The sequence below is a fragment of the Streptomyces sp. NPDC025784 genome (assembly GCF_055558435.1).
In genome coordinates this window covers 138080-195750 of the sequence record NZ_JBVHMN010000019.1, presented here as the reverse complement: position 1 = coordinate 195750, position 57671 = coordinate 138080, and the positions used below count along the sequence as shown (strand labels likewise).

43 protein-coding genes (1 of these 43 cut by a window edge) are annotated in these 57671 nt (G+C 71.3%); 16 read left to right on the top strand and 27 right to left on the bottom strand.

Annotated features, from left to right (window positions below; all coding sequences use genetic code 11):
* From ACZ4IF_RS34575 to glgX, 4 genes are all read left to right on the top strand, one after another.
* On the top strand, positions 1-2346 hold the 3' portion of the coding sequence (locus tag ACZ4IF_RS34575) for a multifunctional oxoglutarate decarboxylase/oxoglutarate dehydrogenase thiamine pyrophosphate-binding subunit/dihydrolipoyllysine-residue succinyltransferase subunit (protein WP_467570082.1). 1458 nt of this gene lie to the left of the window's left edge; only the last 2346 of its 3804 coding nucleotides appear in the window; its start codon lies beyond the left edge, outside the window; its stop codon occupies positions 2344-2346.
* Between the two features lie 236 nt (positions 2347-2582).
* Positions 2583-3923 carry a sugar phosphate nucleotidyltransferase gene (locus ACZ4IF_RS34570; RefSeq protein ID WP_467570078.1) on the top strand — a complete coding sequence of 447 codons (1341 nt, stop codon included), beginning with the start codon at positions 2583-2585 and terminating at the stop codon, positions 3921-3923.
* Between the two features lie 20 nt (positions 3924-3943).
* The gene (locus tag ACZ4IF_RS34565; RefSeq protein WP_467570075.1) at positions 3944-4168 is read left to right on the top strand and encodes a hypothetical protein; all 225 of its coding nucleotides are present in this window, start codon (positions 3944-3946) and stop codon (positions 4166-4168) included.
* 123 nt (positions 4169-4291) lie between these two features.
* Complete coding sequence (gene glgX, locus ACZ4IF_RS34560; RefSeq protein ID WP_467570072.1) at positions 4292-6397, top strand: glycogen debranching protein GlgX; 2106 nt, start codon at positions 4292-4294, stop codon at positions 6395-6397.
* A gap of 32 nt (positions 6398-6429) precedes the next feature.
* On the opposite strand, the gene ACZ4IF_RS34555 is transcribed toward glgX, so the two are convergent.
* Positions 6430-8136, bottom strand: a complete 1707-nt coding sequence (locus tag ACZ4IF_RS34555) for an ABC transporter family substrate-binding protein (RefSeq protein ID WP_467570069.1) — start codon at positions 8134-8136, stop codon at positions 6430-6432.
* 126 nt (positions 8137-8262) lie between these two features.
* Between ACZ4IF_RS34555 and ACZ4IF_RS34550 the strand changes: the two genes are divergently transcribed.
* Genes ACZ4IF_RS34550 through ACZ4IF_RS34540 form a run of 3 tightly spaced genes read left to right on the top strand, consistent with a single transcriptional unit; the run spans position 8263 to position 12292 of the window.
* Complete coding sequence (locus ACZ4IF_RS34550) at positions 8263-9246, top strand: ABC transporter permease (protein WP_467570067.1); 984 nt, start codon at positions 8263-8265, stop codon at positions 9244-9246.
* Entirely contained in the window at positions 9243-10079 is an 837-nt protein-coding gene (locus tag ACZ4IF_RS34545) for an ABC transporter permease (RefSeq protein WP_467570064.1), read from the top strand. Before ACZ4IF_RS34550 ends, ACZ4IF_RS34545 begins: the two co-directional genes overlap by 4 nt.
* Complete coding sequence (locus ACZ4IF_RS34540; protein ID WP_467570061.1) at positions 10076-12292, top strand: ABC transporter ATP-binding protein; 2217 nt, start codon at positions 10076-10078, stop codon at positions 12290-12292. Before ACZ4IF_RS34545 ends, ACZ4IF_RS34540 begins: the two co-directional genes overlap by 4 nt.
* A 34-nt stretch (positions 12293-12326) precedes the next feature.
* Here ACZ4IF_RS34540 and glgA read toward each other — a convergent pair whose 3' ends face one another.
* Positions 12327-13511: a glycogen synthase gene (gene glgA, locus ACZ4IF_RS34535; RefSeq protein ID WP_467570148.1), complete on the bottom strand. Its 1185-nt coding sequence runs from the start codon at positions 13509-13511 to the stop codon at positions 12327-12329.
* A 456-nt stretch (positions 13512-13967) separates the two neighbouring features.
* On the opposite strand from glgA, the gene ACZ4IF_RS34530 reads away from it, so the two are divergent.
* Positions 13968-15323, top strand: a complete 1356-nt coding sequence (locus tag ACZ4IF_RS34530; protein ID WP_467570058.1) for a helix-turn-helix domain-containing protein — start codon at positions 13968-13970, stop codon at positions 15321-15323.
* A gap of 35 nt (positions 15324-15358) precedes the next feature.
* On the opposite strand, the gene glgB is transcribed toward ACZ4IF_RS34530, so the two are convergent.
* The 6 genes from glgB to ACZ4IF_RS34500 form a co-directional block, all read right to left on the bottom strand.
* The gene (gene glgB, locus ACZ4IF_RS34525; protein ID WP_467570055.1) at positions 15359-17575 is read right to left on the bottom strand and encodes a 1,4-alpha-glucan branching protein GlgB; all 2217 of its coding nucleotides are present in this window, start codon (positions 17573-17575) and stop codon (positions 15359-15361) included.
* Positions 17576-17765: 190 nt separating this feature from the next.
* Positions 17766-19199 (bottom strand): maltokinase N-terminal cap-like domain-containing protein, encoded by a 1434-nt coding sequence (locus ACZ4IF_RS34520; protein WP_467570053.1) that lies wholly within the window; start codon positions 19197-19199, stop codon positions 17766-17768.
* A complete protein-coding gene (locus ACZ4IF_RS34515) occupies positions 19196-21226 on the bottom strand; it encodes an alpha-1,4-glucan--maltose-1-phosphate maltosyltransferase (RefSeq protein WP_467570050.1) in 2031 nt (676 codons plus the stop codon). Before ACZ4IF_RS34515 ends, ACZ4IF_RS34520 begins: the two co-directional genes overlap by 4 nt.
* Positions 21223-21840, bottom strand: a complete 618-nt coding sequence (locus ACZ4IF_RS34510; protein WP_359489737.1) for a DJ-1/PfpI family protein — start codon at positions 21838-21840, stop codon at positions 21223-21225. The genes ACZ4IF_RS34515 and ACZ4IF_RS34510 overlap by 4 nt, the downstream gene beginning before the upstream one ends.
* Before the next feature lie 2 nt (positions 21841-21842).
* Complete coding sequence (locus ACZ4IF_RS34505; protein ID WP_467570048.1) at positions 21843-23519, bottom strand: thiamine pyrophosphate-binding protein; 1677 nt, start codon at positions 23517-23519, stop codon at positions 21843-21845.
* Positions 23520-23587: 68 nt separating this feature from the next.
* A complete protein-coding gene (locus tag ACZ4IF_RS34500) occupies positions 23588-24427 on the bottom strand; it encodes a type 1 glutamine amidotransferase domain-containing protein (protein WP_028802113.1) in 840 nt (279 codons plus the stop codon).
* A 488-nt stretch (positions 24428-24915) separates the two neighbouring features.
* Between ACZ4IF_RS34500 and ACZ4IF_RS34495 the strand changes: the two genes are divergently transcribed.
* On the top strand, positions 24916-25374 hold the full coding sequence (locus tag ACZ4IF_RS34495) for a nuclear transport factor 2 family protein (RefSeq protein WP_095936591.1): 459 nt from the start codon (positions 24916-24918) through the stop codon (positions 25372-25374).
* A gap of 336 nt (positions 25375-25710) precedes the next feature.
* On the opposite strand, the gene ACZ4IF_RS34490 is transcribed toward ACZ4IF_RS34495, so the two are convergent.
* Both ACZ4IF_RS34490 and ACZ4IF_RS34485 read right to left on the bottom strand, forming a co-directional pair.
* Positions 25711-27180 carry an MFS transporter gene (locus ACZ4IF_RS34490; protein ID WP_467570045.1) on the bottom strand — a complete coding sequence of 490 codons (1470 nt, stop codon included), beginning with the start codon at positions 27178-27180 and terminating at the stop codon, positions 25711-25713.
* A 59-nt stretch (positions 27181-27239) separates the two neighbouring features.
* A complete protein-coding gene (locus ACZ4IF_RS34485; RefSeq protein ID WP_467570043.1) occupies positions 27240-27929 on the bottom strand; it encodes an NADPH-dependent F420 reductase in 690 nt (229 codons plus the stop codon).
* Between the two features lie 299 nt (positions 27930-28228).
* On the opposite strand from ACZ4IF_RS34485, the gene ACZ4IF_RS34480 reads away from it, so the two are divergent.
* Complete coding sequence (locus ACZ4IF_RS34480; protein WP_467570041.1) at positions 28229-29254, top strand: aldo/keto reductase; 1026 nt, start codon at positions 28229-28231, stop codon at positions 29252-29254.
* A gap of 116 nt (positions 29255-29370) precedes the next feature.
* Here ACZ4IF_RS34480 and ACZ4IF_RS34475 read toward each other — a convergent pair whose 3' ends face one another.
* The 10 genes from ACZ4IF_RS34475 to ACZ4IF_RS34430 all read right to left on the bottom strand — a co-directional run bounded on the left by ACZ4IF_RS34475 (position 29371) and on the right by ACZ4IF_RS34430 (position 44686).
* A complete protein-coding gene (locus ACZ4IF_RS34475) occupies positions 29371-30003 on the bottom strand; it encodes a nuclear transport factor 2 family protein (protein ID WP_051370789.1) in 633 nt (210 codons plus the stop codon).
* A gap of 42 nt (positions 30004-30045) precedes the next feature.
* Entirely contained in the window at positions 30046-30492 is a 447-nt protein-coding gene (locus ACZ4IF_RS34470; protein ID WP_467570039.1) for a nuclear transport factor 2 family protein, read from the bottom strand.
* Between the two features lie 189 nt (positions 30493-30681).
* Entirely contained in the window at positions 30682-33693 is a 3012-nt protein-coding gene (gene fxsT / locus ACZ4IF_RS34465; protein ID WP_467570037.1) for an FxSxx-COOH system tetratricopeptide repeat protein, read from the bottom strand.
* Positions 33694-33831: 138 nt separating this feature from the next.
* A complete protein-coding gene (locus ACZ4IF_RS34460) occupies positions 33832-35520 on the bottom strand; it encodes an aKG-HExxH-type peptide beta-hydroxylase (protein ID WP_467570035.1) in 1689 nt (562 codons plus the stop codon).
* On the bottom strand, positions 35517-36632 hold the full coding sequence (locus ACZ4IF_RS34455; protein ID WP_467570146.1) for an FxsB family cyclophane-forming radical SAM/SPASM peptide maturase: 1116 nt from the start codon (positions 36630-36632) through the stop codon (positions 35517-35519). Before ACZ4IF_RS34455 ends, ACZ4IF_RS34460 begins: the two co-directional genes overlap by 4 nt.
* A gap of 536 nt (positions 36633-37168) precedes the next feature.
* Positions 37169-37390 carry an FxSxx-COOH cyclophane-containing RiPP peptide gene (gene fxsA, locus ACZ4IF_RS34450; protein ID WP_467570032.1) on the bottom strand — a complete coding sequence of 74 codons (222 nt, stop codon included), beginning with the start codon at positions 37388-37390 and terminating at the stop codon, positions 37169-37171.
* 50 nt (positions 37391-37440) lie between these two features.
* Positions 37441-40884, bottom strand: a complete 3444-nt coding sequence (locus tag ACZ4IF_RS34445) for an SAV_2336 N-terminal domain-related protein (protein ID WP_467570030.1) — start codon at positions 40882-40884, stop codon at positions 37441-37443.
* 7 nt (positions 40885-40891) lie between these two features.
* The gene (locus ACZ4IF_RS34440) at positions 40892-41920 is read right to left on the bottom strand and encodes an AAA family ATPase (protein ID WP_467570028.1); all 1029 of its coding nucleotides are present in this window, start codon (positions 41918-41920) and stop codon (positions 40892-40894) included.
* Between the two features lie 148 nt (positions 41921-42068).
* Positions 42069-44192: a VMAP-C domain-containing protein gene (locus ACZ4IF_RS34435; RefSeq protein WP_467570024.1), complete on the bottom strand. Its 2124-nt coding sequence runs from the start codon at positions 44190-44192 to the stop codon at positions 42069-42071.
* Complete coding sequence (locus ACZ4IF_RS34430) at positions 44189-44686, bottom strand: CU044_2847 family protein (RefSeq protein ID WP_467570021.1); 498 nt, start codon at positions 44684-44686, stop codon at positions 44189-44191. The genes ACZ4IF_RS34435 and ACZ4IF_RS34430 overlap by 4 nt, the downstream gene beginning before the upstream one ends.
* A gap of 151 nt (positions 44687-44837) precedes the next feature.
* Here ACZ4IF_RS34430 and ACZ4IF_RS34425 point away from each other — a divergent pair, with 151 nt between their 5' ends.
* Positions 44838-45020 (top strand): DUF6104 family protein, encoded by a 183-nt coding sequence (locus ACZ4IF_RS34425; RefSeq protein ID WP_005312030.1) that lies wholly within the window; start codon positions 44838-44840, stop codon positions 45018-45020.
* 1115 nt (positions 45021-46135) lie between these two features.
* On the opposite strand, the gene ACZ4IF_RS34420 is transcribed toward ACZ4IF_RS34425, so the two are convergent.
* Positions 46136-46963, bottom strand: coding sequence for a hypothetical protein (locus ACZ4IF_RS34420; RefSeq protein ID WP_467570018.1), 828 nt, complete (start codon positions 46961-46963; stop codon positions 46136-46138).
* Positions 46964-47129: 166 nt separating this feature from the next.
* Here ACZ4IF_RS34420 and ACZ4IF_RS34415 point away from each other — a divergent pair, with 166 nt between their 5' ends.
* Positions 47130-48197, top strand: coding sequence for a DUF4097 family beta strand repeat-containing protein (locus ACZ4IF_RS34415; protein WP_467570015.1), 1068 nt, complete (start codon positions 47130-47132; stop codon positions 48195-48197).
* A 1-nt stretch (position 48198) separates the two neighbouring features.
* Complete coding sequence (locus tag ACZ4IF_RS34410) at positions 48199-49263, top strand: PadR family transcriptional regulator (RefSeq protein ID WP_467570012.1); 1065 nt, start codon at positions 48199-48201, stop codon at positions 49261-49263.
* A 103-nt stretch (positions 49264-49366) separates the two neighbouring features.
* On the opposite strand, the gene ACZ4IF_RS34405 is transcribed toward ACZ4IF_RS34410, so the two are convergent.
* The 4 genes from ACZ4IF_RS34405 to ACZ4IF_RS34390 all read right to left on the bottom strand — a co-directional run bounded on the left by ACZ4IF_RS34405 (position 49367) and on the right by ACZ4IF_RS34390 (position 52979).
* A complete protein-coding gene (locus tag ACZ4IF_RS34405; protein WP_467570009.1) occupies positions 49367-49948 on the bottom strand; it encodes a Clp protease N-terminal domain-containing protein in 582 nt (193 codons plus the stop codon).
* Positions 49948-50157: a helix-turn-helix domain-containing protein gene (locus ACZ4IF_RS34400; protein WP_010984411.1), complete on the bottom strand. Its 210-nt coding sequence runs from the start codon at positions 50155-50157 to the stop codon at positions 49948-49950. The genes ACZ4IF_RS34405 and ACZ4IF_RS34400 overlap by 1 nt, the downstream gene beginning before the upstream one ends.
* Positions 50158-50269: 112 nt before the next feature.
* Positions 50270-51235, bottom strand: coding sequence for a zinc-binding dehydrogenase (locus ACZ4IF_RS34395; RefSeq protein ID WP_467570006.1), 966 nt, complete (start codon positions 51233-51235; stop codon positions 50270-50272).
* A gap of 520 nt (positions 51236-51755) precedes the next feature.
* Positions 51756-52979 carry an NAD(P)-dependent malic enzyme gene (locus ACZ4IF_RS34390; protein ID WP_359489701.1) on the bottom strand — a complete coding sequence of 408 codons (1224 nt, stop codon included), beginning with the start codon at positions 52977-52979 and terminating at the stop codon, positions 51756-51758.
* A 539-nt stretch (positions 52980-53518) separates the two neighbouring features.
* Between ACZ4IF_RS34390 and ACZ4IF_RS34385 the strand changes: the two genes are divergently transcribed.
* From ACZ4IF_RS34385 to ACZ4IF_RS34375, 3 genes are read left to right on the top strand one after another with little or no spacing between them, the layout of a single operon-like run.
* The gene (locus ACZ4IF_RS34385) at positions 53519-54475 is read left to right on the top strand and encodes an ABC transporter substrate-binding protein (protein WP_467570002.1); all 957 of its coding nucleotides are present in this window, start codon (positions 53519-53521) and stop codon (positions 54473-54475) included.
* Between the two features lie 28 nt (positions 54476-54503).
* Entirely contained in the window at positions 54504-55469 is a 966-nt protein-coding gene (locus ACZ4IF_RS34380) for an amino acid ABC transporter permease (protein ID WP_359489698.1), read from the top strand.
* Entirely contained in the window at positions 55469-56230 is a 762-nt protein-coding gene (locus ACZ4IF_RS34375; protein WP_345650536.1) for an amino acid ABC transporter ATP-binding protein, read from the top strand. Before ACZ4IF_RS34380 ends, ACZ4IF_RS34375 begins: the two co-directional genes overlap by 1 nt.
* A 111-nt stretch (positions 56231-56341) precedes the next feature.
* Here the strand turns inward: ACZ4IF_RS34375 and ACZ4IF_RS34370 are convergent, their stop codons facing one another.
* Together ACZ4IF_RS34370 and ACZ4IF_RS34365 are read right to left on the bottom strand one after the other, a co-directional pair.
* Positions 56342-57118 carry a hypothetical protein gene (locus ACZ4IF_RS34370; protein WP_467569999.1) on the bottom strand — a complete coding sequence of 259 codons (777 nt, stop codon included), beginning with the start codon at positions 57116-57118 and terminating at the stop codon, positions 56342-56344.
* Positions 57115-57603, bottom strand: a complete 489-nt coding sequence (locus ACZ4IF_RS34365; RefSeq protein WP_467569997.1) for a SigE family RNA polymerase sigma factor — start codon at positions 57601-57603, stop codon at positions 57115-57117. The genes ACZ4IF_RS34370 and ACZ4IF_RS34365 overlap by 4 nt, the downstream gene beginning before the upstream one ends.
* Positions 57604-57671: the final 68 nt, after the last annotated feature.

Genomic DNA, 57671 nt, shown 5'->3' with positions numbered 1-57671 from the left:
GTGCTGCGCGACTCGTACTGCCGCACCACCGGCATCGAGTTCATGCACATCCAGGACCCGAAGCAGCGCAAGTGGATCCAGGACCGCGTCGAGCGCCCGCACGCCAAGCCCGAGCGCGAGGAGCAGCTGCGCATCCTGCGCCGGCTGAACTCCGCCGAGGCCTTCGAGACGTTCCTGCAGACCAAGTACGTCGGCCAGAAGCGGTTCTCCCTGGAGGGCGGCGAGTCCGTCATCCCGCTGCTCGACGCGGTGATCGACTCCGCGGCCGAGTCGCGCCTGGACGAGGTCGTCATCGGCATGGCCCACCGCGGCCGCCTGAACGTCCTCGCGAACATCGTCGGCAAGTCGTACGCGCAGATCTTCCGGGAGTTCGAGGGCAACCTCGACCCGAAGTCGATGCACGGCTCCGGCGACGTGAAGTACCACCTGGGCGCCCGGGGCACCTTCACCGGCCTGGACGGCGAGCAGATCGCCGTCTCGCTGGCCGCGAACCCGTCCCACCTGGAGACCGTCGACCCGGTCATCGAGGGCATCACCCGCGCCAAGCAGGACATCATCAACAAGGGCGGCACGGACTTCACGGTCCTGCCGGTCGCCCTGCACGGTGACGCGGCCTTCGCCGGCCAGGGTGTGGTCGCCGAGACGCTCAACATGTCGCAGCTGCGCGGCTACCGCACGGGCGGCACGGTCCACATCGTCATCAACAACCAGGTCGGCTTCACCGCCGCCCCGGAGTCGTCGCGCTCCTCCATGTACGCCACCGACGTGGCCCGCATGATCGAGGCGCCGATCTTCCACGTGAACGGCGACGACCCCGAGGCCGTCGTCCGCGTCGCTCGCCTGGCCTTCGAGTTCCGCCAGGCGTTCAACAAGGACGTCGTCATCGACCTGATCTGCTACCGCCGCCGCGGACACAACGAGTCCGACAACCCGGCGTTCACGCAGCCGCTGATGTACGACCTGATCGACAAGAAGCGCTCGGTGCGCAAGCTCTACACCGAGTCCCTGATCGGTCGCGGCGACATCACCCTCGAAGAGGCCGAGCAGGCGCTGCAGGACTTCCAGGGCCAGTTGGAGAAGGTCTTCACCGAGGTCCGCGAGGCGATCTCGGCCCCGGCCGAGGCGCACGTGCCCGACCCGCAGGCCGAGTTCCCGGTGGCCGTGCAGACCGCGGTCTCCCAGGAGATCGTGAAGCGGATCGCCGAGTCCCAGGTCAACATCCCCGACCACGTCACGGTCCACCCGCGTCTGCTGCCGCAGCTCCAGCGCCGGGCCGCGATGATCGAGGACGACACGATCGACTGGGGCATGGGCGAGACCCTCGCCATCGGTTCGCTGCTCCTGGAGGGCACCCCGGTCCGCCTGTCGGGCCAGGACTCCCGCCGCGGCACCTTCGGCCAGCGCCACGCGGTGCTGATCGACCGGGTCACGGGCGAGGACTTCACCCCGCTCCAGTACCTCTCGGACGAGCAGGCCCGCCTGAACGTCTACGACTCGCTGCTCTCCGAGTACGCGGTCATGGGCTTCGAGTACGGCTACTCGCTGGCCCGCCCGGACGCGCTGGTCATGTGGGAGGCGCAGTTCGGCGACTTCGTCAACGGCGCGCAGACCGTCGTCGACGAGTACATCTCGGCCGCCGAGCAGAAGTGGGGCCAGACGTCCGGCGTCACCCTGCTGCTCCCGCACGGCTACGAGGGCCAGGGCCCGGACCACTCCTCGGCCCGCATCGAGCGCTTCCTCCAGCTGTGCGCGCAGAACAACATGACGGTCGCCCAGCCGACCCTGCCGTCGAACTACTTCCACCTCCTGCGGTGGCAGGTGCACAACCCGCACCACAAGCCGCTGGTGGTCTTCACCCCGAAGTCGATGCTGCGCCTCAAGGCCGCCGCGTCGAAGACGGAGGAGTTCACCACGGGCGCCTTCCGTCCCGTCATCGGCGACGACTCGGTCGACGCCGCAGCGGTCCGCAAGGTCGTCTTCTGCGCCGGCAAGCTGTACTACGACCTCGAGGCCGAGCGGAAGAAGCGCGGCGTCACGGACACGGCGATCATCCGCATCGAGCGCCTGTACCCGCTGCCGGGTGCCGAGCTCCAGGCGGAGGTCAACAAGTACCCGAACGCCGAGAAGTACCTGTGGGCCCAGGAGGAGCCGGCGAACCAGGGCGCCTGGCCGTTCATCGCGCTCAACCTGATCGACCACCTCGACCTGGCGGTCGGCGCGGACGTCCCGCACGGCGAGCGCCTGCGCCGGATCTCGCGTCCGCACTCCTCCTCCCCCGCCGTCGGTTCCGCGAAGCGGCACCAGGCGGAGCAGGAGCAGCTGGTCCGTGAGGTGTACGAGGCCTAGTCCTCGGCGCACGACAGCCCGAAGGGCCCGGTGCCCGATCCCCGTCCGCGGGGTTCGGCACCGGGCCCTTCGGGCTTTTCGCTCGCGGCCCGGGCCACCGGCCGCCGGGCGTCCCGGTGAGCCGTCCCGGCACACATGCGGAAGCAGCCCACCCTCTTGACAAGAAACTTGACTGAAGATGACTGCGACTGTTGAAATTGCTGTATCGGGAAGTCGGTCGAGGAGACAGGACAGCGATGGGGGACGACAGCACAGTCGGCATCATCCTGGCCGGCGGCCGGGGGGAGAGGGCGAAGCCCATCACCCTGCAGTCCGCCGACTACATCCGCAGCAAGGCACTCATCCCGTTCGCCGGCAGACCGCTCATCGAGTGGATCGTCGAGTCCTGCCGTGACCAGGGCATCCGCTGCTTCTACGTGGTGGCGCAGGGAGCGGAGAACCGCAGTCAGATCAAGCTCGTCCTGGGCCACGGCGAGCGCTACGGCGTGGAGATCGACTACTCACGGGCCCGCTTCGACCAGTACAACGTGGGCTCCGGAGCGGCCACGCTGCACAATCTGGAGCAGTGGAACCTGACCGGCTCCGCGCTTGTCATGCCGGTTGACTCGCTGTTCGACTACTCGCTCGACGACCTGCGGGCCACCCACGAGGCGACCGACGCGGTGGTCACGGTGGCGGCCGTCCCCCGGACCCCGGAGGAGATCGCGGGGAAGTACGGCGTCATGCGGACCACCCGCGACGGCCTCGTCTCGGGCTTCCTGGAGAAGCCGCGACTGGGGCGTATCCACGAGGAGTTCGCCAGCACCGGGCTTCCGTGGGCGTCGTCCACGCTGCCCACCAACGCCGGGATGTACCTGATCGACTGCGCCCGGCTGCGGCTCGCCGCACGCACCCCCGAGCTGATCCGGCTCGCCCAGCAGCGTCTGGACTGGGGGCACGACCTGCTGCCCTGGCTGGTGGGTCACGATCAGCCGGTGGCCGTGGAACCCATCGCGCGCCTGGGCGACCTGGGCAGCATCGGCGACTACCTCGGCACGCTCGGCGAGGCCCTCAACGGCCTCTACCCGTACATGAACCGCGCGCTCGGCGACCCGCTCAGCGAGAAACCGCGCTACTGGATCCACGAGACGAGCCTGCGCACCAAGGACAGCGTGAGCGGTACGACCCTCGCCCAGAAGATCACCGAGGGCAGCGTCGTCCTCGGCCCCGGGGTGCGCATCGGCCGGCACGCCGAGATCGGCACCGGCGTCCACCTCCAGTACACGGACATCGGCGACGGTGTCGACGTCGCCGAGGGCGTACGGCTGGACCGGACGGTCATCGGGGACGGAGCCGTCATCGGCCCGCACGCGCACATCAGCGACTCGTACGTCGGCCCGATGGTCCAGGTGCAGTCGGACCGCCGTGCTCCGGTCCGGCTGGAACAGCACACCGCGGTCGGGGACGGCGCGCACCTGTGGCCGGGCACCCGGCTCTCCGGAGTCAGTGTCTATCCACGGCTGCGCGTCCCCGCCCTGTCGGGGGTGCCCGCCGGCACCCAGCTCACCAGCTCGGACGACGTGTTGCAGTGGATATGAAGCCTGCTCAGGAGAGTTCCGTGAAGAGTCCCATCGCCGTCATCGGCGGCACCGGCAGCGCGGCCCGGCTCGTCACACGCGAGCTGACGGCGCGAGGTGAGACCATCCGTGCCATCGGCCGCAGCACCCTGCGCGCCCATCGTCATCTGCCGCCCCAGGCCCAGTACTTCCTGGCCGACCTGCGGCGGCCCGGGCAGGACCTCGCGGAGGCCTGCGTCGAAGCCGTGCACCGCCCCACCGTCTGAGGGTTCCGACCGGCCCGGTTCACCCCGGGCGTCACGCGATCAGCGCGACCGACCATCCGCACACCAGCGAGGCAGATGACCAGGGGTGACTCGACATCCCTGTCATGAGACCGGGGAGAGATCATGACCGAGGCGCCGGACATCACAGCAGGACGTCCGCAGCCGCTGGGCAGCACCGTGGACGCGGACGGCGTCAACTTCTCCGTCTTCTCGGAGCACGCGACACGTGTCGACCTGCTGCTCTTCGACCACTGCGACGACCCCGAGCCCTCCCGCACCGTCCAGCTCCACGCGGAGACCCATCGCAGCTTCCACTTCTGGCACTGCCACGTCGGCGGCATCGGCGCGGGGCAGGTCTACGCGTACCGCATGGACGGCCCCCATGACACGAGCAGGTCGGGTGCGCGGTTCGACCACCGCAAGGTGCTGCTGGACCCGTACGCCCGCGCCAACATCAACAGCCGCTGGGACCGCACCGCCGCCATCGGCCTGGACGACAACGTCGCGCACTCCATGCGCAGTCTGGTCGTCGACCTCGACGACTACGACTGGGAGGACGACCGGCCGCTGCGGCTCCCGATGGCGGAGACCGTCCTGTACGAGATGCACGTGCGCGGTCTGACCGCGTCATCGACCTCGCGCACGGCGAGCCCCGGCACCTTCTCCGCGGTCGTCGAGAAGATTCCGTACCTGAAGGAACTGGGCATCACCGCGGTCGAGTTGCTGCCCGTCTTCGACTTCGACGAGACGCAGGTGCTGCGCGTCGGCCCGGACGGCGAACGGCTGCCCAACTACTGGGGCTACGACCCCTACGGCTTCTTCGCACCGCACACCGGCTACTGCACCTCGCCCCATCTGAACACGCACATCAGCGAGTTCAGGGACATGGTGAAGGCCTTCCACCGGGCGGGCATCGAGGTCATCCTCGACGTCGTCTTCAACCACACCAGCGAGGGCAACGAGTTCGGCCCGACCATCAGCTTCCGCGGCCAGGCCAACGAGGCGTACTACCACCTGTGGCCGCAGGACCGCAGCCACTACATGGACTTCACGGGCTGCGGCAACGCCGTCAACGCCAACCATCCCTTCGTCTCCAAGTTCATCGTCGAGTCCCTGGAGTACTGGGTCACCGAGCATCACGTCGACGGCTTCCGCTTCGACCTGGCCTCGGAGCTGTCCCGCGGCGACAAGGGCTACGAGATGGCCGTGCCGCCCGTGCTGTGGGCGATCGAGCTGTCGAAGGTGCTCGCCGAGACGAAGATCATCGCGGAGCCCTGGGACGGCGGCGGGCTCTATCAGGTGGGCCGGTTCCCCGGAAAGCGCTGGTCCCAGTGGAACGGACCGTTCCGCGACGACGTGCGCCGGTTCGTCCGCGGCGACGCCGGACTCGTCGGAGAGGTCGCCAAACGGCTCGGAGGCTCGGAGGACCTCTTCGGACCACAGAACGAACTGCCCACCAACAGCATCAACTTCATCACCTGCCACGACGGCTTCACCCTCAACGACCTGGTGTCGTACGACCACAAGCACAACTACGCCAACGGAGAGGCCGAGGCCGACGGCGCGAACGAGAACTTCAGCTGGAACTGCGGGGTCGAGGGCCCCAGCGAGGAGCACGACGTCGAGCGGCTGCGGGTGCGGCAGATCAAGAACCTGCTGTCCGTGCTGATGCTGAGCCGCGGTGTGCCGATGCTGCTGGCCGGCGACGAGTTCCGCAACAGCCAGGGCGGCAACAACAACGCCTACTGCCAGGACAACGCGACGTCCTGGCTGGACTGGGACCAGGCGGAGAAGGAGCAGGAGACCAAGGACTTCACCCGCCGGATCATCGAGCTGCGCCGGCGCTACCGCACCTTCCGCGAGGCGCGGTTCTTCAACGGGCACCTCAACGCGCGGCGGCTGCCCGACGTCACCTGGCACGGCACCCGGCTGGAGCAGCCCGGCTGGGAGGACACCAACGCCCGGGTGCTGGCGTGCACGCTCGGCGGGTTCGAGGGCGATCCCGACCTGCATCTGATCCTGAACATGTACCACCTGGGGCTGGACTTCGAACTGCCCCGGATACGCGGCCACCGGTGGCACCGCGTCCTCGACACGGCCTGCCGCGGCCCGCACGACATCCTCGCCGAGGGCCGGGAGGAGCCGGTCGACGGCCACTCCCTGCACGCGCACGGTCGCAGTGTCGTCCTCCTCGTGTCCCTGCCGGACGACACGGACGGCTCCCGCTGACGACCTGAGAGGGTGCCCCCGGCGGCGGTTCCTCAGCCGCCGGGGGCACCCTTCACCCAGCCGACCTTGGAGAAGTCGATGTCGCCGAGTCCCGGGACGCCGAAGTTGGCGAGGCCCTTGCGCACGGCCATCACCTGAGGGCGCTGGTAGAGCTCGACGTCGTGGCCGAGCCGCCATATCTCGGCGTCCGCCTGGTTGTAGAGCTGGGTGGCGCGGGTCCGGTCGAGGGTGCCGGCGGCCTGCTTGAGCAGGTGGTCCAGCTTGGCGTCGGAGACCCGCCCGTAGTTCAGGTAGGCCTGGTCGCCCTTGGGCTGCTGGTAGATCGACACGGTGGAGCTGGGGTAGACGAGCCCGGTGAAGCGGAAGATCACCATGTCGAAGTTGCCGGTGAACAGGTATTTCGGGCCGTAGTCGTTGGCCGGCACCTTGGTGATGTCCACCTTGATGCCCGCTTGGGCGAGCATCTGCTGGACCAGCTGGGCGAGGTCGAGGCCGAGGCGGTTGGTCGCGTTGCTCAGCACGAACCGCAGCCGCAGTTCCTTGCCGTCCTTGACCCGTGGCCGGCCCTCGCCCCGGTTCTTCCAGCCCGCCCGGTCCAGGATGCGCCCGGCCTCCGCCAGGTCGTACTTCCCCCACGGTGCCGAGTGGTCGACGTAGCCGGGCTGGTTGGTCATGAAGATGTGGTTGCCGAGCAGCGGGACTCCGACGGGCAGTCCTTCGGCGGCGACGTCCGCGAGGGCCTGCCGGTTCACGGCCCGCTGGACCGCGTGCCGGACGTCGATGTCGGACAGCGGACCGCCGGCGCCGTTGAGGGACACATGGACCTCGTCCCAGGCCGAACCGATCCTGATGTCGCTGTTCTTGGCGCCCTTGAGCTTCCCGTAGTCCTCCGTGGTCGCCGCGTTGACCGCGTCGATCTCTCCGTTGAGGTAGGCCTGTTGGGCGGCGGCGGGCAGCAGCGTACGGAAGATGACCTTGTCGAGCCGCGGCGGCGTACCCCACCAGTGCGGATCGGGCACCGCGGTGACGGTCTGCTCCGTGCGGTCGATCGACGCGATCCTGAAGGGGCCCGCGGTCACCGGGATCCGGTTGACCCAGCCCTTGTTGAACTGCTCCGGGGTGCCGATGGCGGAGGCCGGGAAGAGCGGTGTGAACAGCCGCTGCCAGTCGGCGTACGGGGTGCGGAAGACCACCTTCACCTCGTGCGGTCCGGCGCCCTGCCGCACCTCCTTGATCCGGTCGTACCCGGACGGATCGGCGATGTCGTACCGCTCGTCGCCGGTGCCGAGGGCCCGCCACTGAGCCTGGAAGTCGGTCGCGGACAGCGGCCTTCCGTCGGACCAGTGGGCCTTGGGGTTCAGCCGGTAGGTGACGGTCTGCGGCGAGGTGGAGGTGAGGGCCGCGGAGGTGAGGTAGTCCGGGTTGGCGTGCGGGACGCCCTTCGCGTCGAGGTGGAAGAGGACGGGTTCCACCAGGCTGTCGATCTGTGCGACCTGGTCGAGCGCGCCACTGGTCTGATTGAAGTTGTACTGCGTCGCCCACTGCGGGGTCGACAGGGTGAAGGTGCCGCCTGCGCGCAGGTCGCTCGGGGAGTGGGCGTTGATGTCCTGGGTGCCGAATTCGACCGGCTTCGACGGGGTTCCTCCGTCGGGATGCGCTCCTCCGGAGGAGGTACATCCCGCCAGCAGGACCGTCATCGCCAGACCGAACGCGAGCCACACCCGACGCAAACGCCCCACACCAGCTCCTTCACTGACATTGAGGTGAACTGGGCGAACTGATCTACGATTTACGCGCGGAGACCATAGCATTGCCGAGTGTCACACCGGTGAAGCCCATGACCCCCACTGACCATGAGGAGTCGCATGGTCGGCCGCCTGTCCCAGCGTCTCATCCACAGCGTCATCCTGCTCGTGGTCTCGACCCTTCTGTCGTACCTCGTCAGTTCCGCCGCACTCGACCCGCGGGCGTACTTCGCGGACCGTCAACCGCCGCCGCCCGCCGCCTCCGTCGACCGCGAACTCGCCTCTTTGGGGCTCGACGAACGAGAGCCGGTCCTGCACCGGTTCGCGCACTGGTCCTGGCACGCGCTCCACGGCGACCTGGGGCGCACCATCGACGGGGACTCGGTCAACGACGAGTTCGGCCGCCGGGTGGGTGTCTCGGCACGGCTGCTGCTCATCGGCACGCTCGTCGGCACCGGCCTCGGCGTCCTGGCGGGGGTGTGGGCCGCGGTGCGCAGAGGTCGGCTGCCGGACCGGATGCTGACGGTCTTCTCCTTCCTCGTGCTCTCGGTGCCCACCTTCGTACTGGCCCTGCTGCTCAAGGACGGCGCGCTGCAGCTGAACCAGGCCGTGGGCCACACGGTCATCCGCTACACGGGCGAGAGCACCCCGGGCCGTTCCGGCGGCCTGCTCTCCCATCTCCAGGACAGAGCGGGCCACTTGGTACTGCCGGCGGCCACGGTCGCACTCGGCTCGATCGCGTCCTACAGCCGCTACCAGCGCGGGGCCACCCTGGACGTGCTGGGCTCCGACCACCTGCGCACGGCCCAGGCCAAGGGACTCACCCCCGGCAGGGCCCTGCTGCGGCACGGGCTGCGGACCTCGCTCATCCCGATGACCACCTTCTTCTCCTTCGGGTTCCTCACCCTGTTCACCGGCTCGGTCTTCGCCGAGCAGATCTTCGGCTGGCCCGGCATGGGCAGCTGGTTCATGGACGCGGCGCAGAAGGGCGACGTCAACTCGGTCGTCGCGGTCAATCTGTTCGCGTCCGTGACGGTCCTGCTGGCGGGCCTCGTCGCCGACGTCCTGCTCGTCGTGCTCGACCCGAGGGTGCGGCGCGGGTGACGCCGGGACTGCGCGGCCTGGCCCGCTCACCGCGTGCCGTCGCCGGCGCGGTGCTGATCGTCGCCCTCTTCCTGCTCGCCTTCGTGGGTCCCCACCTCACCTCCTGGAGCCACACCGACGTGGACTACACCGCGCTGCGGTCCGCACCGAGCACCCGGCACTGGTTCGGCACCAGCCGGATCGGCCAGGACGTCTTCGCACAGACGGTCCGCGGTCTGCAGAAATCGCTGCTCATCGGTCTGTTCGTGGCCCTGTTCAGTACGGGGCTGGCCGCGGCGGTCGGCACCTGCGCGGGGTATTTCGGCGGCTGGACGGACCGCCTCCTGATGTTCCTGGTCGACCTGCTCCTGGTGATCCCCGGCTTCCTGGTCCTGGTCGTGGTCGCGCCGGCACTGCGCGACGCGGGCTGGACGGCCTTCGTGGGGCTGCTCGCCGCGCTGGGCTGGATGCTCACGGCGCGGGCCGTGCGCGCCATGACGCTCTCGCTGAAGGAACGCCCCTACGTCGTCGCCGCACGGCACATGGGCGTCCGACCCTTCCTGATCATTCGGCGCCATGTCGTGCCGCACATGGCGTCCTTCCTGATCACCCACGCGACCATCGCGGTGGCGGGCGCGGTGATCAGCGAAACGGGCCTTTCCTACTTCGGCTTCGGGGTGCAGCCCCCGGACGTCTCCCTGGGCACGCTGATCGCCGACAGCACGGACGTGGCCCTCACCTATCCGTGGATGTTCTTCTTCCCGACCGGTCTGCTGCTCTGCTTCGTCCTCGCCGTGAATCTCGTGGGCGAGGCGCTGCGTGACGCGCTCGACCCGGTGGCGGTACGCGCATGACGAGGAGCGCGATACTCGAAGTCCGCGACCTGCACGTCTCGTTGCCGGGCGGGCGCCGGTCCGGACCCGTTCCGGTCGTCCGCGGTGTGAGCCTCACCCTGCGCGCCGGCGAGGTCCTCGGCCTCGTCGGGGAGTCGGGGGCGGGCAAGTCCATGACCGCGCTCTCGCTGCTCGGGCTCACCCCGCCCGGTGCCGTCGTCCGCGGCTCGGTCCGGCTGCTCGGCACCGAACTCGTCGGGCTCCCCGTACGGGAGCTGGCGCAGCAGCGCGGGCGTCGGATCGCCATGGTGTTCCAGGACCCGCTCACCGCCTTCACCCCGGTGCGGCGCATCGGGGACCAGATCGGCGAGGCACTCCGCATCCACCAACGGCCCCGCCCGACACGGGAGTCGGCACTGCGCCGTGCCGTCGGGCTGCTGGAGAGCGTGGGCGTGCCCGAGCCGGACCGGGCCGCCCGCGCGTACCCGCACGAACTGTCCGGCGGTCTGCGCCAGCGGGCCATGATCGCGATGGCCGTCGCCAACCGCCCCGACGTCATCGTCGCGGACGAACCCACCAGCGCCCTCGACGTCACCGTGCAGGCTCAGGTGCTCGACGCCCTCGCGGTGGCCCGCAAGGCGACCGGCGCCGCGCTGCTCCTGGTCAGTCACGACCTGGGCGTGATCGCGGGCGCGGCCGACCGGGTCGCGGTCATGTACGCGGGACGCATCGTGGAGTCGGCGCCGGTGGACGATCTGTTCTCCCGCCCCCGGATGCCGTACACCCTGGGCCTGATCGGCTCGGTCCCCCGGCTGGACGACGTGGCGACACTCACCCCGGTCCCGGGCACGCCCCCCGCGCCCGGGACCGCACCGCCGGGCTGTTCCTTCGCACCGAGGTGCCCGATCGCGGACGCGCACTGCGAGCAGGCGGAGCCTCCGCTGGCCCGCGTGTCCGGGGCGACCGCCGCGACGGTCCGGGGCGTCGGGGACCGGCATCTCGCCGCCTGCTTCCACACCGGCACGACCGCCCGGCACACCGCGCAGGAACTGTTCCCCCCGTCGGTGCCGGGCGAACGGTCCGGCGGGCCGGTCGCCGGGGCCGGGCCGGGGGCCGGCGCGGCCAAGGCGGCGGTTGCCGGAGCGAAGGCGACGGCACCCGGACTGAGGCCGGGGGCGGACCAGGTGCTGCGGATCACCGGGCTCACCAAGAGCTACCCGCTCCCCCGCCGTTCCGGCCTGCGGCTGCGCCGCCGCCCCGCGGAGGCCCTGCACGCCGTGCAGCGGGCGGACCTGGACGTCCGGCGCGGCGAGACGGTCGCCCTGGTGGGCGAGTCGGGCGCCGGCAAGTCCACCACCCTGTCCGAGGTCATCGCGTTCGCGGCACCGGAGGCGGGCCGCATCGAGATACTCGGCCACGACACGGCCCAACTGCGCCGGGCGGACGTACGGCGGCTGCGCGGCCGCGTCCAGCTGGTCCTCCAGGACCCCATGGCGGCCCTCGACCCGCGGATGACGGTGGGCGCCATCATCGCCGAACCGCTGCTCGCCCAGCGGACCGACAAGGCGCGGGCCGCCGCCCGCACACCGGAGCTGCTCCGGCAGGTCGGCCTCGACCCCTCCGCCGCCGGACGCTATCCCCACGAGTTCTCCGGAGGCCAGCGCCAGCGCATCGCCTTCGCCCGCGCCCTGGCCGTCGAGCCGGAACTGCTGCTCCTGGACGAGCCGGTCTCCGCGCTCGACGTCTCCGTGCAGGCCGGGATCCTGGAGCTGCTGCGCCGGCTCAAGCGGGATCTCGGCCCCGCCTGCGTCTTCGTCACGCACGACCTGGCGGTGGTGCGGCAGATCGCGGACCGGCTGGTGGTGATGTACGGAGGCCGGACCATCGAATCCGGGGGCGTCACCGAGGTGTTCACCCGGCCCCGGCACCCGTACACCAAGGCCCTGTTGTCCGCGGTCCCGCTGCCCGACCCCCGTGCCGAGCGGGCCCGTGAGCGGATCATCCTGCCCGGTGACCCGCCCGGGGCCGGGGAACGCACGGCCGGCTGCCTGTTCCGTGCGCGCTGCCCGGTGTACCAGGGGGCGGCGCCCGAGGCGCGTGCCCTGTGCGAGCGGGAGACGCCCGAGCCGGCCGGCCGGAGCGCCGACGACCCGCACGTGGCCGCCTGCCATTTCCCCTACCCGGACGGCAAAGCGCCCCTCCGACACCGGCCGGCGTCGAAGGGGCAGCTCTGAAGCATCGAGCGGGGCGCCTGGCCGGCGCCCTGGTTCACCGTGCGGAGAGGACGTCCTGATAGACGTCCATCGTCCGCTCGGCTGCGCGGTCCCACGAGAACTCCTCGACCGCCCGCGCCCGGCCCGCTGTCCCCAAGGCAGCGGCCCGTACGCGATCGTCGAGCAGTTCACCGATCGCCGCGGCCAGTCCGGCCGCGAACTTCTCCGGATCCCGTGGCTCGCCCGAGGCATCGGAATGTGCCTCGAAACCGACCAGCGTTCCGGTCGTCCCGTCGTCGACGACCTCCGGGATCCCGCCGACGGCGGACGCCACCACGGGCGTACCGCACGCCATCGCCTCCAGGTTCACGATGCCCATCGGCTCGTACAGCGAAGGGCACACGAACACGGTGGCATGGGTCAGCAGTTGTCGTACCGACGTCGTGTCCAGCATCCCGTCGATGCGGATCACTCCGTCCCGTTCCTTGCGCAGTTCCTCTACGAGCGCCGCCACCTCGGCGGCGATCTCGGGTGTGTCCGGCCGGCCGCAGCACAGCACGAGCTGGGCGTCCGGCGGCAGGTCGAACGCCGCGCGAAGCAGGTGCGGCAGTCCCTTCTGCCGGGTGACCCTGCCCACGAACAACACCATCGGCCTGTCCTCGGCGATCCCGAAGCGGCGGAGCGCCTCGGTGCAGTGATCGGCTCTGTACTCCCTTGTGTCGATGCCGTTGTGGATCACCCGGACCCGCGCCGGCGACACCTCCGGGTAGACCCGGAGGATGTCCTCCCGCATCGCGGCGGAGACCGCGACGACCTGGTCGGCAGACTCGACGGCGGTGCGCTCCATCCAGCACGAGAGCGCGTACCCGCCTCCCAACTGCTCGGCCTTCCAGGGGCGTAGTGGTTCCAGGCTGTGCATCGTCACGACGTGCGGTACCCCGTGCAGCAGTCCCGCGAGATGGCCGGCCATGTTGGCGTACCACGTGTGGCTGTGCACGACTCCCGTACCGGCACAGTCACCCGCCATCGCCAGGTCGGCTCCGAGGAACTTCAGCGCCCCGTCGGCGTAGGCGAGTTCCTCGGGCGGTCGATACGCTTCCACGTCCTGTGCCGTCCTGGGGGCTCCCAGGCATCGCACCCTCACATCGGTGAGCCTGCGCAGGCTCCTGGTCAGTTCGGTGACGTGGACACCCGCTCCGCCGTAGATTTCGGGCGGGTATTCGCGGGTGAGGATGTCCACACGGGGCCGCGACACGGTCGTCAGCAGCAACCGGAAGCACCGCCGACGCCTTGCGGTGTGTACGACGTCTCCACGGACTCGGCCTTCCCGTGCGACCCGGCGGCCATTATCCCTAATGCGCTGAAGATAATCCCGGCCACGAAAGTCAAAGCCGCGACGAGCAGAAAGATCCGTCCCCTCATTACTTCACCTCTCGAAAATCACGCGGTGAATTGACTCCTTGAGTCAAGTTCAAATTACTCGCTCAGTCAAGTCTTGATTTGGCAAAAGATGATCTCTGGCTGGGATCGGAATATCTACATCCACTTCGAATGGACACCCCCGCCTCGCCCGGGAGTCCCTCAAGTTGATTGTCAAATGCAAACCTTCCTGGCCTGTTGACTTTTTGACAGAGAGTGGTCAAGCTGGTAACTTAGCTTTGTAATCTGGACTGTGATAGCTCCGGAAGGAGTCCAGGTGGACTACACCGAGGCGCACGCCCCCACAGGCCTTGGCGATCGCATAAGGACGCTCCGCACGAGGCATGGACTGAAACAGCAGGACCTGGCTTCCCAGGACGTGTCGATCAGCTACATCTCCTTGATCGAAGCCGGGAAGCGCACTCCGTCGGACGGCGTGCTGGCCACCATCGCGGCCAAACTCGGGAGCTCCGTCGAATACCTCCGCACCGGCCGAAACGGCGAGGAGCTCGGCGAGACGCACCTCAAGCTGGCCTTCGGCGAGATGGCCCTGCGCAACGGTGCCAACGGTGAGGCTCTGCAAACCTTCAGCGAGGTGCTGGCGCGCCGCTCCGCCCTGGACGCTCCGGCGGTCCGCCGCGCCCTGATAGGACAGGCCACCGCGCTCGAGAAGCTCGACCGCCTGGAAGCCGCGATCCCGATCCTCGACGACGTGTTCAACGACTCGGCGCTGGCCGCCGGCTCGGACGAGTGGTGCCAGGTCGCCGTCGCCCTGTGCCGGTGCTACCGCAACGCAGGGGACATCGCTGTCAGCATCGAGATCGGCGAGCGGGCTCTGGCCAAGCTCGACTCGCTGGGGCTCGACGTGACGATGGATCACATTCAGCTGGGCTCGACACTCATGGCCTCGTACCACATGCGGGGCGACCTCACCCGGGCCCACCTCCTGGGCGAGCGCCTGATCCCGGCCTCCGAAGCGGAGGGCTCCTACGCCGCGCGCGGCGCCGTCTACTGGAACGCCGGGCTCGTCGCCAACTCACGAGGCAGGCTGAACGAGGCGCTGGCGCTCGTCGAACGGGCCCTGGCGATGATGGCCGAGGGCGACAACCAGCGCCATGTCGCCTCGCTCAAGATGAACTTCGGCTTCCTGCTGCTGCAGAGCGGCCACCCTGATCCCGACCGGGCCAAGGGCATGCTCGAGTCCGCCCAGCAGTCCCTCGCCGAGGTCGGCAACGCCGACGAACTCGCCCGCTGCGAGATCCTCCTTGCCGACGCGGAGAAGGCTCGCGGCCAGTGGGACGAGGCGCTGGCCCACGCGGAGCGCGCGCTCGGGCTGCTCGGCACCGAGCCGCGCGTCCTGTCGGCCGCCGCACGGGCGACGCTCGCCGAGGTCCACTTCCTGCGACAGGACGCCGACCGGGCGCTCCCCTACCTCCGGGCGGCCGCCCGGCATCTGCACCACTTCCCCCCGTCCCGGGAGACCGCCCTCAACTGGCGCTACATCGGCGACCTGTGGCAGCGCCACGGCGGGGACGTCAAGGAAGCGCTCAAGGCCTACGACATGGCGCTCTCCTCGGCCGGTATGGCCCGCACCCCCCACATCCAGGCGTCCCTCGCCGACGACCGGGGATAGCAGCGGTCCCGCACCGACCCGCAACACCCCTTGCGTCACCGCTCACGACCGGCTCCCCCGCCTCCTTCCGGAGAGGCGGGCGACAGCCAGAACACCCCGAGCGGCGGCAGCGTGAGCACCGCGCTCCGCGCCTGCCCCTGCCAGGGCACCGGCTCCGCCCGGATCACCCCGCCGTTGTGTACGCCTGTTCCGCCGTACGCGACGGCGTCGGTGTTGAGGGCCTCCCGCCACAGGCCGGCCTCCGGCAGCCCGACGCGGTACCCGGTGCGCACCACCGGGGAGAAGTTGCAGACGGCCACCAGCGGGCGCCCCTCCGCGTCGCGGCGGACGAACGACAGGACGTTGGCCTCCGCGTGGGACCCGTCGATCCAGGCGAAGCCGTCCGGTGAGGTGTCCAGCTCCCACAGGGCGGGGGTCGCCCCGTAGACCCGGTTCAGGTCGCGGACCAGGGACTGGACCCCCCGGTGGTCGCCGTGCGCGGGCGAGTCCTCGTCCAGCAGCCACCACTGCGGGCCAGCGTCGTGGTCGAACTCGGCGCCCTGCCCGAACTCTTGTCCCATAAACAGGAGTTGCTTTCCGGGGTGGGCCCACATGAATGCCAGACAGGCCCGCAGATTCGCCCGCTGCTGCCACCAGTCCCCCGGCATCTTGGTCACCATGGCGCGTTTGCCGTGCACGACTTCGTCATGGGAGAGCGGCAGCAGATACCGCTCGCTATAGGCATAGACCATCGCGAAGGTCATGTCGCCCTGGTGATGGACCCGGTGCACAGGGTCACGTTCCAGATAGCCGAGCGTGTCGTGCATCCAGCCCAGGTTCCATTTCAGATCGAAGCCGAGCCCGCCGAATCCGTCGGGCCCGACGTCGAAAGTGGGCCGGGTCACACCCGGCCAAGCGGTGGACTCCTCGGCGATCGTGAGGGCGCCCGGCACCCGGCGGCGGACGGTGTCGGTCAGCTCCTGGAGGAAGGCGACCGCGGCGAGGTTCTCCCTGCCCCCGCGCTCGTTGGGAGCCCAGCCGCCCTGCGGGCGCGAGTAGTCGAGGTAGAGCATGGAGGCGACCGCGTCCACCCGCAGCGCGTCGATGTGGAACTCGGAACACCAGTAGACCGCGTTCGCCACCAGGAAATTGCGGACCTCGCGGCGGCCGTAGTCGAATTCGAGGGTGCCCCAGTCCGGATGATTCGCACGCCGCGGGTCGGAGGGTTCGTAGAGATGCTCTCCGTCGAAACGGGAGAGGGCGAAGTCGTCCCGGGGGAAATGCGCGGGGACCCAGTCGGCGACGACTCCGATTCCTGCTGTGTGAAGCGCATTCACCAGATGCCGAAAGTCGTCGGGGCCGCCCATCCGCGCGGTGGGGGCGTAGAAACCGGAGACCTGATATCCCCACGAGCCGCCGAAAGGATGCTCCATCACGGGCATGAACTCGACATGGGTGAATCCCATGTCGGAGAGATAGGCGGGGAGTTCCTCGGCGAGCTGCCGATAGGTGCGCCCGGGGCGCCAGGACGGCAGGTGCACCTCGTACACGGACATCGGGGTGAGCCGGCAGTCCTGCCCGCCGCGGCTCGCCATCCACTCCGCGTCCGTCCACGCGTACGTGGAGGTGTGCACGACGGACGCCGTGGCCGGCGGGCACTCGGCGGCGCGCGCCAGCGGATCGGCCTTCTGGATCAGCCGCCCGTCGCGGGTGCGGATCTCGTACTTGTACCGGGTGCCGGTGCCCACCGCGGGCACGAACAGCTCCCAGACCCCGCTGGACCCGAGCGAGCGCATGGGGTGGGCCACACCGTCCCAGCCGTTGAAGTCACCGACGACGCGCACCCCTTGGGCGTTCGGAGCCCAGACGGCGAAGGCGGTGCCCGTGACGCCGTCTAGGGTCAGCACCCGTGCGCCGAGGACACGCCACAGCTCCTCGTGACGGCCCTCGGAGATGAGATGCAGGTCGAGCTCGCCGAGGGTGGGCAGGAACCGGTAGCCGTCGTCGTGCGCCTCCTCGCCGTCCCCGTACGTCACCAGCAGGCGGTAGCGCGGGATCTCGTCGACGGGCAGCGTGCCGGTGAACAGCCCCGCCGACTGGTGGACCAGGTCGACCCGGGCGCCGCGGTCGGTGAGCACGGCGACAGCGCCGGCGAGCGGACGGAGCACGCGTACGACGACGCCGGAGCCGTCCTCGGCCCGGTGGGCGCCGAGGACGGCGTGCGGGGCGTGGTGCGCCCCGGCGAGCAGCCGGTCGAGCTCGGCGTCGGCCATCCGTGCACCGGATGGCCCGGGTCCGGCGGTGAGGGCGTCGGCGTCCCGTGTCTGCAGCAACGGTGGGGGTCCTCTCGTTGTCGGTGGCTACCGGTACCGGCCGGGGCGTGGGGCCGGGCAAACCGTCGGATCGGCCTGACCTTCGTGCGGGGGGCTCCTCCGTGGCGGCCCGGGTCGGGCGACGCGGCATTCAGCCGCGCACTCCGGCGAGACGGTGGACGGCGGTGAGCGGGATGCCGAGCCAGTCCGGGCGGTGCCGGGCTTCGTACACCGCCTCGTACACCGCCTTGTCGGCCTCGAACGCGCGCAACGGCACCGGGTGACAGCGCGGGTCTGCGCCCCCGGCACCGGCGTATCCGGCGATGAACGCGCGGCGGTTGCGGATCGCCCAGGCCTCCGCGCGGCGGGCGTGCCGCAGACGGAGACCCGGGGTCCGCTCGGCGGACCGTTTCCGCACGGCGGCGAGGCCGGTCTGCGCGGCGTAGTCGAAGGAACGCAGCATCCCGGCGACGTCCCGCAGGACGGGCTGGGGCTCGGCGCGTTCGGCGGCGGAGCGGTCCGGCTCGCCCTCGAAGTCGATCAGGCGCCAGCCGTCCGCCGTGGGCAGCACCTGCCCCAGGTGCAGATCCCCGTGGACGCGCTGGGCGAAGACGGGGCAGCCGCGTCCCGCGTGCCGTGCGTAGTCGTCGTAGAGCGCGCCGATCCGGCCGCGGTAGCGGTCGAGGGCGGGCACCTCGTCGGCGGCCAGCCTCAGCCGCTGCTTCATCAGCCGGGCCTCATCGGCCACCTCCTCCGGCGTGACCCTGGTCCGCGGGAAGGCGTCGGCGAGCACGGCGTGCACCTCGGCGACGGCCTCGCCGAGGGCGCGGGCGCGCGCCGTGAAGCCGCCGGTGGCGGGAGCCGCGCTGTCCCGCCCCTCCAGGCAGTCGCCGACCTGGCGCAGGGCGGTCTGCCACCCGTCCGCCTCGACGGGCAGGAACTCCTCGAACATGCCGAGGACCAGGCCTTCGCCGCCGGGGACGTCGGTGTACAGCGTGCCGTGCAGTGCGGGGGTACGGACGCAGTGCCGCTCGGTGAGGGCACGCAGGGCCTCCACCTCCAGGTGCGGCCCCGGCTCGGGACGCCGGTAGATCTTGAACAGCAGCCGGTCGCCGTACACCACCGCGCTGTTGCTCTGGTCGGCGGACAGCAGACGGGGCACCAGGCCGACGGGCAGCGGGTGCGCGGAGGCGCGTTCCAGGCGGGGACCGTCGCGTCGGCCGCGGACGGCGAGGGAGCGCAGCAGCACCCCCATCAGGGCGGCGTCCTCCGTCGCCTCGTACAGCGTCCAGCCCTGCCAGCGGCCCTCGGACACGGTGGCGATGGCCGCGCCCGCGAGGCGCGGCGGCAGCGCGGGGCGCAGGCCGAGGAAGAGCTGGTAGAGCTGTTCGGTGCCGTCCGGCCGCGGGACGCCGAGCACGGCGTGCACGAGGACGGGCGCCTCGTCGTGGACGACGGAGACCACGACGGGCCTCATGGAGTCCAGGGCCCCGCCGTCGGCACCGAACCAGCGGCGGGTGCGCAGCCACGGCGTCAGCGCGGACAGCAGGGGTTCGAGCACGGGCGCCGCGACGGCGACGGTCATGACGCCTCCCCCGAACCGACGGGAACCAGCAGGTGGGCGGGCGTCAGCCCGGGCTCCAGGCGTACGTACGTGTGGCGGCCCCAGCTGTGGATCTCGCCGGTGAGTTCGTCACGCACCTTCAGCGAGCCGTCCTCGGGCAGGCCGAGCGCGGCGAGATCCACGTCGACGGTGGTCTCGCACATGCGGTGCGGATCGAGGTTGACGACGACGATCACGGTGTCGGTGTCGCCGTCGGGCCGCGCCACCTGCTTGGAGTAGGCGATCACCTGGTCGTGACCGGTGTGGTGGAAGCGCAGGTTGCGCAGTTCCTGGAGGGCGGGGTGGGCGCGGCGCAGCTGGTTGAGGCGGGTGACGAGCGGGGTGATGGTGCGTCCCCCGGCCTCGGCCGCGGCCCAGTCGCGCGGGCGCAGTTCGTACTTCTCGGAATGCCGGTAGTCCTCGGTGCCGCCCTTCAGCACGTCGTTCTCGCACAGCTCGAACCCGGCGTACACGCCCCACGTGGGCGCGAGGGTCGCGGCGAGGACCGCACGGGCCTCGAACGCGGGCCGGCCGCCGTCCTGGAGGTAGGCGTGCAGGATGTCCGGGGTGTTGACGAACAGGTTGGGGCGCAGGAAGTCGGAACTCTCGTGGGCGAGTTCGGTCGCGTACGCGGTGAGTTCCCGCTTGTCGTTCTTCCACGTGAAGTAGGTGTACGACTGCTGGAATCCGGCCTGGGCGAGGGCGTGCACCATGGCCCGGCGGGTGAACGCCTCGGACAGGAACACCACGTCGGGGTCGGTCAGCGCGATGTCGCCGATGACCCGTTCCCAGAAGGTGACCGGCTTCGTGTGCGGGTTGTCGACGCGGAAGATGCGCACGCCCTGGTCCATCCAGTGGCGCAGCAGCCGCAGGGTCTCCTCGACCAGCCCCTCGAAGTCCGTGTCGAAGGAGAGGGGGTGGATGTCCTCGTACTTCTTCGGCGGGTTCTCGGCCGGGGCGAGGGTGCCGTCCGCGCGCTGCGTGAACCACTCGGGGTGCTCGGTCAGCCAGGGGTGGTCGGGCGAGCACTGCAGCGCGAGGTCGAGGGCGATCTCCAGGCCCAGCTCCCCCGCCCGGGCGACGAACCGGCGGAAGTCGTCGAGGGTTCCGAGGTCCGGGTGCACGGCGTCGTGCCCGCCCCGGGCCGAGCCGATGGCCCAGGGCGACCCCACGTCGTCGGGCCCGGCGGTGAGCGTGTTGTCCGGCCCCTTGCGGTGCGTGTGCCCGATGGGGTGGATGGGCGGCAGGTACACCACGTCGAAGCCCATGGCGGCGATCGCGGGCAGCCGTCGGGCAGCGGTCTCGAAGGTGCCGCTCACCGGGGGCGCGCCGGGCCGCAGCACGGCGCCCTCCGAGCGCGGGAACATCTCGTACCAGGAGCCGACCAGGGCCCGCCGCCGCTCGACGAGCAGGGGCAACGGCCGGGAGACGGTGACCAGTTCTCGCAGTGGGTGGCTCTCCAGCGCGGCGACCACCTCACGGCCGGTGGTCGCTTCGAGCCGGCGGGGGGAGGGGCTCGCTTCGTCGCGGAGCGCTCCGGCCACTGCCGTCACCGCCTCCCGGCGGTCCTTGTCCGGGATGCCGAGGGCGGCCCGCTCGTGCAGCAGGGCCCCCTCCGCGAGCATCAGCTCGACGTCGACCCCGGCGGGAATCTTCAGATGCGCGTCGCGGCGCCATGTGGTGAGCGGGTCGGCCCAGGCCTCGACGGTGTACGTCCACAGTCCGGTGCGGCCCGCCCCGACGACGACCGTGGCCTCCCAGCGGTCGGAGTCGGCGTCCACGAGGGTCATCGGGGTCCAGGGGCCGCGGCGGCCGGCCGGGTCGTAGAGGACCACGTTGGCGCCGACCGCGCCGGCGCCCTCACGGAAGACGGTGGCACTGATGGTCAGGGTCTCGCCGCGCACCGCCTTGGCGGGCACCTGCCCGCCGCGCACCTGGGGGCGGATGTCCCTGATCGGGATGCGTTCCCGTGTCGTCGGGTGGGCGTGCGAGGGCACGATCGCGGTCATGTCCCGCTCCTCACCGGTGTCCGGCGCCCCGGGACGCCCGGCCTCTCCCTGCTCGCGAGGAGGTCGATGATGGTGCGGGCGAACACGTGACAGTGCTGGCCGGTGCGCGCGGTCACCAGGTCGTCGTGGACGACGACGTCCTCGTCCACGTACTCGCCGCCCATGTTGCGCAGGTCGCCGAGGAGGTTGTTGTGGACGACGGCGCGCCGCCCGCGCACCAGGGAGGGCAGCGGCGCGGTGAGCCACATGCCGTGGCAGATGATGCCCTTGACGATGGCCGGGTCCTGGAAGGCGCGGCGCAGGAACGCGGACGCGGGCGGCAGTTTGTCCGGGTCCTCGGTGTAGCGGAGCCGGTCGGAGACCATCCCCGAGGGGACGATCACGGCGGAGAACTCCTTGAGGGCGAACTCGTCGATGTCCTCGAAGGACTCGGAGACCTCGAAGGGCATCCGGTGCTCGTGCCCCTGGAAGGTCATCGAGTCCTGGCCCCAGAGCCGGGACAGGAAGTGGACCTCGGCGCCCTCCTCCGGGAAACGGAACTGGTAGTAGAGAATCTCGGGCTCGTAGAAGTCGCTCTCCATCAGGACGGCGATCTTGTGGCCGGAAAGCCGCACGGCTAGTCCCTCCCCCTGCCGGTGACCAGGTCGATCAGGAACGGCCCGTCGGTGCCCAGCGCCTCGTCGACGGCCGCCTCGACCTGGTCGGGCTTCTCGACGCGCACGGCGGGCACGCCGAGCGAGCGGGCGAGTCCGACGAAGTCGATCGCGGGCTGCGAGAGGTCGAAGATCTCCGGCTGCTCGTGCGCCTCGATGGACTGCGACCTCCAGTACTCCTCGATGTTGAGTTCGAGGAGCTTGTAGCTGCTGTTGTTGCAGATGACGAACTTGGCGCCGATGCCGTGGCGGGCCGCCGTCCACAGCGCCTGGATGGTGTACATGGACCCGCCGTCGCCGGTGAAGCCCACGACCGTACGGTCCGGGTGCGCGAGCCGGGCGCCGAGCGCGCCGGGGATGCCCACGCCCAGGGAGCCGCCGCGGGTCTGGAACCAGTGGCCGGGGCGATTGGGCGGAAGGTGCCGCGAGATGTCCGGCGACGCGGTCAGCGCCTCGTCGAACACCATGGCGTCGTCGGGGAGCCGGCGGGCGAGTTCCCGCAGGAACGCCGTGGTCGGCAGGGCGGTGGGGGCCAGTTCGCCGTCGTCGGGGCGGCGGGCGTCCGCGATCTGCCGCTCCCGCTCGGCGGTCCTGCGGCGCAGCCACTCCCCCGCGCGCGTGCGGCTCGCGTCGTCCATGCGGGTGCCGAGCGCCCGGGTGAGTCCCGCGAGGGTCCGCCGCGGGTCGGCCACCAGGCCGAGGTCGACGGGGAAGTTCTTCGCGATCGCGTCCGTGTCCAGGTCGATGTGGACGACCGGGGCGCCGTCGGCGAAGACCCCGTCGAGCAGCGGGTAGACCTCGGGCAGCGTGTACGTGCCGACGACGAGCACGGCATCGGCGGCGGCGGTCACGCGCCTGCTGGACTCGCCGAACATGTGGCCCAACTGGCCCGCGTAGGCAGGGTGTTCGGCCGGGAGGTTGACCTCGGCCCAGTCCGCGCCCCACACGTCGGCGCCCCATGTCTCGGCGAGGTCGCCGAGTTCCTTCTCGGCCCCGGCGAAGTGGACGCCGTCGCCGGCGATGACGATCGGCCGCTCCGCGCCGGCGAGCAGCCCCGCGGCCCGGTCGAGCGTCTCCGCGTCGGGGACGCTGTCCGTGACCGGGTACGACGTCGGTACGGCCGCCTCGGAGGTGTCGCGATCCATCACGTCGGCGGGCAGCACCACGAGGACGGGCCCGTACGGAGGCGTGGCGGCCACCTTGAAGGCGCGGCGCAGGACGCGCAGCGTGGACTCGGGGTCGACGACCCGGGTGGCCCACTTGGTGACCGGCTCCGCCATGCCGACCAGGTCGGCGGCCATCTGCGCCTCCATGGCCTCGTAGCGCAGGCCCGCCTCTCCGACGAGCACCACCAGCGGGGCGTGCCCGCGCATCGCCTGGTAGAGCATGCCGATGCCGTTGCCGAGGCCGACGCCGGTGTGCAGCTGGCAGACGGTGGGCGTGCGGGTGGCCCGTGCGTGGCCGTCCGCCATGCCGACGGCGGTGGCCTCCTGCAGCGCGAGGACGTATTCGAGCTCTGGGAAGTTGCGCAACTCGTCGAGGAAACCCTGCTCGACCGTGCCGGGGTTTCCGAACATGTACCGGACCCCGTCGGCCCGCAGCTGTTCCAGGATCGCGACCCGCGCGGGCCTGCTGACCATGATGCGTCCACCTCTCGATCGACTGTGCCTTCCGGGGGTCCCCCGGACCCCCGGCCGTGCCCGGTCCGTCAGCCGGCGGCCCTGAAACCCCACTGGCGCAGGCCGTTCTCCAGCACCTCGACGACCTTCTCGCCGGTCAGGTACGAGTCGGGCGTCGAACGGCCGGTGATGAACGGGTAGTCGACGATGACGGAGGTCGTCCTGCCGAAGTTGCCGTGGAAGGCGCCGTCGGGGCCGGTCGCGTCGCGCAGGATGTACTCCAGCGGATACGGCGGCGGGCCGATCACGAAGTCGGTGCCCATGAAGCCGGTGCCGTCCTTGTAGTCGTACTCGATGCAGTGCCCGGTGACGTGCTTGCCGCGGATGATGGAGCGGCGGTCCTCCTGGTCGCGGGCGAAGGCCAGCGCGGCCACTCCGTAGCACTCGGCGGCGATCGGCAGGTCGAGGGCGTGGAAGGCGAGGATCAGGTCGTGGACCCGCCAGTTGTTGGCGAGGTCGACGATCGGGCCGCTGCCGCCGACGACGAGCAGCGCGTCGTAGCGGCCCGCGATCTGCTCGCGGATCTGCTCCAGGCGGGTGTTGTACGCCTCCCAGTCCCGCAGGAAGTACGGCTTGCTGCGGTAGGGGCGGTCGGGCAGCCAGGACGACAGGTCGAGCGGGTCGTCGAGGCGGGAGGAGCTGTCGATGGCCCGCACCTTCGCCGCCATCTCGGGCGTCGTGACCGAGCGGCCGAGGGGCGGGTCGATGTAGTCGGGGTCCATGCTCGGCGGCAGCGCCACGGGGCGCTTTCCGGTCGGCGTGGCGAAACTGACGTGGTACCCGGCCTTGTCGAAGGTCTCCAGAGGGCCGATCAACTCTTCGCCCCAGTACCCGTATTCGGACAGGACGACGAGGATGCGCTTGCTCATGGGGATGTCCTCTCGTTCGGTTCGGTCCGCGAACCGTCGAACTCATGTCTACGTTCCGCGGGTTCGGGCCGACCACGAGTGGCTGATGTGATGGGCCCATATCGGCAAGTGGCCGGAAACACTTCCGCACATCGGGCATTCCTCCGGTGCCCGCCGGGCCGGGGCGCGGTCCCGGAGGCCGGCGGACCGGTGCCCGGAACGCCGTCGGCCGGTTCCTTCGCAGGTCGGGGTGTGTTCCGGTGCGGGCCCGAGCGGCTTTCCGCGCGGGTCGCGGCCGGGACCCGGCGGCGTGTGCCGTGCGGTCCGCGGGCGGCCCCGAGCCGAGATCAGCCTGTCTCCGCCCCGACTTGGCGATGTACGCCCGCTGTCGCGCGGGAGCCCGGTCGCGCCGGTCCCCGGGGCCAAGGATGAGAACCGGCTGCGCGCCGACGGACGAGGAGCGTCCGTGCGCCACCCGAACCGTGCGCCGACCGAAAGGATCCCCAGCCATGCCCGACACCCCGAGCACGGACCTGAGCCCCCGCGAGGTCCTGGAGGCCTACCACCGAGCGATCGTCGCGGCGGACGCGGACGCCGTCGCCGAGCTGTACGCGGTCGACGCCGTCCACGAGTTCCCGTTCCTGTTCCCCGGGGTCACCGACTACCACGGCCGCGAAGAGGTCCGGGCCGGCTACCGGGCCGCCTGGGAGCAGAGCCCGGCGCGGACGGAGAAGGTCGTCGAGGTCGCCGTCCACGAGGGCAAGGACCGCGAACTCGTCATCGCGGAGCGCTTCTTCGAGGGGACGATCTCGACGACGGGCGAGTCCTTCCTCGTCCCCAGCATCCTGGTCCTGCGGGTCCGGGACGGCCGGATCGTCCACGCCCGCGACTACATGGACGGCCTCGGCACCGCCAAGGCCATGGGCGCCCTGGAGTACGTGGTGAGCGCGCTGGGCGCGAACGCCTGACGGTCACGCCTCCGCAGGACCCCGCACCGGGCGGCACCGGAAACACGCCGCCCGGTGCACACATGTGCGCCGGCCGCAGCCCACGCAGGCCTTGGACTCGCCCCCGCCGCCCCTACCCGTCCCGTACCCGGGGCTCCGCCCCGGACCCCGCTCCTCAAACGCCGGAGGGGCTGATTTCAGCCCGTCCGGCGTTTGAGGACGAGGCCGTCCAGGCCGATACGGGGGTCCGGGGGCGGAGCCCCCGGCAGCGCATGCGAAGGCCCCCGCCGTCGGGGGAGGAGATGACGGCGGGGGCAGGGGGCGGCCACGTCCGGTGCGTCGTGGGCCCGCGACTCGCTAGGAGGCGGCCCCCGAGGCGTGCTGCTCGTCGACCGCGGTCTCGATGACCCGCGCGGCGGGCGCACTCTGCGCGTCCGGCCGCGTACGCGTCGCCAGCCAGCCGATCAGCGCACCCACGATGATCATCGCGGCGGCCACGAGGAAGCCGAGCCGGAACCCGGCGGTGAGGGCGGAGTCGTCCACGGGCCCGTCCGCGATCCGGTCGCTCCGCCAGTTCGCCACGGAGGCGAGGATGGCGAGCCCCAGGGCACCACCGATCTGCTGCGACATGTTGATCATGCCGCCGGCGATGCCGGAGCGCTCCGGGTCGACACCCGACACGGAGGACACCACGAGCGCCGTGAAGGCGAACCCGCTACCGACCGCGAGCAGCAGCCCGGGGCCGAGGATGCTCCGGAGGAAGGAGCCGTCCGTCGACAGCTGGGCGAACCACAGGAAGGACACGGCGGTCAGGCCGAGCCCGATGACGAGGATGGTGAAGATGTGCAGCTTGCCCATGAGCCGGCCGACGACCACCTGGGAGGTGATCACCTGGCCCACCGCGATCGGCAGGAAGCACAGCCCGGCCGCGATCGGACCGTAGTCCAGCACGCGTTGGACGTAGATGGTGACGAAGAAGGTCATGGCCACCGCGCCGGCCGAGAACATCAGCATGATGACGTTCGCGGCGCTGAGCCCACGTACCTGGAAGATGCTGAAGTCGACGACGGGCTCGGGCACGTTGAGTTCGGTGACCACGAAGACGGCGAGCAGGACCACCGCGGCGGCCAGTGCCACGCCCGCGCGCCCGTCCCAGCCGTGCTCACCGATCCGCACGAACCCGTAGATCAGCGCGGACAGACCGGCCGTCACGCTGATCGCGCCGAGCAGGTCGAAGTGACGGGCGTTGCCGCTGCGTTCGGCCTCGGTGAGCAGGCGTACGCCGACCAGCGCGCCGCCCAGCGTCAGCGGCACGTTGATCCAGAAGACCCACTCCCAGCCGAAGGCGTCGGTCAGCACACCGCCGAGCACCACGCCGGCCGCGCCACCGGCGGCGGCGACGGCGCCCCACAGGGCCATCGCCCGGTTGCGCTCACGCTCCTCCGGGAAGGTCACGACGACCAGTGAGAGGGCCGCGGGCGACATCAGCGCGCCGCCCAGACCCTGTGCCGCACGCGCCGCCACCAGCTGTCCGCTGGTGTCGGCGAAACCGCAGGCGAAGGAGGCGAGGCCGAACAGGGTCAGGCCGAGCAGGAAGACCCGCTTGCGGCCGAACAGGTCGGCCGCACGCCCGCCCAGGAGCAGGAAGCCGCCGAATGTCAGCATGTAGGCGTCGACAACCCACTGCAGACCGTCCTGGGTGAACCCCAGCGGGGCTTGCATCGACGGCAGTGCGATGTTGACGACGCTGATGTCCAGGATTACCACGAACTGCGCTATGGCCAGCAGGGTGAAGACACCCCAGCGCCGGTCGATTACCGATTTCACGGCTGTCATACGCTCCTCGAATTCTGAACTCTGCCCCGTGGGGACCGAGCCGCCTTCCGTCACACCCCTTCGGGCAGCAACGGCTCCACGTTCGGGTCCCAGACGACCGAGATGTTGAAGTGCAGGTGCCGGATCTTCAGGAACATCCGGGAATAGAGAGCGACGAACATCTCGGGACCCCGGGCCGTCGTGATGTCACCCAGGTCGAAAATGGTGTCCTCGCCCCAGCCGAACTGGCCCAGCAGGGAGGCGACTTCGTCCTTGGCGGCCTTGTCGTTGCCGCTCACGAAGACGTTGTGGTGTCCGGACAGCACCTTCGGATTCACCATGATGTCGCAGTTCATGGTGTTGAGCGTCTTCACCACCCGCGCTGTCGGGAAACGGCGCTGGATGCGCTCGCCGAGGCTGTCGTCGTTGAGAATGCCGAGCGAGGGCGGCTCCACCTCGCTGGTGATGACCAGCGGGTTCGCCACATCCATGATGGTCTTGCCGGCGAGGTTGTCCTCGCCCGCCGCCTCCAGCACGTCGAGCGAGATGATGCCCCGGGTGGCGTTCACGACGACGGAGCCGAAGGCGGCGGCGTCGGCGAACGTACCGCCACTGGCCGACTCGCCGTTCTCCTCGACCCACTTCAGCAGATTCTCGTTGTCCGAGGTCCGCGACCCCAGACGCACTTCATGTCCGACTTCCACAAGGCGAGAAGCTATGGCCTTTCCGACCATTCCGGTGCCCAATACGCCGATGCGCATGCGATGCATCCTTCCGGTTGTCCGGCATACGAAGGCGATATCGCCCGCTCTTATTGCTAGCACCGGAAATGCGGGCCTGTCCGCGGCCGTGGCCGCCGTGCGGGAACTGCGTCAAGTCGCCGCCGGTGCTTCGTGATGACGCCCTCCGCGGGCCGCGGCGCACCGCCCCCGATGGTCTGCCGCGCGGGCACCGCCGGGCGCCGCGACCTGACGCAGTGCGGTCGCCTCGCACGGTGCTACGCGTGTCACGGCAGCTCAGGCGTCTAGCATGCGGCCGAGTTCTACACAGGAGGACAGACATGCTCTATCAACTGCTGGGGCAGACGGGGCTACGGGTGTCTGAACTGTTCCTCGGCGCCATGACGTTCCACGGACGGGACCGCGACGGTAATGCGCACAAGGAATACGAACGTATCGTCGAAGCCTATGCGCAGGCCGGCGGAAATGTCATCGACACCGCGGTGAACTATGGCGAAGGGGAAAGCGAGGAAATTCTCGGGGAATTACTGAAGAAGGACCGGGACCGATTCGTTCTGTCCACCAAGTACACGCTCTACCGCGACGCCTCGGACCCCAACGCCTCCGGTAATCACCGGAAGAACCTGAGGCTGTCCCTCGAAACCAGTCTCCGCCGGCTGCGGACGGACTACATCGACCTCTACTGGGTGCACATCTGGGACCCGAACACGCCGATCGAGGAGACGATGCGCGCCCTCGACGACGTGGTGCGCTCGGGGAAGGTCCTCTACCTGGGCATCTCCGACACCCCCGCCTGGGTGGTGGCGCGGGCCAACACACTGGCGGAACAGCACGGCTGGACCCCGTTCTCGGCGGTCCAGGTGCCGTACAACCTGCTCAACCGGGACGTCGAGCGCGAGGTGCTGCCGATGGCGGAGGCGACCGGGCTGTCCGTCGCGGGCTGGGGCCCGCTGGCCAGCGGCGCCCTCTCCGGCAAGTACACCCGGCCCGACCGCAGGCCGACCGGACCGACCCGCATGTCGGCCCAGGACATGAGTCCGCGCGACCGTGCCGTCGCGGAGGCCGTGGCCGAGGTCGCGGACGAACTGGACGCCACGCCCTCCCAGGTGGCGATCGCCTGGACGCGGGCGCGGTACAGGTCGGTGCACCCGATCGTGGGCGTCCGTACGCTCGACCAGCTCACCGACAACCTGGGCGCCGCCGGCCTGTCGCTCTCCGCGGAGCAGCTGACCCGGCTGGAGGCGCCGACCGAGTTCAGCCGCGGGTTCCCGCTCGACTTCATCGAGCAGACGGCCCAGTGGGTCTACGGCTCGGTGGGGCACCGGGTCGTCCCGCGCGCCCGCTGAACACTCGTTACCGCACGCGGAATCGGCACACGACGCGACGGTGGGCCGGGAGACACCTGCCTCCCGGCCCACCGTCGTCCGGCCGCCGCCCGCGTCGCGGGCCGCGGCCGGGCAGCTCAGGCGAAGAACTCGTTGTACTCGGTGGTGCCGCTGCCGAAGATCGCGCCGCGGCCCTCGACGATCTTGCCGTCACGCCAGCGCATGACGTGCACCACGTCGATGTCGAGCTTGCGGGACGTGTCACCGGCGCGCGTGGCGGTGTTGTGCGTCAGGTCGACGCTGGTGTCGCCGAGCACGAGAGTGGCCGAACGCTCCATCACGAAGGAGTTGTCGGCGAGCGCGCCCACCTCGCCCATGAAGGAGAGGAAGTTGTCGAGACCCTGCTTGAGGCCCGAGACCGGCGCCTCACCGGGAACCAGCCACGTCATGTCGGCATCCCAGTACTTGTCGATCTCGGCACGGTCGCCGCTCGCCAGCGCCGCGTAGGCGGCGACCACGCGCGCCTCGTCGAGACGGTGGGCGATCTGCTCGTTGGAGATGGCCTTGCCGCCGGCCACCATCTCCGCGTCCGCGACGACACCGCCGATGGACCAGGAGCCGGGCTTCACTTCCCGGATGAGGGAGAAGATGTTCGGCTTGGTGATCTCGCCGAAGACGTCGACGACCACGTTCGCGAGCCGGGTGATGACGTCCGACTTCTGGTCGTCGTCGGCGAATCCCTCGACCAGGGTGAGCTCGATGATGGGCATGTGTGTCTCCTGTCTGGGTTCCGACCTAAGGGTGCGGGCCTGCTACTTGGCCCACCTGTCCGGAATGGGGGCCAAGTCGTAAGCGGCCCAGAAGAAGTTGTCGGCCGCGTACTGGTCGCTCATGTAGACCTGGACTTCCGCGATGCGCCCGTCGCGAATGCGGTAGTGCGTGCAGTTCAGCGCGTCCAGCTCGGCGCCCCGGGATTCGCCGTATCCGCGGTGCACCTCGACCACGGTGTCGTCGCCCCAGGCGTCGATCTGAACGATGTCGACCTTGATTCCCGAATTGACGAGACCGCCGAAGAAGGCGATGACCTCGTCCGGTCCGTTCTTGACCCCACCGACCGGATTGCGTCCGGGCAGCGTCCATACGAGGTCCGCCGCGAAGACTTCTTCCTTCAGGAGGCTCAGGTCTCCGGTGTTGAAGAGCTCATACATCCGCTCGACCAGCGCCACATTCCGCTTGGCCCGCTCATCTTCGTGCGGCACAGCTTCTCCCTTCGGCACTGCGGTTTTCTCCCGTTCAGCAGTGAACTTCCGAAGGCGTCCGGTCCGCGACAACTTGAAAGTGCTTGCCCCACACTTCTGGGAGTCGACCTGGTATTCGACAGCGCGCACCACAAAGGCCCGCACCCCTTCCACCAGGGGTACGGGCCTTCGGCGCGCGTGCGGTGACGCTCAGGTCGACTGGGGCTCGAAGTCCCAGTAGGGCCGGTTGCGGGAGCGTGCCGAGATGGTGTGGACGTGCTGGTCGCCCAGGGTGGCGGCCAGGTCGGCGAGGGCCTCCTGCTCGACCTTCTCGGCCTGCTGACGCTCCCTGAGCGCGCGCAGGTCGGCGGCGAGCGCGATGCGCGCGGACAGCGTCAGCGGGTGGGTGCGGCCTAGCGTCTCGCCGGCCTGGGTGACCGCGGTCTGGCTGAGCGCGGCGGCGCCCTCGGGGTCGCCCACGAGGTTGCGCAGCGCGGCGGCGTTGATGGCGCAGCCCAGCGTCCAGGGGTGGGCCTCCCCCACCGCGGCGGTCATGTCGGCCAGCGACTGTTCGATGAGGACGTGGGCGTGGTCCCGCTCCCCGACGCTGCGCAGCACCAAGGCGTGATTGGCACGCACCCCGGCGATGTAGGGGTGCCCCTCGGCGAGCATCACCTCGTAGCGGGCGACGACGGACTCGCCGAGCTCCCGGGCCTGGTCGATGTCACCGTGCTCGCGGGCGAAGCAGCTGGTGGTGGTCGCGAAACGCAGTGTCTGCGGGTCGGTCTCGCCCAGGACACGTTCGCAGCGCTCCAGGACGCGGCTGAGCATGGGTCCGGCGGTGGCGCGGTCGCCGCTGCGGTAGTGGCACAGGGCGAGGTTGTGCTCGGCGTCCAGGCTCTGCGGCCGGTCGGCGCCCATGACGATGCGGTTCTCCCGCATGTTCTTGGTCTGGATCGACGCGGCCTCGGCGTAGCGGCCGAGCAGGCGCAGGTCGGTGGCGTACGAGTTCTCCGAGTTGAGCGTCCAGGGATGGCGGGCGCGCAGCAGCAGTCTGCGTGCCTCCAGCGTCCGCCGGTCGGTGTCGAGGGCCTCCTGGTACCGGCCGAGCAGGCGCAGCGAGACCGCCAGGTTGTTCTGAGCGCCGAGGGTGCGCGAGTCCTGTTCGCCGAGGAGGTCCCGGTAGGTCACCAGGAGCCGCTGGGAGAGCGTCAGGGCCTCGTCGTACCGGGCGAGGCCGCGCAGGTCGGCGGCGAGGCCGCTGACGGCGCGGGAGTGGTCGAGGTCCTGCTCGCCGCGCTGCTCGCGCAGATGGTCGACGGCGGCGCGCTCGATGGCCTCGGTGCGCTGGTAGTCGCCGACCGCGCGGAGCAGGTTGGCGTAGTGGTGGGTCAGCTCCCAGATCCTGGGGTGGTTCTCGCCGAGCAGTCTGCGCCAGGCCTTCAGGGCGCGTTCGCCGAGCTTGATGCCCGCGCGGTACTCGCCCGAGATGTACATGTAGCGCAGGCAGTTGAAGACCAGCGTCTGCACGGCCGGGTCCTTGCTCTGCAGGACGTCCGCGTACTTCAGGTGCGGGACGATCTCCGCGTACCCGGGCCACAGCCGGGTGTCGGTGGGCCGTCGGGGGTCGGCCGCGGCCAGGGCCCGCCGCACCACCTCGATGAACTCGACACGGTCCTCGTCGGGCATGTCCTTGTGGACGATCTGGTGGACCATGCGGTGCAGGTAGAGGGACTCGCCGGAGGAGGAGGTCTCGTCGCCGGCGGACTCGTGGGACTCCAGGCGGACGACGGAGTACTGGCGGAGCTGGTTGATCGCCTTGTTCCACAGGAGCGGGTCGTTGAGGAGGCCGGCGATCTGTTCGGGGAGCTCGTCGTGCGGCATCTCCTTCAGCAGGCGCACGGGGATGAATCCGGGCGCGAAGAAGGTGCACAGGCGGAGCAGGTCCACGGACTCCGGGACGGTGTCACGGAGCTTGTTCAGCAGTATCGACCAGGCGGTCTGGAAGGCGACCGGGAAGTCGGTCGAGATCTTGACGACGTCCTGGTCGATGCCGCCTTCGAGGAGGCCGATGTACTCGTCGACGGAGAGGGCCGAGTCGTTGAGCCAGCCGGCGGTCTGGTCGAGCAGGAGGGGCAGGTCCTCCAGCGCCTCGGCGAGCTGGTCGGCCTCGGCCTCCGAGAGCCGCGGGGCGCGCCGGCGGATGAAGGCGACCGACTCGTCGCGGTCGTAGACCGGCACCTCCAGCAGTCGGCTGTTGTGCTCGCTCCACTCGGGGTTGCGCGAGGTGATCAGGACATGGCCGGGGCCGTTGGGCACCAGGTCCCAGATCTGGTCCGGTTCGTCCGCGCCGTCCAGGATGAGCAGCCAGCGCGCGTACGGGTCGCCGCGGCGCAGCGAGTCCCGCACGGCGCGCAGCCGCTCGCCGTACTCGGCGCCGGTGCTCAGCCCCAACTGGGGTGCCAGTTCGGCCAGTCGGCGCCGGTAGGTGACGCGTTTCTCGGCGTTGACCCACCACACGACGTCGTACTCGGAGCCGAATCGGTAGACGTACTCGGCCGCCAGCTGTGTCTTGCCCACGCCGGACATGCCGTGCAGGGTGACCACGCCCGCGCCCGGCTCGGCACCCTGGAGCAGGTGGTAGGCGTCGTTCAGGAGCGGTTCACGGCCGGTGAAACGGGTGTTGCGGCGCGGTACTCCGCCCCACACCTCGGGCATGGCCGCGGGGAAGCGGGGGCCCTGGCGGGCGCCGTCGGCGGGGGCCGGGAGCGGGTCGGCGGGCAGGTCGAGACGGTCCAGGACGCGCCGCTCGGCCTCATCGGCACCCATGTTGTTCAGCTCGACCGCGCCGAGGACGGCGGCGGCGGCCGGCAGGGTGCTGTTGGTGACGGAGACGGCCGCGAACCGGGCCGGATCGGGGGCGACGACCTCGCGCAGGGCGGTGTTCCACTCCTCGTGGGTGCGAGGGCCCAGCTGGAAGTACCACTCGCTGACGATGACGAGGATGCGGCCCTGGGCCAGCATCAGGTCGCGCAGCAGGTCCACGAGCGCGACTTCGGCCGGGGAGTCCCAGCGCTGGTACACGACGCGATGGCCGCGCCGCTCCAGGCGGTCCCCGATCCAGGCCGCCCAGGCCCGGTTGAACCCGGCGAAGCTGATCGTGACGGTCTGCTTCGCGGCCCCCCTCTCGGTTGGCCCGACCGGCGTACGAGCTCCAGACATGCAGCGGCCTCCCCGCGTGATTTTAGAACCTGAGCCCGGCAACAACCAGTGGCCTGCCACCAGTAGCTGCTGCCGTGGTTCGTTTCCTCAAACGCGACGATCTTCGCGCAAGGATCTTGAAACGGCTGGCATCCGGGATTATTCGGCGGGTGCATGGCGCTGCGTCCACAGGGCGCGCGCCGCCCGGACGTACGCCGCCGCCCGTACGGCCTGGCCCCGGGGCGCGGGGCGCTCGGCCAGTCGTTCGTACATCCGGACCATCTGGTTCACGAACCTGCGTCCCGGCTCGGTGAGATCGCCCGACCCGACGAGCGTCGGCAGGGCGGCTCCGACCTGCTCCTGGTAGCGCGCGTGCTGGGCCCAGGCGGCGTCCCGGTCGGCCGGGCGGTCGGCGGCGAGGGCGCGGCGCTGGAAGAAGTCGGCCAGCGCGAGATGGGAGTAGGTGCCCTGCAACAGCCCGTCGTACGGCCGCGGGTCGGGTCGCCACGGCGCGAAGTAGCGTGCCGTAGAGCCTGCGTGATGGAGCGGCAGCATGTCCGTGAGCGCGGCGAGTTTGGTGTGCTGGACCTCGTGGACGAGGGTGGCGGCCAGTGCGGTGGGCCCGGCCGGGGTGCTGCTGAGCACGGCGCCGAAGGCCTCGCGCCGGGTGACGCTGCAACTGCCGCCGGGGCGACCGCCGGGCAGCGAGCCGGGCGGCGCGGACAGCGGGACCAGACAGCGCAGCAGGGACACGGCCTCCGCGAGTCGCTGCGCGCCGCCGAGTCCGAGTTCGGATGCGGTACCCGACCAGGCGTGCAGCCAGTGCTTGCGTTCCTCGTCGTCGAGCGTCACCGGGCCGCTGAGCGTGTGGGGCCGGGACCCGCCGCGTGCGGTGCGATAGGGATCGAGGTCGTCCAGCGGGACGGGCGCCGAGCCCGGGAGCAGACCGGGGAGCGCGTGCGCCGGGGTCCAGGCGGCGGCGTCGGACCACGCTCCGACACCGGTCTGGACGTGCACGACCACGTCCGCCGCGCCGGCCCTGCGGAACGTCAGGCGCCCGCGGCGGTGCACCACGTCCACCGAGGTGTCCCCCGCGGTGTGCGTGCGCAGCGCGCCGAGCGAGGGCAGGGTGAGCACGCCGTCGAATGCGGTCAGGCGTACCGCGAAGGCGATGCCGGCCCGCGTGGCCGCGGCGGCGGCCAGGGCCCCGAAGTGAACGAGTCCGCAGGCCAGTTCACGCGTGTCGCGGTTCGTGCGCGGCCCCGGCAGGGGGCCCAGCCCGCTCAGGCAGTGCCGGGCCCACGGGCCCACGAACGGATGCAGCAGGAGGGCTCGGACGGTGGACAACGGCGGGGCGGCGAGGGCGGAGACGGCCTCGGCGGCGCCCCGCACCACGGGGTCCGTGTGCACGGCGAGGTCCGCCTGTGTCACGGGTTCTGCGTGCGGTGCGGGGTCCGGGGGCGGCCCAGGGTCTGCGTACGTCCCGAGGCGGCCCCGCGTCCAGCGCTCGCCATGCGGCCCCAGGTCGCCGCCCCGCGTACCGGGATCGCCCGGCAACCCGGCGTACCCGCCCTCCGTCCGTACGGAGGACACCGGGCCCCGGTGCACCCGGCCCGGCCGTTCCACCCGGTCGGCCTCCTCCAGCAGCGCCCAGTCGTCCCGCAGCCGGGCCCGTGCCGCGGCGGAGCAGACCGCCGGGTCGGCCGCCTCCGCCGCGTCGAGCACCGCCCGCAGCAACAGCAGCCGTCGCGTGTGCTGGTCGCGGACGAGGAGCCCCAGGGTCTCGGGGCCGCCTTCGGTGCGGCCGAGTTCGGTCAGGGCCCGCTCCGGGACCGCCGGCAGGATCACGGGGTGCCTCCTTCGCGAGAGGCGGGGACGGGCGCCGCCCCGGCGAGCCTCACCGCCACATGGCGGATGAAGCGCTGGAGGTCGGCGCAGTAGACGGAGGGGTTGGCGAAGCCGTGGCCGGCCCGGTATCGATGCGCGTAGTGTCCGCCGCCGCAGACGGAGAGCAGCGGGCAGGCGCGGCAGCTCGCGGCGAGCCCGGCGGAGCCGGCCTGCCGGGCCACCACACCGGGGTGACGCAGGGCGTCGTCGAAGCTGTGCCGGAAGACGTCGAGGCCGGTCTCGGCCGCACCTTCGTAGCAGGATTTCAGTGAGTCGACCTGTTCGATGGACCCGTCGGTCTCCACCACCACGGCGTCGAAGGGGGTCAGGCCCAGCGACTCGGTGGCGGCGGGCAGCCCGAGCAGCAGCGCGACGCACTCCTCGAAGAGACGTACCCGTGTCTCCCGGCGTCCGGCTCCCCACCAGCGGTCGAAGACGGCGCACAGCCAGTCCCCGTACGGGGTTGCGGTGCCGTCCCGGCCCGGTGGCGGGGCGGACCAGTTGCCGTGCGGCAGCAGCAGGTCCAGAGCCGGTGGCCGCAGCGCGAGCAGGGACTCGTAGACCTCGACGGGGTCGGTCGTGGGGTCCACGACGGTGAGGATGCCGGCGTACGCCTCGGGGTGGCGGTCGGCGATCAGGCGGGCGCCGCGCGCGGCGGCGGGCCAGGACGGGCGCCCGGCACGGTCGGTGCGCAGCGCGTTGTGGGCGGGCAGGCCGCCGTCCAGGCTGATCCCGACACGGATGCCGTGCCGGGCGAGGACGGTGAGCCGCCGCTCGTCGAGCAGGGTGGCGTTCGTCTGGACGGTGGCGTGGACGGCACAGGCGTCGGGAACACGGGCCCGTACGAGACCGGTGAAGCGTGCGAGCGTGTCCGCGCCCGCGAGCAGCGGCTCGCCGCCGTGCAGCACCAGGGAGACGGCCGTGGCCCGGTGGGTGCGCGCGTGTTCGCCGATGCGCCCCGCGGTCCGCTCCAGCACGGCGGCCGAGGCTGCGGCGGGGCGGGTGCGCCAGCCGCGGTCGGGGCCTTCGTAGAGGTAGCAGTAGCGGCAGGCGAGGTTGCAGCGGCCGTGCATCTTCACGATGAACTGCCGGAAGGGGAAAGGCGGTTCAGGAGTACTCACGCTGCCGCGCGGGGCCGGGGAGCGCGCCGGCGAACCGGCGGACGCCACCTGCGCCGTGGCGACTGCGGGGGCCGGAGCACCGGCAGGTGTCGGAGCACCGGTGGGGCCCGGGATACCGGCGGGTGCCGGGGTACTGGTGGGTGCCGGAGTACTGGTGAGGCCCGGAGCCCCCGTGCGGGGCGCAGGCGTGGCAGGGGCCGGAGGGGTGGCGGGTGTCGTCGGGATCACGGAGGTCACCTCGTCAGACACTCCGGCACCCCCATGCTGTCCGGCCCGCGGCTTCGACCGTACGGTCCGTGCCACGGGCCCCTGCCCGTACGGAGCGCCATCCCCCGGCGGTCCGTACGGGGCGCCATTCCCTGGCAGGGGCCCGACACAAACGCGGCACGTTGGAACTTGTCCGGTTCAACCGCAGCGCCGACCGGAACTGACGCTTAATGAGAGAAGATTGACCGCTTTTCGCTCGGCTCGCCGACCTCGCTCGCCCATCAGAACGCGTTGTTGAACCCCCACAGCATCTCGCTCGGCTGCCCGGCCCGGTCCCTCAGCTCCGTCAGCACCTCGGCCAGCACCGGGTGCTGGATCGTCCTGAGATCGGCGAGGTCCAGCTCCAGCAGGTCCGGCAGTTCCTCCGGAGCCGGCAGGTCCCCCAGGCCGGGCAGCCGCTCCGCGGCGACGTCGGAATCCAGTGCTTCGTCCCGTGCACCCATGTCCTCCCCCTCATCCTCACTCGCCCCGGCGGCCGCCGGTACGCGCTCCCTCACTCCAGCTCGGCCAGTCGCTGAGCCGTCTGCCGGGCCGTCGGCTCGCCCGTGCGCACGGCGCCGTCCGGCAGCCGGGACCACTCGCTCCTGGCGGCGCGGTAGGCCTCGCGCGCGGCACGCGGACGCGCCGCCGCCTCGTAGGACATACCCCGCCAGTGGTGCGCCTGCGCACCCAGCTCCACGGCCTCCTGGCGCCGCCGGTCCGTCTCCGCGTCCTCCTCGGCCTCACGCGCCGACTCCGCCGCCGCGCGGAAGGCGTCGACGGCCTCGTCGAGCCGCGCCGGCCGGCCGAGGCTCTGGTACGCCTCGAACTGTGCCTGCCCGAGCTCCAGCCAGCAGCGCGCGGCCGTCAGCGGTTCGCCGGCCTCCAGGGCCGCGAGCCCGAAGAGGTGCTCGGCCTCCCTCAGGTCCACCCGGTCGCCGCGGACGCGGTAGCGCAACATCAGGGCACGGCCCAGGAGCAGCAGGCGGTGTGCCAGTTCCGCGCTGCCCGCCGGGGTCTCGGTCCGGCAGTCCCGCAGCACCCGGATGGCCCGGGAGAGCGTCTCCCGGGTGCCGTCGCTGTCGTCCAGCACGGCACGGCGCAGCAGCGCCTCGCCCCATTCGGCGAGCACGTCCGCGTGCGCGGGGGCGTCCCGGGGCACGCCGCGCGCAGCGTGCTCGAACCGCTCCGCGGCGTCCTGGAGTTCACGCGGGTCGCCCGACTCGCCGTAGCGCGCGACCTTGATGCGCCCGGCGCGGACGGCCAGTTGTGCGCGCAGCCCCTGTTCACGGGTCAGGCCCAGCGCCTCGTCGACATGGGCCTGCGCGTCGTCGAGCGCGCCACCCGACTTCAGGAGCGCGTCGACCAGGTCGAGGAGGACGCGGACGCGTTCGCGCGGGGTCTCGGCCCCGGCCGGCCGGTCACCTTCGGGCTCCGTTTCCAGGGCGGCCCGCAGGGAGCGTGCGCCCTGTTCCGCGTACAGCCTGGCCTGTTCGTGGTCGGGCGTGGCCCGCGACAGGTGCAGCAGCACACGGCCGTGTGCCAGCGGGAGTTCGGGCGGCCGGTGGCGCCGGTCGGGCCAGGCGTCCGCGAACGCCTCCAGCATCCCGACCGCGCCCTGGAGCAACGCGCTGTCGCCGCCGAGGCGCCACTGGGCCTCCAGCGCCCGCACCCGCTCCAGGGTGAGCCGCAGTGCCTCCGCGGCGTCCAGACCGGGTGCCGCGCAGGCCACCGCGTACTCGCGGTCGGCGCGGCGCAGCAGGTCGAGCGCGCCGCGCCGGTCGCCGCGCCGCCTGCGGTCGGTGGCGGCGGCGTGCAGCACCCGTGCCAGTACCGCCCGTTCGCGCAGGGCCCGCGGGTGCGCGACGGCCCGCTCGGCGGCGGTCTCCGCCTCGCGCAGCAGCTCGGCGCCGCCCTGCACCTCCCACAGCCGCAGCAGGCAGTTGGCGTACTCGGCCCACAGCTCCGGGTCGGCGCCGGCGGGCCGTTCGTGCTCGGTGGCGCCGCGCAGGAACTGCACCGCGTCGATGAGGTCCTGCACCATCCCGTCCGTGTCGAACTGCTCGACGAGCGTGCGGGCCCGGATCACCGCCGTGTGCGTGGGCCTCTCGTCGGTCAGGTCCGCGCGCCCCCGGCCGCCGTACAGCGCGAACTGCTCGGGCAGCGGCATGAACCGCTCCAGGACCCGGGCGGCGACCTCCGCGAAGGGCTGCGGGACCAGCGTGGCGCCGCCGTTGTCGCCGTTGTCCCCGTGGCCGCCCGGATATCCGGTGCCCGGCGCGTAGGGCCGCCCGGAGCCGCCGTCGCCGAGCTGCGCCAGCGCGAGGGCCGGGAAGTTCGGACCGCCCTTGCCGAAGCGGTACTCGATGTACTCCGAGCAGTGTTTGAGCACCAGCATGGCCTCGTCGCGGCCCAGCGGCGACAGCAGCGCCTCCTGCACGCCGGGCGCGAACTCGTACCACTGGGTGCCGTCCGCGCCGTGCTCCTCGGCCTTGGCGCGCGACACCAGGCCGCTGAGCAGCACCTCCGCCAGCTCGGACGGTCCGGAGTCGGGCAGCATGGTCCGCTGCACCAGCTGCATCACCGGCAGGCTGAGCGGCGCCGCGGCCAGATAGCCGGCGAGGCGTCCGGCCGCCTTCGAGGCGTTCGAGCGGAACCGGCTGACCAGTTCGAGGGCGGACAGCCGGCGGCCTGGGCGGGCGGCACGGGCCGGCGGATGGTCGTGGCGCACCCAGCCGACGGCTCCGGCCACGGGTCCCGCGCCCGCCCCGGACAGCAGGCGGGCCCAGGCGCCGAGCGCGGCGGGCTCGGGCGGCAGGACGGGCACGGGGAGCGCCCCTGCGCGGGCCTCGGGCGGGCTGCCGGCCGGCAGCCGGACTCTGAGCGTCGCCGCGCCGGCGAGGGCCTCGCCGCGCGTCAGGTCCCCGTACGAGACGGGCAGCCGGGTGCGGTTCCACATGCGCTGCGGCAGCGGCTGGAGCACGGCGGCGGGGCCCAGCCGGGACAGGTGGTGCAGCAGCCGGTGGGCGTGCCCGCTGTGCCACAGGGGGCCCGCGCAGTCACTGACCAGGAGGGTGATCCGGCGGCCGGTGGGGTCGCTGAGCCGGTCGGCGGAGTGCAGGGGGGCCGCGCCGGGCTCGGCGCTGCGGCTGACGGCGGGCTCACCGTCCGGCCCCTGATGCAGATGACTGACCTCTATGTCCCAGAAGGCGCCCAACTGGCCGAAGACCTGCTCCAGTTCGGCGAACATCCGGTCCCAGACACGCATCGACGAGGAGGCGTCCATCACCAGCTGGAGCGCGGCGTCGGCCCGGGTGACGCCGCGGAACACCGGCAGCACCAGTCCGCCGGCCCGCGCGCTCAGCTCCGCCGTCGCCGTCTCGTCGAGGACCGTGCGCAGGGGCGGTGCCGCGGTGCGGTACCCCTGCAAGGGGCGTAATGCGCGCTGGAGTTCGAGCGGGGAGGGGAACGCGGGGGCCGCCGGGACCCCGACCGGGAGCACCGTCACCCTGCCCTGTCCGTACCCCCGGGGCGCGCCGTCCCGCGGCACCGGGTAGAGCGCGACGCGCCGGTCCGCGCTCTCGTCCTGCGGCGCCGGCGCGGGCCGGTCGTCCGGCACGGGCGGGACGGCGTCGCGCGGGTCCGCGCGTTCCGGCACGGGGTCGCGCCCCGCCCCCGACGTCGTACCGGTGGGCGCGCCTTCGCCCGCCGGTGGTTCGGCGGCGTCGGTGGGACGCGCCCAGCGGGCGAGCCACAGCGTGTCGCAGAGCTGTCCGGCGTCCGGGTCGAGGCCGATCTGCCGCATCCTGGCCACCAGTTCGGCGATCGGATCGCCGCCGGAGCCCGTCGCGGGTCCGCCGGAACCGGACGGGCCGGCGGGCCCGGACGGACCGTCGGGTCCGGGGGGTACGGCAGGTACGGCGGGCTCGGGCCCGTGGCGCGCCGCGGCATCAGGCATCAGCGCTTCACCTCGGACGGTCGAGTCGCTGGATGAGGAGATCCGCGAGCCGGTCACGACTGGGCGGTGCGGCCGCGTCGGTGAGGTAGATGGCGTTCAACAACTGGTCGGCCGCGACGAGTTCACTGCGCGAGCGCTCCAGGAAGTGGGTGATGAGGTCGTCCCCGGCCCGCGCCGCCTCGTCGCCCAGGTGCGCGCGTACGAAGGTGGCGAGCCGCTTGTGGTCGGGCCGGCCCAGTTCGAGGTGGATGCAGCGGCGCATCAGCGGGGCGGGGAAATCGCGCTCGCCATTGCTGGTGAGCACTACGAAGGGGAAGGCGTGGCAGCGCACCCGGCCGTCGCGCACCTTCGCCTTGGTGCCGTCCGCGGTGAGCACCTCGGCCTCGCCGCCGGGCAGCCGGTCGGCGACGCGCTCCAGCTCGGGGATGGCGAACTCGCCCTCCTCCAGCACGTTCAGAAGATCGTTGGGCAGGTCGATGTCGCTCTTGTCGAGCTCGTCGATGAGCAGCACCCGCGGGGTGTCGGAGGGCAGCAGCGCGGTGCCGAGCGGGCCGAGGCGGATGTAGCTGCCGATGCCCTCGACGGAGCCGGGCGCCCCGGGAGTGGCCGGATCGCTGCCCAGCGGTGCGGCGATCTGGACGTCCTGGAGCCGGGCGATCGCGTCGTAGTGGTACAGCCCGTCCTGGAGGCTGGACCGGCTGACGATCGGCCAGCGCAGCACGTTGCCCAGACCCAGTTCGTACGCCACCGAGTGCGCGAGCGTGCTCTTGCCCGCCCCGGGGCTGCCGGTGACCAGCAGCGGGCGGCGCAGGTAGAGCGCCGCGTTGATCATTTCGAGTTCCTCGGCGCCGGGCCGGTGCAGTTCGGCCAGGTGCCGGTGCGCACCGAGCCTGCGGTCCTCGGAGCCGTCGCCGTCGCTCCCGGCCGTGTCCCGGCTCGCGAAGTCCCGCCACGGAGGCGGTGCGGGGAGACGGGCCAGGCCGTCATGGGGCTCGCCGGCGCCTCGGTAGATGAGCCACTCACTGGATTCGGTCATTGCCCAGCCCTCGTCGTCACTCGACCCCCCACGGCAGCCGTCGATCGTGCTTCACCGTATCGACCCTCGGTTACCGCCGTAAGGGCCCGGAAGGGGCTCCTGACGGTGACTCGGTACGGCCCTCCCCCGGTTTCTCCGGCGGTCGCGGTCACGGCGCCTCCAACAGGTCCCCGGCCCCCGGCAGAGGCCGGCGCGGATCGTCGTAGAACAGGGCGATTCCGTCGGCCCAGAAGGTCTCCGGCTTGCCCGCCCGCAGTCCGGCACGCAGCGCGTGCACCAGCTCGGGGAGCCGGTCCGCGCTGCCCGCACCGGCCACGGTGTCCCCGGCCTTTCGGTGGAACTCCCCGCACACTGCGTCGGGTTGGCCCCGCCAGCGCCGCCACAGCGCGACTCCGTACCCGCCGTGCACGATCCGCACGAGCGCCACGGGGTCGCCGTCGAAGCGGTGGTCTCCGTAGCGGCACAGCACCGGGATCGTCCTGTGCGGCAGCCCGCGCAGCCACTCTCCCGGCGGCACGGGTACCCGCAACCCGTCCTCGCAGTCGAGGACTTCGGCCCGTGCGCCGTAGGCATGGATCCAGCGCCATCTGGCCTCCCGCTCGTCCTGCTCGTCGTCCGGGGCGAATTGCTTCCCGTCGGCCGTGAAGAGGGCGTCCCCGCCGGGCAGTTGTTCGCGGTCGGCGCAGCGCACGACGACGGGCCGGTGGGCGCCCAGCGGAGGCTGGTCCGGCCCGAGCTCCCAGGCGTCGACGTCGAGACCGAGGAGCAGATGGGGCAGCGCGACCTGGAGGTCCGCGGGCCGCCCCGGTTCGTCGCACTGGCGGAACGCCTCCGCGAGCGGCTGGGCGAGGACACCGGGCAGATCCTCCAGCGGGGCCCGCTCACCGTCACGCAGGCGCACCACCTCACCGGTCGGATGGCCCACCGAGACGTGCCAGTCGCAGCGGCCGGGCTCCCAGCCGAGCTGCTCCAGTTCGAGCAGGACGAACATGCGGGGCGCGCGATCGGCCGCATGCGCCGCCGCGCGCGCCGTCCGTGCATCGGCCGGGGACGGGTCGTGCCGGGGCACCTGGAGCCGCTCGATCCACTGCTGGCTCAGACGCCGCCGGTACGCCGGACCCGGGCGGCCCTCCGCGATCTGCCGCACCCACTCCCACAGCGCCCGCTCGGCGGCCTGGGTGCCCGGGGTGACGAAGGGACGCTCGGCGGACATGGCCCGCATCGCGTAGTCGAGGACGAGTTCCAGGGCTCCGTCCTGACGCGAGCTCTCGTACAGCGCCCCCAGGGCGTCGCGCCAGCCGCGCGGCGCCGGATGCGGGATCGCGGCCCGGCCGCCGAGGAGCGATTCGAGCAGACCGAGCAGGGAGTGGGTGCTGACCGGGGGCGGCAGGTCGGCCAGCCGGCCGAGCAGCTGGGTGCGCTCCTCCGGGCTGAGCGCCCGTCCGGGCCGCGCACCGAGCTCGTTCTGCACGTCGGCCCAGGTGCTGCGGGCGGTGTCGGGGTGCCGCTGCCGGTCGCGGTGGTAGCGGTCGTGGGCGTGGAAGACGGCCTGATAGACGTCGTCGTGCTCGGCCAGCACCTCGTCCGCCGGAACGGGCAGGGACCGTAACTGCTCCACTCCCGTGCAGGTGCCGCCGAGGCCGCGGTCCGCCTGGGACTTCAGGACGCCGACGACCTCCCCGCGCGCGAGATCGACGACCGGCCCGCCGGAGACGCCGGGCGGCAGCACGTCGCCGCCCAGCCGGATCTGCTCGTCGTCCGACCAGCCGCCGAGGGTCCCCTGGACCTTGCACGTCCCGCTGAGCCGGCGCAGCTCGCCGCCGACCACGGACCAGCCCGAGTAGAGGACGACCGCCTCCTCGTAGTACGCGGCGGGCCGCTCGGTGACATAGGCGCAGTCGTGGTCCACGGGCTCGCGCAGCCGCACGAGCGCGAGGTCCGGGGCCGGCCACGTGCCCCGGACGGGACGCTCGGCGTGCTCCGGGAGGGCCGCGGCGACCTCGCCCGCCACGGCGGACGTACCGCGGCCCGGCCCTGTCTCGTAGACCACCGTCACCTCGCCCCCCTCGCCGCTCCGAGCCACGTGCGCGCAGGTCAGAACCCAGTTCGGAGCGAGGAAGAAGCCGCTCCCGAGGAACGTGCCGGGTTCGTCCAGGGCATACCCGGAGCCCGCGCGATGGATGCGCACCGTGGCCGCCATGACGAGATCACGCAGCGCACGGTGAGCGTTCCCGGGGCCGCCCGGTGCGCCCGGGGCGTGCCCGTCCGTCATGCCCCGCCCCCGGCGGAGGAGTCACCGGCGCCGCCGTGCGCCGGGGCGCCGGGGGACGCGCCCGCGTGCGGGCCGGCCGTCCCGTCCGCCCGGGCGTTCGCGTCGGCAGCGGCGGCGCGTGTGTCGCCGGCGGTGCCGTCGAGGTCCGGCGGGCCGCCGTTCCATGTGAGCGTCACCGTGAGCCCGGCCTTGGCCTCCCCGTCGGCGAGCAGGCCGACGACCTTGCCGGCCTTCGCCGTCAGCTCGATCCCGAACTCCACGCTGACCTCGTCCGGCCGCACGGCACGCAGCGGCGCGGCCAGCGAACGCGCGACGCCCGTGATCACCGACTGGAGGCTCTCGACCTGCGCCTCGATCCGTTCACCGAACCCGGTGTCCGTGAACGACAGCTCGCCCGAGGGGAGCTCCAGTTCCTCCGCCCCCGAGATCCGCGCCCACACCGGTGTCCCGTCCGGCAACTCGATCCGTGCGATCCGGGTCACTGCGTCACCCATGGCATCCCCCGTTCCCCCACGCCCCCGTGGTACCGCCGACCTTGCAGGCTAGCCGCAGGGGAGCGCCCACGACAGAGGACCTCCGCGCACCGCCCGCCCCACCTATCCTTTTCCCAGCGTTGCACTTCACTTCACCGACGGAGCACCATCCATGTACTTCACCGACCGTGGCATCGAGGAACTTGAGAAGCGACGCGGCGAGGAAGAGGTCACCTTCGAGTGGCTCGCCGAGCAGCTGCGCACGTTCGTCGACCTCAACCCGGACTTCGAGGTGCCCGTGGAGCGGCTGGCGACCTGGCTGGCACGCCTGGACGACGAGGACGACGAGGAGTAGCCCGGAGGTTCCCCGGGCCCCCGACCCGGGCCGGGGCAGCGGTGCCGGACACGACGCCCGCGGCCCCGCCTGCGGTGCCGCCCGAGGGAATGGGGCCCGCCGCCCGAAGGGACGGCGGGCCTGCCTTTCACCGCCGAGTCCACCAGACGAGCCCGGTGACCACGGCCGCGCCGAGCGCGGACGTCAGTCCCTGGACCAGGCCGTGACCGGCGGTGCGGCCCAAGGACCGCAGACCGCTTCGTTCCTCGCTCCGTCGCTTCGCCCGGAGGTCTCGCCGGGCGTGGGACGAGGGCGCGGTGGCTGTCGGACCCCCGTGAACAGGACACGTCGCCGTGTCTTCCGGGTCACTCGTAGCATCGGGTATGCAACCCATGGTTCTCTCCCTGATCGGTGGAGCTGTTGGGCTACGCACGCGGCCCCCTGTGAGCGCAGGGGGCCGCACTCGTCTCCTCCTCCCTTCGTCGGAGTGTCGGACCACGCGTGACGGCACCTGTGAGCGCAGGGCCGCAGCGAAGGAGACTCGACATCCCTTTCCTGCAAGGCTGTTGCCGTCAGCCGGACCGTACCGGGCGATCGGCACGGCAATCAGGTGTTGCTCCCGGCCCTCCGGCAGGTGTCCGGTATCGGGCAGCGGCCGGTACGGGTCGTCGTAGAACAGGGCGATGCCGTGAGCCCATACGGTCACCGACCGGCCTTCCCACCGGTGGAAATCCCCGCACACGGCGTCCGGCCGACCCCGTGACCACACGCCCCGCGGCCGCTCCGCACGACGTGTGCGACACGTGCCTCTCCTCTCGTCGTGAAGCCCCCTGGCGTCGTCGTGAAGCCCCCTGGCGGCACAGCACCGGAACCGTCCCGCGGATCCGCAGGCGCGGGTAGGAACCCGATTCGGAGCCATGAAGAAGCCGCTTCCGAGGAACGTGCCGGGTTCGACCGGGGGCATACCCGGAGCCCGCGCGACGGATGCGCACCGTGGCCGCCATGACGAGATCGCGCAGCGCACCGTGACAGGTCCCGAAGCCGCTCCGTGCGCCCCCGGAGAACCCGCTGCCGCAGCGCCTGCGCGCGGGCCTGCGGTCCCGGCCGCAGCGCCTGCGCCGGGTCCTTCTGCCGCGTCAGTCGAAGGCGCGCAGCCGGTCGTAGGCCAGGCCGAGAGCGCCGTGGATCGTCAGGAGCGCTCCCGCGGCGATCCACCCGGCGCTTCGCCGCCGCACGCCCCAGACGGTGAGCGGGAGGCCGGCGCCGACTTCGGCGGAGGCCAGGACGCGTGCCCTCGTGCCGCGGAGCCAGGGCCCCGGGACTCCGTCCTCCGCCGTGCCGGGTTCCGCGCGCACGGCCGCGCTCCGCCGGTCCCGATCCGTCCGCTCCGCACCGGGCAGGATGCGGGCCACCTCACGGAGCCGGTCCACGGGCACCCCGGGACCGAGCCCGGCGGGGACCACCATTCCCGTGCGTGCGAGGACGGCGAGGAGCGCCCGCACGCGCGCGTGCCCGTCGGCACCGGGGTCGGGCTTCGTCAGGTGCTCCAAGTCCTGCATGTCGAGCACCGGGTCCAGGCCGAGCCGGGCGGCGAAGGTGCGCATCGCCTCGTCCTCGCCGGCCGGGGTGCCGTCCGCCAGCCATTCGTAGCCGACGGGGCGGCGGAAACCCGAGGCCAGGGTGCAGCCGCTGCGGTCGGCGTCCCACCACAGGGCCAGTACGGGCCAGGGGGTGCTGACGGCCAGGGCCGCGGCCCACGCGGTGAGAACCCGGTCGACGGGTTCGGTGCCGTGCCGCCAGGGACCGCCCTCCGGCACGAGCACGCTCCACCCGGGTCCGGCTCCGGCGAGCAGCATCCGCTCGTGCAGCAGCCGGGCGGCGGGACCGACGGCCGCGGGGTGCGCACGGCACAGGAGCAGGGCACCGGGACCTTGGGCCGAGGGCTCACCGGACGCAGTCGACATGGTCACACTTTAGGACGATTTGCCTCCTTCAAACTGCACTTGATCCCCAGAACGGGTGTCTTGACTTTCGTGATCCGCGATATATCGTGAATGACAGAAGACGCGATATGGCGCGTCGCGTTCGGGCTCACGTGGGGGGTCCGGCCCGGTCGAGGAGGTCTGCACCATGTCCGAGTGGTCCGTCGCAGAGCCGCAGAAGCTCTCCTTCGACGACCCGGTGACGGCACTGCACGTGCGCATCGTCAACGGAACGGTGAACGTCGTGGGCACCGACGAGGGTTCCGCCCGTCTGGAGGTCTCCGACCTGGAGGGCCCGCCGATCCGGGTGACCCAGCAGGACGGCACCCTCACCGTGGCGTACGAGGACCTTCCCTGGAAGGGCTTCCTCAAGTGGCTCGACCGCCAGGGGTGGCGGCGTGACGTGGTGGTCTCGCTCGCCGTCCCCAGCGACACCCGGGTCGAGGTCGGGGTGGTGGGCGCGGCCGCCGTGGTCTCCGGGATGGACGGGCGCGTCGAGGTGAAGGGCGTCACCGGTGACACGACGCTCGTCCGCGTCGCCGGGCCCGTGCGCGTGGACACGGTGTCCGGGAATCTGGAGGCGCAGGCCGTCACGGGCGACCTCCGCTTCAATTCCGTCTCCGGCGACCTGACCGTGGTCGAGGGCTCCGGGGCCTCCGTGCGAGCCGACTCGGTGAGCGGCTCGATGATCGTGGATCTCGACCCCACGGGCACCCCGACGAACGTCCAGCTGACGAACGTCTCGGGCGAGATCGCCATCCGCCTCCCGCATCCGGCGGACGCCGAGGTGGAGGCGAACACCGCGAGCGGCACCGTCTCCAACGCCTTCGAGGACCTCAGGGTCAGCGGACAGTGGGGCGCCAAGAAGATCACCGGCAGGCTCGGCGCGGGCAATGGCAGGCTGAAGGCGATCACGGCCTCCGGCTCCATCGCGCTGTTGCGCAGGCCACCGGCGGAGGACGATCCGTACGACGACGGTCCGGAGACGCTCGACGACACCCCGGTCGAGGCCCCCGCCGACACCGTGGCCCAGACCCCGGCCGGCGGAGCCGCCGGGACCGGCGGCCCGGCCGACGGCACCGCGGCCGACGACACGGCCATCGACGACACCGCAGCCGATCACGCCGCTCCGACGGCCGGCACCACCCCGTCCGACGCATCGACCGACGCCTCGACTGCCGACAAGGACGCATCGACCGACAAGAAGGTGCTCTGACATGCCTCCCGTCTTCGCCCACGGCCGTCTGCGCCTCTACCTCCTCAAGCTGCTGGACGAGGCCCCGCGCCATGGGTACGAGGTGATCCGGCTCCTGGAGGAGCGCTTCCAGGGGCTGTACGCGCCGTCGGCCGGCACCGTGTACCCGCGGCTGGCAAAGCTGGAGGCGGAGGGGCTGGTCACCCACACCACCGAGGGCGGCCGCAAGGTGTACGCGATCACGGACGCCGGCCGCGCCGAGCTGGCCGACCGCAGCGGTGAACTGGCCGATCTGGAGCTGGAGATCCGTGAGTCGGTGGCGGAGCTGGCGGCGGAGATCCGTGCCGACGTCCGCGGCGCCGCGGGCGACCTGCGCCGCGAGATGCGGGCGGCGGCCACGGAGGCCAGGCGGGGCCCGAAGGGCGGCGGGGCGAAGGAGCGCGACGGCTCCACGGGCGACTTCGGCGGCATCGGCGACTTCCAGGACAAGGAGTCGTGGCGGGCCGCGAAGGAGGAGATGCGGCGCGTCCGCCAGGAGTGGAAGGAACAGGCCCGCCGCGCCAAGGACGAGAGCCGCCGCGCCCGCGACGAGGCCCAGCGCGCCCGTCGCCAGGCCAAGGAGGCCCAGGAGAGGGCCCGCGCCCAGGCGCAGGAGGAGATGCAGCGCATGGCCAAGCGGGTCCAGGAGCAGGTCCAGGATCATTTCGTCCGGGGCGACTGGCCCACGGGCGTTCGCGAGGGCCTGAGTGAACTGGCCAAGGAGTTCGGCGAGTTCGGCAAGAACTTCGGCAAGGACTTCGGCTTCGGCCGCACCCCGTCCGGGGCGCCCACGGATCCGGAGTACACGGACACCCCGAAGGACTTCCCCGCCGACTACGAACCGTCCTGGGCCCACGAGGAGTCCACCGGCAACCCCGCCCGCGACCTCGACCGCCTGCTGGACCGCTTCCGCGACGACATCCGCGACGCCTCCCGCGACCACGGGGTCACGGAGGAGCAACTGCGGGAGGCCCGCCGCCACCTGTCGACGGCGGCTGCCCACATCGGTGCGGCGTTGCGGGGGCCGCTCGCTTCCGGCGAGCGCTGACCTCGGGGCCGGCGCCCTGCCCCGGACCCCGGCATCGCGGACCGCCGACCCCCGCGGGCAGGGCCACCGACACCGGGGCGGGCAGGGCCGTCGACCCCGGGACTCACCCCGCCTCGGCGGCGCCCCCGTCGCCGTACAGCACCCGTGTCACCGACTCGTACGTCACCCCGTGGTCGGCGAGCACCTCCGTGGCGACACCGCCTCGCACGGTCAGCGCCAGGAGCAGGTGCTCGTCACCAATGTGCCGGTCCCGGCGGGCATGGGCCATCCTCAGGGACTGCGTCAGCACCCCCTTGGCCTCCGGCGCGAAGGGCCGCCGCCGCGTCCGCCGCCCGCCCCCGGGCTTCGCGCCCGCTCCGGACCCCGGCCCCAACGCGCCTTCCCCGTGCGCCTCCTCGACCCGGGAGACGATCTCCGACACGTCGATACCCAGCCCGGAGAGGGCCTCGGTGTCGGCACGGGACAGGCCTCCGCGACGGTGCGCCTCGGCGAGGTCGTGCTCGACCGAGTCCCGGCGGTCGGCGAGACCGAGCGCGGTCAGGGCGAAGGAGCCCCGGCTGCCCTCCCGGTCGAGGAGCGCGAGCAGCATGTGCTCCTCCGCCACGGTGTCGGCGCCCGTCCGCTCGGAGTGCAGCACCGCCCCCTCGACGACGGCGCGCGCATCCTTCGTGAACCGCTCGAACATCACTGCCTCCCGTACTTCTTGTGCACGGCCTGCCTGCTCACTCCGAGTTCCGCGGCGATCTCCTGCCAGGACCAGCCCTGATTGCGCGCACTGCGCACCTGTACCGCCTCCAGCTGCTCCAGCAGCCTCCGCAGCGCGGAGACGGCCCGCAGCCCGATCCGCGGATCGCGATCACCCGCGCGCTCGGCAAGATCCGTTGCTTCGGTCATGATGTCAACTTACGTTGACGCGCCCGCTCATGTCAACCATGGTTGACACATGCCGACGGCCGGCCCGGGAACCCGGACCGGCCGTGAAGGAAGCTCGAGGGAGGAGAAAACGTCAGCCGTTCGTCAGCACGATCTTCCCGAACTGGTCGCCCGACTCCAGGCGTTCGAACCCCTCGCGGGCACGGTCGAGCGGAAACACCTCGTCGATGACGGGACGCACACCGGTCGCGGCACAGAAGGACAGCAGGTCCTCCAGCTCGTCCTTGGTGCCCATCGTGGAACCGACGACCTTGAGTTCGAGGAAGAAGATGCGCGTCAGCTCGGCGTGGGACGGCCGGTCGCCACTGGTGGCGCCCGAGATGACCAGGCTGCCGCCGGGGCGCAGCGACTTCACCGAGTGCGACCAGGTGGCCGCGCCGACCGTCTCGATGACGGCGTCCACGCGCTGCGGCAGCCGCGCGCCGGACTCGAAGGCCTCGACGGCTCCCAGCTCGACGGCCCGCTTCCGCTTGCCCTCGTCCCGGCTGGTGGCGAACATCCGCAGCCCCGCGGCCTTCCCGAGCACGATCGCGGCGGTGGCCACGCCGCCACCCGCGCCCTGCACGAGCACGGAGTCGCCGGGCCGCACCCCGGCGTTGGTGAACAGCATGCGGTACGCCGTCAGCCAGGCGGTCGGCAGACAGGCGGCCTCCTCGAAGGACAACTCCTTGGGCTTGCGAAGGACGTTCCACGTCGGGACCGAGACCTGCTCGGCGAACGTGCCCTGGTAGCGCTCGGTGAGGATGGAACGGGGCTCGTCGGGGCCGACCCCGTGTCCGCTCTGGCCGATGACGGAGTGCAGCACGACCTCGTTGCCGTCCTCGTCGACTCCGGCGGCGTCGCAGCCGAGGATCATCGGCAGCTTGTCCTCGGCCAGGCCGACCCCGCGCAGGGACCACAGGTCGTGGTGGTTCAGCGAGGCGGCCCGCACGTTCACGGTGGTCCAGCCCGGCCTCTTCTCCGGGGCCGGGCGCTCCCCCAACTCCAGGCCGCTCAGCGGCTGGTCACGGTCGATTCGGGCGGCATAGGCAGCGAACATGACCTTGACGATAGGCTCCGCCCCCGCCGCACGGAACCATGTCCCGGTGTGACACAGGTCCCGCCATGCCCGGCGGCACGCCTCCGAGCGTCTCTCGCCCCCTCCGCCCCGGCCCGTCCCGTGTCCCTGGGGGCTCCGCCCCCAGCCCCCCGATGGCCTGGACGGCCTCGTCCTCGATCGCCGGACAGGCTGAAATCGGCCCCTCCGGCGTTTGAGGAGGAGGCAAGGTTCAGCCCCTCCGGCGTTCGAGGAGCGGGGTCCGGGGCGGAACCCCGGGGACGGGACGGGCAGGGGCGGAGGGGGCGAAACACCACCCGCCCGGGCCAACCCCCGGGCGAAGAACCCAACTGAACAGACCGCCCGGCGGGCAAGGCTCCGGTCCGACCGACCCCCCGGGAAAGGCACCGAACCGATCGACCCCGGGGAAGGCACCCCACCGACCCCGGGAAAGGAAAGGGCCCCGCCGGGACAACCCGGCGGGGCCACAGCGCGCGCACCGCGTCAGCGGCGACGCGTCCCGTCAGCGTCGAGCCACACCCTCGGCCCGCGCGGCCGCGGCGACCGCCGCGGTGACCGCCGGAGCGACCCGCTCGTCGAACGGCGAAGGGATCACGTAGTCGGCGGAGAGGTCGTCCCCGACGACCGCGGCCAGCGCGTCGGCCGCCGCGATCTTCATGCCCTCGGTGATCCGGGACGCCCGCACCTGGAGCGCTCCGGCGAAGATGCCGGGGAAGGCCAGCACGTTGTTGATCTGGTTCGGGAAGTCCGACCGCCCGGTCGCGACGACGGCCGCGTACTTGTGGGCGATGTCGGGGTGGACCTCGGGATTCGGGTTGGCCATGGCGAAGACGAACGCGCCCTCGGCCATCGAGGCCACCGCCGGCTCCGGCACCGTACCGCCGGAGACGCCGATGAAGACGTCGGCGCCCGCCAGGGCGGACTCCAGCGACCCGGTGATCCCGGCCTTGTTGGTGATCTCCGCCAGCTCGCGCTTGACGTCCGTCAGGTCGTCCCGGTCACGCGACACGACACCCTTGCGGTCCGCGACCGCGACGTCGCCGAGCCCCGCCTCCAGCAGGAACTTGGCGATCGCGACCCCGGCCGCACCGGCGCCGGAGATCACCGCGCGCAGGTCGCCGAGCGAGCGCCCGGTCAGCTTCGCGGCGTTCCGCAGGGCCGCGAGGGTGACCACCGCGGTCCCGTGCTGGTCGTCGTGGAAGACGGGAATGTCGAGCCGCTCCTGGAGCTTCCGCTCGATCTCGAAGCACCGCGGTGCCGAGATGTCCTCGAGGTTGACTCCGCCGAAGGAGGGCGCGAGCCGGGCCACGGTCTCGACGATCTCGTCGACGCCCGTGCAGTCGAGCGCGATCGGGACGGCGTCCACGCCGCCGAACTGCTTGAAAAGAATCGCCTTGCCCTCCATGACCGGGAGGGATGCCTCGGGACCGATGTCCCCGAGACCGAGGACAGCCGTCCCGTCCGTCACCACGGCGACGACGGACGACTTCCAGGTGTAGTCATGGACGAGTTCGGGCTGCTCGGCGATCGCGCTGCACACTTTCGCGACGCCGGGCGTGTACGCCAGGGACAGGTCGTCCTTGTCACGGACGGGCACGGTGGCCTGCACGGCCATCTTGCCGCCGCGGTGCAGCGCGAATGCGGGATCGAAGGAATCGAGGGGCTCGGCCCCTCCGTCCTGATCCGTATTGCTGTCGCTGCGAGGATTGACGATCTCCGCTGCCACTTTGTTTTACCCCTTAAATCTTCATGGGTTGAGGGTGACCACTCCTGGTTGAGGGGTGGGCGGGCACCGCGCAGACCCTGCCGCCGTGATTGCGTACGGGCCGTGCGCGACGGGCGCGCCGCACACGCGCCCTGAGCCCCGGATGAGGGGTGTAAAGAACCTTCTTACCCGACCGACAGTGCCGCCGACGAGTCCATAACGTGAAGGTCACACGACGGTGACATGACTCATGGCCAGATGCATTGACAAGTCCGGACATGCACTCATGTTGTCGCGAGCGCGGAGTAACGGTCGCTCGCATCGCGAGATACACCGAAGATCTTCCGGCCGGAATGAAAGATTCCCGCACAAGATCCGGCATCCATGTACCGGTCGGTAGCGGTTCGGGGGTCACCCGTTATCCGATTTTGACATAGCGAGCTCCCTGAATCTCGCGGTCCGAATGGCAAGATGCGGTCATCACACGAGGTCGCGACACCCGAAGGTGTGTGTTCTCGTCGACCTATCGGCTACTCCCTCATCCGCCGGAGGAACCCACCATGACCGCAAGCTCCACCCGTCGTACGACCGCGAAGTCCCGGATAGCAGCGGTCGGTGCGATCGCGGTCGCTGGCGCCCTGATTCTCACCGGCTGCGGTGACCAGACCGACAAGGGCGGCAGCTCCTCGGAGACCGCCAAGTCGAACAGCGCTCCGCTGTTCTCGAAGCTGCCGAAGAAGATCCAGGACGCGGGCGTCATCAAGGTCGGCACGAACGCCGAGTACGCCCCCATGGAGTCGACGGAGGGCGGCAAGATCGTCGGCGTCGACCCCGACCTGGCGGACGCGCTGAGCAAGCAGCTCGGCGTGAAGTTCGAGTTCACCTCCGGCTCCTTCGACGGCCTGATCACGGCCGTCAACTCCGGCCGCTACGACATCGCGATGTCGTCCATCACGGACAACAAGCAGCGCCAGGAGGGCCTGGACGACAAGGGCAAGAAGCTCGGCGAGGGCGTCGACTTCGTCGACTACTTCGTCGCCGGTACGGCCATCTACGTGAAGAAGGGCAACCCGGAGAACATCCAGGGGCTCGAGGACCTGTGCGGCCGGACCGCCGCCGTCCAGCGGGGCACCACGTACGAGAAGGCCCTCCAGGACCAGTCCAAGAAGTGCAAGGACGCGGGCAAGAAGGCCATCGACATCGAGTCGTTCGAGAACGACACCGAGGCCCAGACCCGTGTGAAGTCCGGCGGTGCCGTGGCCGGCATCAACGACTACCCGGTCGCGGTCGACCTGGCCCGCAAGGCGGACGGCGGCAACGCCTTCGAGGTGATCAACAAGCAGTACGACGCCGGCCCGTTCGGCATCGTCCTCAGCAAGAAGAACACCGAGCTGCGCGACGTCCTGAAGGAAGCCGTCGACGCGATCATCAAGGACGGTTCGTACAAGAAGGTCCTCGAGAAGTGGGGCGCGCAGTCGGGCGCGATCGACCAGTCCGCTGTCAACGGCGGCAAGTGAGCCGAGCGCACCACTGAAGGGCAGTCACGTGACTGACAATCTCGACAAGTCCCCCGCGGACACTCCGCCCTCGGGGCCGACGTTCTCCAAGACGTCGGTGCCCGCGGGCGGCCCGGAGGCCATCAAGGCGATCCCCGTGCGGCACTTCGGCCGGTGGGCCAGCGCCGTCATCGTGGTCGCGCTCCTGGTGGCGCTCGGGTACGCGTTCTCGCAGGGCAACATCCAGTGGCACACGGTCGGCGACCAGCTCTTCGAGTCCAGCGTCGTCAAGGGCGCGGGCCGGACGCTGCTGATCAGCGTGCTCGCCATGGTCGTGGGTGTGCTGCTGGGCATCCTCCTCGCGGTGATGCGGCTCTCGAAGAACCCGGTGACCAGCAGCGTCGCCTGGCTGTACATCTGGTTCTTCCGCGGCACCCCGGTCTACGTCCAGCTGCTGCTGTGGTTCAACCTGGCGCTGATCTTCCCGGTCCTCAATCTCGGTCCGATCTACAAGAACGAGATGACGGACGTCATGACCCCGTTCATGTGCGCCCTGCTGGGCCTCGGCCTGAACGAGGCCGCGTACATGGCGGAGATCTGCCGCGCCGGCCTGCTGGCCGTCGACGAGGGTCAGACGGAGGCCGCGCACGCGCTGGGCATGAGCCACGCCAAGACGCTGCGCCGGATCGTGATCCCGCAGGCCATGCGCGTGATCGTGCCGCCGACGGGCAACGAGTTCATCAACATGCTGAAGACCTCGTCGCTGGTGTACGCGGTCACCTACAACGAGCTGCTGCGTTCGACGTCGGCGATCGGTTCCACCAGTTACGCCGTGATGGAGATGCTCTTCGTGGCCTCCATCTGGTACCTGGCGATGACCAGCGTGTTCAGCGTCTTCCAGTACTACCTGGAGCGCTACTACGCCCGCGGTTCCAGCCGCAGCCTGCCGCCGACGGTCTTCCAGAAGATCCAGGCGAACCTGTTCTCGAAGGGCAGCCCGAGGGGAGCCGTGTGATGACCGCCATGGTGAAGGCCGAGGGCGTCCACAAGTCCTTCGGCCTGGTCGAAGTCCTCAAGGGCATCGACCTGGAGGTGAATTCCGGCGAGGTGTTCTGCCTCATCGGCCCGTCCGGGTCCGGCAAGTCCACCTTCCTCAGGTGCATCAACCACCTGGAGAAGATCAACGCCGGTCGCCTGTACGTCGACGGGGAGCTGGTCGGCTACCGCCAGAAGGGCGACAAGCTGTACGAGCTCAAGGACAGCGAGGTGGCCCTGAAGCGCCGGGACATCGGCATGGTCTTCCAGCGCTTCAACCTGTTCCCGCACATGACGGCCGTCGAGAACGTCATGGAGGCGCCCGTCCAGGTGAAGGGCGCCAAGAAGTCGGACTCGCACCACCGGGCGATGGAGCTCCTGGACCGGGTGGGTCTGTCCGACAAGGCGGGCAACTACCCCTCGCAGCTGTCCGGCGGACAGCAGCAGCGTGTGGCGATCGCCCGCGCGCTGGCGATGGACCCGAAGCTGATGCTCTTCGACGAGCCGACCTCGGCGCTCGACCCGGAGCTGGTCGGTGACGTCCTCGACGTCATGCGCGACCTCGCCGAGTCCGGCATGACGATGGTGGTCGTCACGCACGAGATGGGCTTCGCCCGTGAGGTCGGCGACTCGCTGGTCTTCATGGACGGCGGTGTGGTGGTCGAGTCCGGCCACCCGCGTGACGTCCTGACGGACCCGCAGCACGAGCGCACCAAGTCGTTCCTGTCGAAGGTGCTCTGACCTCGGCGTTCGATTCCGCGAGCACGAGAAGGGGCGGTACGGGACTCTCCCGTACCGCCCCTTCTCCGTGTGTCCGCCCTGCTGTGTCCGTCCTTCTCCGTGTCCGCCCGGCTACGGCAGCAGTTTCGGGTTCAGCGTCAGCTTGCGCAGCTGGTCCCGGTCCAGCGGCGGTGTCTTCAGCAGCGGGCCGAGCTGGCCCTTGCCCTGGAAGCCGCCGTTGGCGCGCACGTGCAGGACCCCGCCGTCGGCGAGCCGGAGGGTCGCGACGAGCTCCGGGCCCCAGGTCGGATAGGTGCCGGGATCCGGCGCGCCCGTCCGGTGGATGCCCAGCACGTTCCCGTTCGGGAGCTTCTCGCTGGTGCAGTCCACGGTGCCGTCGCGGGGCGAGTCCTTGCAGGGGTCCTGGAGCCCCAGGCCGCCCGTCTTGGCCTTGATCTCCTTGGCCGTGGACAGGTGGACGCTGATGTAGCCGACCCCGCCGTCCCGGCTGACGGCGTAGTCCCCGTCGTACGGTCCGACGGGCTTGGGCAGCGGGGCTTTCGGTACCTGCTTGACCAGCCGCAGCAGCGAGACCTCGCTGATCCTGCCGGTCCCGGCGGGCAGCAGTTTCGCGAACCGGCCCGCCTTGGAGGTGAGCTCTCCGGCGGTGGGCCGGCCGGCCACGCTCGTCTCCCGGCCCTTGTCGTCGAGCAGTCCCGGTCCGAGGACCAGTGCCGCCGCCACGGCCGCCGCGGTGACGCCGGTCGTCGCCGCCCGGCGCCGCCACCGCAGCCGGGATGCCTGTGCGAAGACGGCCTCGCTGCCGCGGTCGCGCGGCGTCCGGACGTCGTCCACCGCCCGCCCGAGCAGTTCCCGGACGCGCTCCGTCTCCGTCTCCTGAAGGTTCATACGTATTCCTCCCGCACCGTGGCCCGCAGCGCCGCGAGTCCCCTGGCCGTGTGGCTCTTGACCGTGCTCTCCCGCATCCCGAGCAGCTGGGCCGTGGCGGCCACGCTCAGGTCCTCCCAGTAGCGCAGCACCAGTACGGCGCGCTGCTTGGGCGCGAGCTGCGCGAGGGCGGCCCGCACCACCAGTCCGGTGTCGCTGTCGACCGACAGTTCCGCGACGTCCGGCACGTCGCCGTACGCCTGCTCGCGCCGCCAGAAGCGGCGGCGCGCGGAGATGAAGGTGTTGACCAGCGTTCTGCGCGCATAGGCCTCGAGGTTGTCGAGGCGGCCGTGCCGGCGCGCACCGAGGACGACCTTCACCAGCGTCGTCTGGACGAGGTCCTCGGCCTCGTCCCGGTTTCCGCACAGCAGATAGGCGCTGCGGAACAGCGCCGTCCGTCTGCCCTCCACGAAGGCGTGCAGAGCGGCTTCCTCGCCGCGCGTCATCCCGCCCCCTTCCCCGGCCCGCGGTCGCGGGCCGTCTCACCCTTCCAGTGCGGTGGGCTCCTGCGGGG

What these genes read in the sequence shown, in the direction of transcription:
- ACZ4IF_RS34570 (WP_467570078.1), top strand. Translation starts at nt 2,583, where the DNA reads ATGGGGGACGACAGCACAGTCGGCATCATCCTGGCCGGCGGCCGGGGG.
- glgX (WP_467570072.1), top strand. Translation starts at nt 4,292, where the DNA reads ATGACCGAGGCGCCGGACATCACAGCAGGACGTCCGCAGCCGCTGGGC.
- ACZ4IF_RS34550 (WP_467570067.1), top strand. Translation starts at nt 8,263, where the DNA reads ATGGTCGGCCGCCTGTCCCAGCGTCTCATCCACAGCGTCATCCTGCTC.
- ACZ4IF_RS34540 (WP_467570061.1), top strand. Translation starts at nt 10,076, where the DNA reads ATGACGAGGAGCGCGATACTCGAAGTCCGCGACCTGCACGTCTCGTTG.
- glgB (WP_467570055.1), bottom strand. Translation starts at nt 17,575, where the DNA reads ATGGCCGACGCCGAGCTCGACCGGCTGCTCGCCGGGGCGCACCACGCC.
- ACZ4IF_RS34520 (WP_467570053.1), bottom strand. Translation starts at nt 19,199, where the DNA reads ATGACCGTCGCCGTCGCGGCGCCCGTGCTCGAACCCCTGCTGTCCGCG.
- ACZ4IF_RS34515 (WP_467570050.1), bottom strand. Translation starts at nt 21,226, where the DNA reads ATGACCGCGATCGTGCCCTCGCACGCCCACCCGACGACACGGGAACGC.
- ACZ4IF_RS34505 (WP_467570048.1), bottom strand. Translation starts at nt 23,519, where the DNA reads ATGGTCAGCAGGCCCGCGCGGGTCGCGATCCTGGAACAGCTGCGGGCC.
- ACZ4IF_RS34500 (WP_028802113.1), bottom strand. Translation starts at nt 24,427, where the DNA reads ATGAGCAAGCGCATCCTCGTCGTCCTGTCCGAATACGGGTACTGGGGC.
- ACZ4IF_RS34495 (WP_095936591.1), top strand. Translation starts at nt 24,916, where the DNA reads ATGCCCGACACCCCGAGCACGGACCTGAGCCCCCGCGAGGTCCTGGAG.
- ACZ4IF_RS34485 (WP_467570043.1), bottom strand. Translation starts at nt 27,929, where the DNA reads ATGCGCATCGGCGTATTGGGCACCGGAATGGTCGGAAAGGCCATAGCT.
- ACZ4IF_RS34480 (WP_467570041.1), top strand. Translation starts at nt 28,229, where the DNA reads ATGCTCTATCAACTGCTGGGGCAGACGGGGCTACGGGTGTCTGAACTG.
- ACZ4IF_RS34475 (WP_051370789.1), bottom strand. Translation starts at nt 30,003, where the DNA reads ATGCCCATCATCGAGCTCACCCTGGTCGAGGGATTCGCCGACGACGAC.
- fxsT (WP_467570037.1), bottom strand. Translation starts at nt 33,693, where the DNA reads ATGTCTGGAGCTCGTACGCCGGTCGGGCCAACCGAGAGGGGGGCCGCG.
- ACZ4IF_RS34455 (WP_467570146.1), bottom strand. Translation starts at nt 36,632, where the DNA reads ATGCACGGCCGCTGCAACCTCGCCTGCCGCTACTGCTACCTCTACGAA.
- fxsA (WP_467570032.1), bottom strand. Translation starts at nt 37,390, where the DNA reads ATGGGTGCACGGGACGAAGCACTGGATTCCGACGTCGCCGCGGAGCGG.
- ACZ4IF_RS34445 (WP_467570030.1), bottom strand. Translation starts at nt 40,884, where the DNA reads ATGCCTGATGCCGCGGCGCGCCACGGGCCCGAGCCCGCCGTACCTGCC.
- ACZ4IF_RS34440 (WP_467570028.1), bottom strand. Translation starts at nt 41,920, where the DNA reads ATGACCGAATCCAGTGAGTGGCTCATCTACCGAGGCGCCGGCGAGCCC.
- ACZ4IF_RS34435 (WP_467570024.1), bottom strand. Translation starts at nt 44,192, where the DNA reads ATGACGGACGGGCACGCCCCGGGCGCACCGGGCGGCCCCGGGAACGCT.
- ACZ4IF_RS34430 (WP_467570021.1), bottom strand. Translation starts at nt 44,686, where the DNA reads ATGGGTGACGCAGTGACCCGGATCGCACGGATCGAGTTGCCGGACGGG.
- ACZ4IF_RS34425 (WP_005312030.1), top strand. Translation starts at nt 44,838, where the DNA reads ATGTACTTCACCGACCGTGGCATCGAGGAACTTGAGAAGCGACGCGGC.
- ACZ4IF_RS34420 (WP_467570018.1), bottom strand. Translation starts at nt 46,963, where the DNA reads ATGTCGACTGCGTCCGGTGAGCCCTCGGCCCAAGGTCCCGGTGCCCTG.
- ACZ4IF_RS34415 (WP_467570015.1), top strand. Translation starts at nt 47,130, where the DNA reads ATGTCCGAGTGGTCCGTCGCAGAGCCGCAGAAGCTCTCCTTCGACGAC.
- ACZ4IF_RS34410 (WP_467570012.1), top strand. Translation starts at nt 48,199, where the DNA reads ATGCCTCCCGTCTTCGCCCACGGCCGTCTGCGCCTCTACCTCCTCAAG.
- ACZ4IF_RS34405 (WP_467570009.1), bottom strand. Translation starts at nt 49,948, where the DNA reads ATGTTCGAGCGGTTCACGAAGGATGCGCGCGCCGTCGTCGAGGGGGCG.
- ACZ4IF_RS34400 (WP_010984411.1), bottom strand. Translation starts at nt 50,157, where the DNA reads ATGACCGAAGCAACGGATCTTGCCGAGCGCGCGGGTGATCGCGATCCG.
- ACZ4IF_RS34395 (WP_467570006.1), bottom strand. Translation starts at nt 51,235, where the DNA reads ATGTTCGCTGCCTATGCCGCCCGAATCGACCGTGACCAGCCGCTGAGC.
- ACZ4IF_RS34385 (WP_467570002.1), top strand. Translation starts at nt 53,519, where the DNA reads ATGACCGCAAGCTCCACCCGTCGTACGACCGCGAAGTCCCGGATAGCA.
- ACZ4IF_RS34375 (WP_345650536.1), top strand. Translation starts at nt 55,469, where the DNA reads ATGACCGCCATGGTGAAGGCCGAGGGCGTCCACAAGTCCTTCGGCCTG.
- ACZ4IF_RS34370 (WP_467569999.1), bottom strand. Translation starts at nt 57,118, where the DNA reads ATGAACCTTCAGGAGACGGAGACGGAGCGCGTCCGGGAACTGCTCGGG.
- ACZ4IF_RS34365 (WP_467569997.1), bottom strand. Translation starts at nt 57,603, where the DNA reads ATGACGCGCGGCGAGGAAGCCGCTCTGCACGCCTTCGTGGAGGGCAGA.